Source organism: Mycolicibacterium houstonense (assembly GCF_900078665.2).
In the GTDB taxonomy this organism is placed as follows: domain Bacteria; phylum Actinomycetota; class Actinomycetes; order Mycobacteriales; family Mycobacteriaceae; genus Mycobacterium; species Mycobacterium houstonense.
The window spans coordinates 4720911-4776477 of sequence record NZ_LT546207.1; the positions used below are offsets into that span (position 1 = coordinate 4720911).

Consider the following 55567-nt stretch of genomic DNA (forward strand, 5'->3'; position numbering starts at 1 on the left):
GCGGCCCCGCCGGCCGACGCCCTCGGAGCCGACGAGGCCGGCGGACAGACTCCCGCCGCGCCACCGGTGACCTCGGCCACCAGGCTGTACTGGGTCTTCGCCGGCGTGGCCGCGCTGCTGCTCCTGGCCGAGCTGTATCTGGTGCTTCGCGAGTACCGGCGCACCCAGTCCATCCATGTCGGGTTGCGGCCATGAGTACCCTGCGCCGGCGCCTGCTGCTGTATTCCGCCCCGGTGGCGCTGTTGGCCGTCGCGGCCGTGGTCAAACTGCTGTCGGTCGTGGTGTTCGGGGCCTCGGCGCAATCCAGCTTCACCGACCGCGACACCGGGGCCTTGGCACGTGAGGTGGGGGTGCTTCAGGTGGCCGACGTCGTCGAGCCCGGCAAGGCCGACTTCGCCGCGGGCGCCCTGGCCGTGCTCGAGGACCGGCTCACCGACGCGGACCGGCACTTCTCATCGGCGCTGCCCCACCTCGGCGGTGATGAATCATGTTCGGCCATGGTCAATCTGGAGCTGATCCGGGAAACCCTTGGCGACCGCGCGGCCGCGGCGGCAGACGATCGGACCGCCCAGGCCCACTACCTGGGCGCCCGAGACGTGGTGGACCGGGCGCCGGAGGGGTGCTTCGCAGGCAACGCCGATCCCGATCCGGATCGGCGCACGGTCCGTGATCAGGCGTTGACCCGGTTGACCGGCAAGATCGACGCCGCCTCCGTCGCGCCACCGCCTCCGCCGCCCCCGCCCGCACAGGCAGCGCCTCCACCGCCNCGAATGGCTGTGGCAGACGGGTTGTCTGCGCGTGAGGCGAAGCGCCTGCAGACGCGTGAGCGGTTGATGGGCGCGGCGATCGCGGAGTTCAAACGCGCGGGGATGGCCGAGGCGGATGTCGGCGCGATCGTCACCGCCGCAGGCGTCGCGCACGGCACGTTCTTCTTCCATTTCCCCACCAAGGAACACGTGCTGCTGGAGCTCGAGCAGCGCGAAGAGGAACGCATCGCCAAGCAATACACCCAGTTCCTCAAGAAGCCGCACAGCCTGGAAGATGGCCTGCGTGAGGCCATGCGGCTGGTCATCGCCCTGGAGCGCCGCCTCGGCAAGGTGCTGTTCAAAGACTTTCTGGCCCTGCACTTCTCGCAGACCCGTCCGCCCGCGCCGGAAAGTCAGGAGCACCCGGTGATCTCCGGGGTGGTCGGGGAGATCGAACTGGCCCAGCAGCAGGGAGCGGTCGCCGCCGACGTCAACCCGTGGAACAGCGCGGTGTTCTTCCTGCTCGGCTTCTATGCGCTGTTGATCACCACCAACGATTGGCCAACCCGCGACGCCCTGCTCGAGGACTACGTGGTCAGGACCATGCGGAGCCTGGCGCCCTAGAACCGGTACCGGACGGTCCTGTCGAGCCGACGACTCATTGACTATAGTCAGTCAAAATCGGACGGCCGACTGGAGGACCCGTGAATTTGCCGACCCTGAGACCGCGGCGTGCGGCCGTGGCGGGTGAGCCGTCCCCGGCCGACCACGACGAGCGGTCCCGGCTCGCGCAGCGGCAGGCCGACAAGTGGCTGATCGTCGGCTCATTGCTGATCGGCAGCGCCGTGCTGGGCGTCGTCGGGCTGCCGATCTTCCTGCGCGGCGTCTGGTTGCTGCGCCGCGCCCAGCGCGAGGGCCTGTCGGTACGGCCCATGATGGTCACGCTGCTCGGCTACCTCGTGATCATCGACGCCGCGATCAACGCGATGGGCTGGTCACTGGACCTGATCGGCAACCACAGCCTGCTCGCCCGAGTGCTCCTGACCGGCTGGGGCAACATGTTTGATGCCGGCTACTTCTGGCATTTCAACGAGCTGTGGGTGGGCGGTGCCGGTGGCCCGGGCGAGAAGGCCTGGGAGGTCGCCCTCATCCTCACGGTGTTCACCATGCGGATCGCGGCAGGCATCGGCTTTCTGCAGATGAAGCGGTGGGGGCATCAGTGGATGATCGTCACCTGCTGGATGGGTGTGGTCATCTGGTGCGGATACGTGTTCAACATGACGATGTTCGCCGACGTGCGTTACGCCGGGACGATCTTCCCGGTGATCGGCTGGTGGCTCTACGACATCTTCTACATCACGCCGTTCTTGGCGATCCCGTACCTGCACACCGTCAACCGCGAGATCTTCACCGACTGATGCGCGGACATTGACTCAAGTCAGGAATCCTATGGAGGAGGATGCAGTGCTCTGGGAAATCTGCCGCTATGTCGGCGCATGGGGCGGCACCGCCCTGATCATCTGGTTCTGGTACTGGATGTTCTCCAACATCGGCACGTTCTGAGCCGATGGCCGACCACGACGCCATCGCCCTCGAGCGCAGCTGCGCGCTGACCGCCGTCGCGCTCAGTGACGGCCGCCGCGAAGGAGTACGGCTGGTCACCGGCGCACAGCGCGGTTTCGGACTGTCGGCGGCGCTGGATCACGTGCACGTGCCGTACCCAGCCGTCGTTGCCTCCTGGACCCGACGATCGCTGACCTGCGGCGTGGCCCTGCAGTGTGCGCCGGCCAAGGAGCGGCTCGTCCACTACCGGTTGAACGAACTGTCCGCCCGTGAGCTCCGGGCCCTCAGCGTGGTGGAGGGCGAGGTGGCCCTGGGCTGGGTGGCTGTCCGATGGCCTGGCCTGCTCCCCGAAATTCGAAGACTCCTACCGGATCTGGCGTGTGCAGACGCGGATCTGCCTGCCGCCGACATGCTCGAACGTGCGGTGGGACGGGCCCGGCACCGCGGCCCCGTCGACGTGGACCCATTGCTGGGCCGGCTGCCCGTGGCATACACCGTTCCGGCCGGGCTCGGCGACCGGCTGCGCCGCAGGTTCGGCCGGATGCCGTGGACCACCACCCAGAAGCGCCTGCCCCGGCCGTATTCCGTCCCGGTCGGCGGCGACGGCGGGGTCCGTAACCCGAATCTGCCACCGCCGAGCCGCCCCCAGGACAATGACCTCGACGTCACCCCGCAGCACCGGCCGGGCATTCCGTACCCGGAGTGGAATGCATGGACGGACAGTTTCCTGCGCGATCACGTCGCCGTGGTCGAGCACGCCAAGCCACCGGGCGGCCGTCGGACCACTCCGGTCTCGGCCGACCTGCGGGCCTGGTTCGCCGAACACACCCACCGCGCGATGATCGGCAAGTTGGACGACGGGTCGGACCTGGACGTGGATTCCTATGTACGCCACCACATCGATCTGGCCACCGGCGAGGCAGGCGAACCGCGGGTGTTCCGGGAGCTGCTGCCGAGCAGCCGGGATGTCACCACCGCGCTGTTGCTCGACGGCAGTTCGTCGCTGGGTGTGCACGGGGGCCGGATCTTCCGGTTGGAACTGGACTGCGCCGACGCGCTGTCGCGAGCCATGAGCCTGGCCCGCGAACGCCACGGCATCTTCGTGTTCACCGGCAACACCCGGCATCGGGTGGAAGTGCAGTGTCTCAAGGACTTCGAGGATCGCCGGTTCGTCCCGCCGAGCACCGCCGGCCTGGTAACCGGAGGCTACACCCGGCTCGGTGCGCCGCTGCGACACCTGACCAGCCGCCTGCTGGCGCAACCCTCGGAGCGGCGGCTGCTGATCGTCATCGGTGACGGGCTGATCTCCGACGAGGGCTATGAGGGCCGTTACGCCTGGGCGGACACCGCGCACGCGGTGGAGGAGGCCAACGACGCCGGAGTGGCCGTGTACTACGTCGGCGTCGGTCCCACCCGTGTCGACCCGCTGCCCGAGGTGTTCGGCCCGCGTCGGTCCCAACGGATCCGCCGCGTCGAGGAACTGCCACGGGTCCTGGCGCACGTGCACCGCGAGCTGGTCGCGGCGTGATCGGGAGGAGAAAATGAGCAGCGACACGTACTTCGCCAACGGCAACGAGATCCAGCTGTTCGAGCAGGCCTACGCCCGCCGGCTGCCGGTGATGTTGACGGGGCCGACCGGGTGTGGCAAGACCCGTCTGGTCGAACACATGGGCTCCCTGCTGCAGCGCCCGGTGGTGACGATCAGTTGCCACGACGACCTCACCAGCTCAGACCTGGTGGGCCGGTTCATGATCACCGGGGGCGACGTGGTGTGGACCGACGGTCCGCTGACCCGCGCGGTCAAGGCCGGTGCCATCTGTTATCTGGACGAGGTGGTCGAGGCCCGCCACGACTCGCTGGCCATCCTGCATTCGCTCACCGACCACCGCCGGGCCCTGTACCTGGACCGGGCCGGCGAGGTGGTGGTGGCACCGGACACCTTCATGCTGGTGTGCTCCTACAACCCGGCCTACCGGAGCTCGCTCAAGGAACTCAAACCGTCGTTCCGGCAACGGTTTGTCACGCTGGCGATGACCTATCTGCCACCGGAGCGTGAGGCCGAGGTGATCGTTGCGGAGACCGGAGTGGGCCGCGACGCCGCGACTCGCCTGGTCGCCTGCGCGACCGCGATCCGGGGGGCCGACGCCGCGTTCCATTTCGAACCGCCTTCGACGCGGGTGCTGGTCACCGCGGGCCAGCTGGTCGCCGCGGGCGCCACCGAACTCGAGGCCGCCGAGGCCTGTGTTCTCGCGCCGCTGAGCACCGACGGAGCGGTCACCGACGGGCTGCGTGAGGTCGCGGCCGCAGGCCTGCAAACCTAGGAGAGGATTTTCTGGTGAACGAGCAGGAGCGAAAGCGTAAGCGCGCGTTGATCGTTCTGCAGGTGGTCATCTACGGCTATCTGTTCGCGATGTTCTGTATCCAGCTGTACATGTCGTTCGCCAGGGGCTGGTGGGAGCTGTGAACCTGCCACTGGCGCAGTCGGATTCGGTGACGCTGGAAGACCATCACGAGCAGTCCCGGCTCGCGCAGCGACGGGCCGACAAGTGGATGATCGTCGGTGCGCTGCTGATGGGCATGTGGATTCCCGGACTGATCGGGTTTCCCATCTTCATGCGCGGAGTGTGGCTGCAGCGTCAGGCCCAGCGCGCCGGGCTGTCGGTGCGGCCGATGATCGTCACACTGATCGGCTATCTGGTGCTGATCGACGGTGCGCTCAACAGCCTGGGCTGGGCATTGGACCTGGTGGCCAACCACACGCTGATCAACCGGGTGCTCATGGTCGGCTGGGGAAACATGTTCGATGCCGGCTACTTCTGGCATTACAACGAACTGTGGATCGGCGGATCGGGTGGCCCGGGCGAGAAGTCGATGGTCTTCGGGATGATCGTCACGGTCTTCGCGATGCGTTGCGCCGCCGCGATCGGTTTCCTGCAGATGAAGCGGTGGGGGCACCAGTGGATGATCGTCACCTGCTGGATGGGCGTGGTCATCTGGTGTGTCTACGTGTTCAACATGACGATGTTCGCCGATGTTCGCTACGCCGGAGTGATCTTCCCGGTGATCGGCTGGTGGATCTACGACATCTTCTACATCACGCCGTTCTTGGCGATTCCGTATCTGCACACGGTCAACCGCGAAATCTTCACCGACTGAACAACTTCTGAGGAGCACATGGTGTCGACCCGCAAGGAAAGCACAGAAAGCACCGAAACCAAGAAGGACCTGCCCCCGGGAACCACGCCGTACTACGCCAACATGCACAAGTGGATCAAACGGGCCGTGCTGGTCTGCCTGGTCGCCCTGGTCATCGAAGGCGCGTTCACGCTGCCGTTCATGGCGGTCTACTACGGGTATCCGACGCTGAGCATGACCGAGATCTGCAGCGAGCTGCTCAAGGTCCGCTACTCCGACGACACCCTGGAGTGCAAGCACCCGTACCCGATGCTCGGCCCGCCCGAGGGTGCCGAGGGCAAGGACACCGCCCGCGACGAGTGGGGGATCCAGCCGACACCGAAGTACGACCGGCTGGGCTTCCGCGAGCTGGTGCGCCGCCACGAGGAACGCCTGGCCCGCCAGGCCCAGGAACAGGGGCGGTAGATGGCCAAGTCTGCCGAAGAGCACGCGCGTGACTGGGATCTGCGGCACGAGGACTTCAACGATCACGACCTGCTGTACGAGGTGTATGCGGTGATGCGCGAACGTGCACCGATCGTGCACACCGCGACACCGTTCTTTCCGACCGACGGTGCATGGGTCGCACTGGGTTACGACGAGTGCTATCAGATCGCGCAGGACTGGCAGCACTTCTCCAGCAATCCGACACCAGAGGGTGCGCAGCAGGCCGGCGGCGATCTGGTGATCACCCTCGACCCGCCGCGGCAGCAGTCGTTCCGCAAGGTGCTCAACCCGTACTTCTCCCCGGCGCGGATGAAGGCACTGACTCCGCAGATCCGGGCCGAAACCGACCTGCTACTGGACACTTTCATCGAGCAGGGATCAGGAGACCTGGCCCAGATCGCCTGGCAGCAGCCCGGCATCGTGTTCTTCAAGTACCTGCTCGGCATGCCGGTCGGCGATGTCCCGCTGTGCCTGGAGCTGGTCGACACCGCGCTCAACGGCCATTCCGAACAGGACCGGGCGCTGGCCTGGGGTGGCTTGTACCAGCATGTCCACGATGCGGTGTCGGCCCGCGCCACGGCGCCACCGCGCGACGACGTGATCGATGTGCTGCTGCACGCCGAGATCGCCGGGGACCCGTTGCCGTTCAACGACATCGTGGCCAACGCCATCCTGCTCGTTCAGGCCGGCCTCGAAACCACGGCCAGTGCGATGTCTTTCGCCTTCCACTACCTGGCGGGCCATCCTGCTGAACGTGACCGGCTGATCGCCGAACCCGAGATCCTGCCCAGGGCCGTCGAGGAGTTCATCCGATTCGCCGGCTCGGTCCACAGCCTGCCCCGCACCGTGGCCGAGAACGTGGAGCTGGGCGGGCACACGTTCTGTCCGGGCGACTCGGTCCTGGTCAACTACGCCGCGGCCAACCGCGACGCGGCGCATTTCCCGGATCCGGATCGGTGTGTGCTGGACCGTACGGCCAACCGTCATCTCGGCTTCGGGGCGGGTGTGCACCGGTGCCTCGGCTCCAACCTGGCCCGCCTCGAGTTCGCCGTGGGACTCGAGCAGGTGCTGGCCCGGATGCCCGACGTCGTGCTGGATCCGGCCGGCACCGCGGTGTTCCACGGCAACTCCGTGACGCGCGGCTATCGCTACATTCCGGTGCGGTTCAGCCCGGGCGAACCATCGGCTGTGTTGCGGGGATCTAACGATTCGGTGGTGTCTCGGGGTTGACGTTCCCGTAATTAGCAAAGCCGTGGTTCAGTGGTAGTCGATGTCTGGTGTCTGGTTCTCGCGTCGCTGTATCACCGCTGCGGTGACGGCGGGTGTCTCGTTGCTCGCGGTGGGAATTCCGGCGGCCTCGGCCGCGCCGGCCAGTGATGCGCGCGGATACGTCGATTCCACGGCGCGGTGCGCCAGTGCCGACGCCACCGTGCTGTTCGGCAGCACCGACGCCTCCCGCGTGGCGATCTGCTCGGTGTCCGGCGGCAAGTACGAATACCGCGGCGTGCGGCTGCGCGACGGCGCGAAATTGATCGTGCCGGCCACCGGCAACGGCAACGGTGCATTTCTCGCGGAGAACGCCGGCATCGAGTACATGGTGACCTCGAAATCGCTGGTGCTCAGTGTCGGCGAGAAGGTGATCCGGGAGGAGGCGATGATCGACTTCCACCGCCCGGGTGCTCAGGAGGCGCCCAGCGCCCCGGTTTCCGCGACGCCGACTACCCCGCTGCCCCCGCCGCTGGCGGCCGAGGTAGGTGGCAGCGGCAGCGACACTCGTAGTCGCTGACCTGCTGACCAGCGCCGTTGCCGCCGCAGTTGATGGCGAATGATGAAAATGATAATCATTAGCGGCATGCGCGCGTCTACGTCGGCTCTGCTGGATCAACTCAGGCCGGGTTCGATCCTGCTCACCGTTCCGCTCGTCGACGACGTCGTGCAGGTCGGCATCGGCGGCGAGTACCCGACCGCGAGGGTCGCGGTCGCGGTGACGTCATTGCTCGTGCGGATCCGGCGACTCGACGGCAGGCCGCTTCAGGTGCACATCGTCGAGAACTGGCGCGACCCGGTGTCCCCGGGGATCGCGATCCCCGTCTTCGCCGACCCGGCGGATGTCGTCGTGCTCGACCGGTGCGACGGGTGCTGGGTGCCCGATGCCCGCCTCCGCGTCACCGGGTCCGCGGAACTCGACCGGTTCATCGGGACCCTCGCCCGGTTTGCCGTGGCCAAACAGGAACGCGTCGATCAGGCGGTGGGTGCGGCGTAGGTCTGTAGATACCGGGTCAGCGCCCGTTCGCCCTCGGTGAGGATCTCGCGGTCTTTCTCCGGACCGGCGTGGAATGCCATCTCCAGCAGGCGATCACCCATCTCCACGGCCACCATCGTGACCAGTGGATCAGTGCCTTCGCGCAACAGGCCCCAATGCAGCAGGGCTCCGTGCAGGGCCCGGGCGAAATCTGCCCGGCGTGCACGTGGGTCGGCGAGCAGACCGCTGGCCAGGCTCGTGTAGTGCAGGTTGACCAGATGCGGATGGTTGCGCAGGTGCTCGTAGTGGAACTCGAAGATGCCGTGGGCCACCTCGGCCAGACTGGCCGGGGTCAGGGCGGCCAGTATCGCGGCGCCTTCGGCGTCGCGCCGGTCCAGATGGTCGGCCACGATCTCCTGCAGGATGGCGTCCCGGTTGGGGAAGAACTGATAAACCGTCGCGACCGGCACCTCGGCCCGCTGGGCGATGGCGCGGGTGGTGACGGCATCGACACCATTGGTCTCCAGCAGCTCGAGCGCGGCGGCCCGAATACGTTCGACGCGTCGTCTGCTGCGCTCCTGTACTGGTTGCCGACGCCGGAGTGGCTTGTGGGTTACCACGGATAAATCGTCGCACATTGCTGAAATGATCCAAGTTCATGTTTGCTCCCGGTGATCCTCGGTAGACAGGGCAAGATTTCGCGGCGCCGCCCCCTGCGGTTGGGTCAATAAACGAACATGCACGCCTTCGTCGCTATCCGGACAACGAAATCCTGATCCGCCGAACTATGGCGAGAGATTGGCGAGAACCGTTGTTGTCGAAGGCATTCCATGTTGATCCCGGTGTGGCGGCGTTGTCCGTATCGATCCCTGCCGACCATGATCGCGGTAACCTCGACGCGGGTTGAGCACACAGCCGGTCACGTGGTCGAGGGGTACCTCGTCCCTCGGAGCTCGGCGATGGGGTCCATCATGACGCTTGCTCACTATTCTGATCGGCTGCGGCCGGTCAGGTCGTCCGACACCTGCGTGATCGATTGCGCCGGAGCGCGGGTCTGCGCGTATGTCCGGGGCCCGGCTACCGTTCTGGCGGTCGAGGGCGAGATCGACATCTGCAACTCGGACCGGCTGATCGCCGCGATCCGTCGTCTCCAGCAACCCGGTATTGCCTTCATCCTGGACCTGCGTGCAGTCGGGTTCATGTCGGTCAGCGGATTCCGTGACCTCTTGGCGTTCGCTCACGAATGTGCCCGGGCACACCTGGCCTGGCACGTGGTGACGGGAGACGCGATTCGCCCGCTCCTGCGGGTCATCCCGGACCATCAGCTCCCTGTGGTCGGTGTGGCCGACCCGACCGTCGGTTCTGGCTGATTGCCCGGGGCAGGCGCACTCGTTCGCCGTATACAACGTAAGCGGCGCAGGTAGGCTGGTTATTGCGGGGCCAGCCAGACCCCGTGTGGCCTACTTTGAGCGAGCGTGATGACCGCGAACGAAGACCTGGATTTCGCCAGCGCGGACCTCGGCGCAACCGAGGAATTTCTGGTGCGCGCCTACACGAAGATGTCGATCGCGCGGGGGCCGGGCGAGCGTCCGACCACGCGCATCGTGCGGAAGTGGCTTGGGCCGATCAATTTCGACGAGCTCGAGCTCGACTATCACATGTCCTACGACGCAGATCCGTTGAACAAGATCTGCCTGTGCCGCGTGCATTCGGGTCGCATCGAGGAGAACTTCATCGGTGAACCGCAGGATGTCTTCGGTCCCGGCGATGTCACGTTGCTGTCGCCGCCGGAGCTTCCGTACTCGGGCCGGGTGTGCCGCGCCGGCTACGACCTGACCATGTTCGATGCCGAACTTCTCGGGCGCGTCGCGACGACCGGACCTGGTGAACGGACCGGACCCGTGCGGTTGACGGGTCACCGGCCGATATCGCCGCAGGCCGGATATCAGCTCAAGGTTGCGATCGAATACGTGCGCTCGTTGGTGCAGGGCGATAATGGGCCCGTTCCAGCACTGGTCGCCTCGACCGCCGCATCGATGCTGGCGGCGACGGTGATCTCCACCATGCCGACCAACGCGGGGCTGGAGCCCGGTCCGACCGACCGGAGCGACGCGAAACCGCCATTGCTGCGGCGCGCGATCGCCTACATCGAAGCCAATGCGGATCGCGACATCGCGCTCGTCGACATCGCCGAGGCCATCTACGTCACACCCCGTGCGCTGCAATACATGTTCCGCCGTCACCTGGACGTCTCACCGATGGGTTATCTGCGCCGAGTGCGCCTGGACCATGCCCGTCAGCAGCTGCTCAACGCCGATCCGGCGACAACCACCGTGCAAGCCGTTGCGGCTCGCTGGGGATTCGCCCATACCGGGCGTTTCGCCGCTGCTTATCGGCACGCCTTCGGTGAGTATCCGTCAGACACCCTGAATTGAGTTGTGCGGGGTAGCGTCGAGTGCGATTGTTGTTGGCTCGACCCCTTATTCGAAGGAAACCGTGTCCATACTGTCCAAGCAGATGACGGCCGATGCTCTGGCCCGGATGTTCTCCGCGATGGTGAACCCATTGGCCAAACCTGGAGTCCGCTTCCCTGAAATCCAGGGCCGCACAACCTTTGTGACGATCCCCACCCGCCATGGCGATGTCGCCGCGACGGTGTATCACCCGCCGTCGGGCGATGCGAGCTCCCCGGTGTACGTCAACGTCCATGGCGGCGGCTTCGTCGTGGGTCATCGTGAGCAGGACGACCCGTGGTGCCGATTCCTCGCCGAGCACGCGAATGTTGTTGTGGTCAATACGGATTACCTGCTGGCCCCGCATCGTCGTTTTCCCACGCCGGTGGAACAGATCTATGACGTGCTCGGCTGGGCTTCGGCGCCGGAGCGGGAGTGGGACGGCGGCCGCTTGTGTGTCGGCGGCCAGAGTGCGGGCGGCAGCTTGTCCGCCGGCGCCGCTCGGCTGGCTCTGGAGAACGGCGGGCCGCGGATCGCCCTGCAGGTTCTGCACTATCCGCCACTGGATCTCGTCACCGCCACCAGGGACAAGCGCTCTGCGCTGGGTAACAAGGCGGTGATGAAGCCGTGGATGGGAGACGTGTTCGACACCGCATACGTTCCCGACCGCGCCAAGCGAACCGACCGCCTGGTGTCACCGGTCTGGGGCGCCAATGCCGACGGGATCGGCGGCATTGCCCCCGCACTCATCGTCACCGCCGAGTACGACCGGTTGCGCGACGAGGCGTGGCAGTACGCCCAGAAACTCGACGCGGTGGGCGCCCTGGCCGAGTACTACGAAGTGCCCGACGTCGACCACGGCTACAACATCATGAGCAACAATGTCGACGTCACCCGGAAGGTGTACGAACACATCGCGGGGCACGTGCGCCGCGCCACCGAGGTCTGACCGCGTCGCCACGTGACGCGGATCTCGTTGGGGAGGTCTTGCGGGATGCCCGGTCATATTTAGGCTTGCCTTACCTAAATATGTAAGGGCGGTCATGAGGAAGATCCAGGTAGCAGTCATCGGCGCGGGCCCGGCGGGCATCTATGCCGCCGACATCCTGACCAAGGAATACGAGCACGCGCGGGTCGATGTGTTCGACCGCTTGCCCGCGCCCTACGGGCTCGTGCGCTACGGCGTCGCGCCGGATCATCCGAGGATCAAGGAGATCATCAAGGCGTTGCGCCGGGTGCTCTCCCGTGACGAGAACAGCGTGCGATTCATCGGCAATGTTCACTACGGCACCGATCTGCGGCTGTCCGACCTGCGGCGCCATTACGACGCGGTGATCTTCTCCACCGGGGCGCGCGCTGACCGGCCGCTGGACATCCCCGGCATCGACCTGCCGGAAAGCTACGGTGCCGCCGATTTCGTCTCCTGGTACGACGGGCATCCCGACGTGCCCCGCACCTGGCCGCTGACCGCCAAGAACGTCGCGGTGCTGGGCGCGGGCAATGTGGCACTCGACATCGCCCGGATGTTGGCCAAGCCGGCCGACGAACAGCTCGGCACCGAGATCCCCGGCAACGTCTATCAGGGGCTGGCCGCCAATCAGGCCACTGACGTCCATGTCTTCGCCCGCCGCGGGCCCGCGCAGATCAAGTTCAGCCCCATGGAGTTTCGCGAGCTGTCGCACTCACCGAGTGTGGACGTCATCGTGCATCCGGAAGGGTTCGAGATCGACGAGGCCAGCCAGCACGCCATCAACACCAGCAAGTCGATCCGGCTCGTGGTGGACACCATGATGAAGTACCTCCAACGTGAGCCGACCGGTGCGCCGCACCGCATCCACATCCATCTGTGCCAGGCGCCGGTGGCGGTGCTGGGCTACGACCGGGTCGAGGGTCTGCGTACCGAACGTACTGAGCTCTGCGGTGACGGAAATGTCCGTGGTACAGGAGAATTCACCGACTGGCCGGTCGAGGCGGTCTACCGCGCGGTCGGCTACCTGTCCACTCATCTGGCCGACCTACCGTTCGACCACCATGCCGGTGTGGTGCCGAACGACGCGGGCCGGGTGCTCGACATCGACGGTGGATTGATCGACGCGGCGTACGTGACCGGGTGGATCAAGCGTGGCCCGATCGGGCTGATCGGGCATACCAAGTCCGACGCATCCGAAACCGTGGCCAGCCTGCTCAGTGATCTGCCGGGGCTGCGCTCTCCCGAAACCAGTGATCCCGACGCGATTCTCGCGCATCTGTCGGCCACCGGTGTGGACTACACCACCTGGGCCGAGTGGGAGCGGCTCGATGCCCACGAGATGTCGCTCGGCGAGGTGCAGGGACGGGAACGCGTCAAGGTGGTGGCGCGTGAGGACATGATCCAGGCCGGCCGCGACGCGCTGGTGCGCGACTAACCGAGCGAGCTGTGCAACGCCAGCGTGGCCGCGACCGCGTTGGCTGCCTCGGTGCCCTTCTTCACGAAGTGCTTGGTGAAGTAGTCGACGTGCTCGTCGTGCTCGTGGAAATGGTGCGGGGTGAGTACGACGGAGAACACCGGTACGTCGGTGTCGAGCTGCACGCGCATCAGCCCGTCGATCACCGCGGTGGCCACGAAATCATGGCGGTAGATCCCGCCGTCGACCACCAGGCCCGCCGCGACGATGGCGCGGTACCGCCCGGTCAACGCCAGACGCTTTGCGGTGAGCGGGATTTCGAAGGCACCGGGTACTTCGAAGAACTCCAGCGCGTCACCGGCGAAGCCGTGGGTGGCGATCTGTTCGGTGAACCCCGCGCGCGCCTGGTCGACGATGTTGCGATGCCAGGTGGCTTGCACGAAGGCGATCTGCGTGGCTGCGTCAGACATGCAGCGACGCTATCGCACGTCGAGGTAGGCGTCGGCCCACGCGCCGATGATGCGTCCGGCGCGTTTGGCCTGTCCCGGCCCGGTGAGCAGGTGTTGGGAACCCTCCAGCGACACGAAGCTGCGCGGATGGCGGGCCGCCCAGAAGATGTCGCTGGCGTTCTGGATGCCGACGGTGTTGTCGGTCGGGGAGTGCAGGATCAGCAGCGGCATCTTGAGGGCGGTGATCTTGTCGCGCAGCTCGGCGGCGCGGACGTCCTCCACGAAGGCGCGCTTGAGGGTCAGCTTCTTGCCGCCGACCATCCACTGGCCGCTGCCTTCGGCGCAGACCTGCTCGACGACCGCGTCGTACTGACGCTCGACGTGCGTCGGATCGAACGGCGCACCGACGGTGACCACCGCCCGCACACCGGGGGACTGGCGCGCCGCGGCGATCACCGCCGCCCCGCCGAACGAATGCCCGATCAGGATGTCGGCCGAGGTGCCGCGCTCGGCCATGAACGTGCAAGCCGCGACCACGTCGTTGACCTTGACGGTGAACGAGCCGTCGCCCCAGTCGCCCTCGGAATCGCCCAGCCCCAGGGCGTCGAAGCGCAGCATCCCGATGCCGTCACTGGCCAGCTGCTTGCAGATGCGCGAGGCGGCCGGCGAGTCCTTGCCGAGCGTGAAACCGTGCGAGAACACGCCCCAGCCCCGCACCGGGCCGTCGGGCCGATCGATCACCCCCGCGAGCATCGGACCCGTCGAACTGGGGAACGTGACGCGCTCAGCCATGCCGGTGGTTTACCACGAATGCCCCTCCGGTTGCCGGTGGGCCGACCCAACCTGCGCCGTTGCCAGCCGACGTCCGTAGGGTGGGGTGTCCGGTGGAATGCGGGCGCGCCGCCCGTGACGGGCAATGCCGCCCGCCCGCCGAGTAGGTATGTCGTCAGATGTGGAGCAATAGGTGGCCCTGAACACCATCGCGCTTGAGCTCGTTCCGCCGAACCTGGAACGCGGCGTGCAGTACCCCGTGGACGAGGCGCGGAAGGTGCTCGCCTTGGCCGCGGAAACCGGCATCGAAGGCCGGATTCAGCACGTCATGATCCCCGGGATGATCGACGAGGACGACGACCGGCCGATCGAGATGAAGCCGCGGATGGATGTCCTGGACTACTGGAACATCCTGCGGCCCGAGCTGCCCGGCATGCGCGGCCTGTGCACGCAGGTAACCTCCTTCCTGGATCAGGAGTCGCTGGGCAAGCGGCTGACCGATCTGAGCGGAGCCGGATTCGACGGCATCGCATTCGTCGGCGTGCCCCGCACCATGAAGGACGGCGAGGGTGAGGGCGTCGCCCCCACCGATGCGTTGTCGATCTACGAGGAACTGGTGCCCAACCGCGGCGCCATCCTGATCCCGACCCGCGAGGGCGAGCAGGGCCGGTTCAACTTCAAGTGCGAGCAGGGTGCGACGTACGGCATGACGCAGCTGCTCTACTCCGACGCGATCGTCGGGTTCCTGACCGAGTTCGCCAAGACCACCGACCACCGGCCCGAGATCCTGCTGTCCTTCGGCTTCGTGCCGAAGATGGAGACCAACGTCGGCCTGATCAACTGGCTGATCCAGGATCCGGGCAATGAGGCCGTGGCGGCCGAGCAAGAGTTCGTCGGCCGTATCGCCGGCCTGGAGCCCGCCGAGAAGCGTGGGCTCATGCTCGACCTCTACAAGCGGGTGATCGACGGGGTCGCCGAGCTCGGCTTCCCGCTCAGCATCCACTTCGAGGCGGCCTACGGAGTTTCCAAGCCCGCCTTCGAAACCTTCGCCGAGATGCTGGAGTACTGGGCGCCGGACCGGGCCTGATCCTCTTCGCGCCGGCGGGGCGCACTTGTCGGTGGTCGAATGTATGTTCGAATCATGCAGACGGGTGCGGTTGAGGCGGTGGCGGTGTTGCGGGCCGCCTTCGACGCGTTCGTCGCCTGTGACTTCTCGTCGCTGTCTCGGGCCGAATTGTTGGCGGTGCTCGATGAGTACGAGGCGCTGACGTGTCAGTTGCCGGTGTCGTTGCACCGGCTGCTGGCGCAGTTACAGGCCGACACCACGCCCCGGGAGTTGGGGGCGAAATCATGGAATGAGGTGTTGCGGGTCCGGTGGCGGTTGTCGACCACCGAGGCTTCCCGCCGCCTGGGCGAGGCCGCCGAGTTGGGGCCGCGCCGCGCCCTGACCGGTCAACCCTTGCCCCCGGTGCTGCCGGTGGTCGCGGCCGCCGTGGGGGCTGGGTTGATCAATGCCGAGCACGTCAGGGTGCTGCGCGACGCGGTCGAACGGTTACCCGGCTTCGTCGACCAGGTCACCCGTGACCAGTTCGAGGCCGACCTGGTGCGGGTGGCTGTCGGTGTGGGCCCCAAGGAACTCAAGGAGACCGCCGCATTGCGGTTGTTCCTGCTCGATCAGGACGGGCCCGAACCCGATGACACCGAGCGCGCCCGCCGGCGCGGGCTCACCATGGCCAAACAGGGCCGTGACGCAATGACGCCGCTGACGGCCAATCTCACCCCCGAAGCGGCCGCGGTCATGGAGGTGCTGTTCGCCAAGTTCGCCGCCCCGGGCATGTGCAATCCCGGCGACGAGCAGCCCTGTACCTCCGGTACCCCCAGCCAAGCCCAGATCGACAACGATCACCGCAGCCTGGCCCAGCGCCAACACGACGCCCTGCTGGTCATCGGGCGCATCGCGTTGATGACAGATCTGGGTCAGCTCAACGGATTACCGGTGTCGGTGATCATCCGGACCACCCTGCAAGACCTCGAAAGCCGCGCCGGGATCGGGGTCGGCGGCGGCGGCACCAAAATCCCGATCAAAGATGTGATCCGGATGGCCGGGCACGCCAACCACCACCTGGCAATCTTCGACAAGGCCACCGGAGCGGCCCTTAACTACTTCCGGGCCCGCCGCACCGCCAGCCCGGCTCAACGCATCATGTTGATCGCGCGTGACGGGGGCTGCACCAAACCCGGCTGCACCGTGGGCGCCTACGGTTCGCAGGCCCATCACGCCATGGCAGATTGGGTCAACGGCGGCAACACCAATGTCGACGTGATGGCCCTGGCCTGCGGCCCGGACAACCGCCTCGTGCACACCGACGGCGGCTACACCACCACCATCAACGCCGACGGCGATGTCGAATGGCACCCACCCCCAGAACTCGACCACGGCCAACTCCGCATCAACTACCACCACCGCCCCGAACTCCTGCTGACCCCACCCGACCACCAGCCCGAACCATCGCAGGGCTCAACGGTGGCGCGCGATGATGGGCCGGACACCGACCCCGGCAACATGCGGGACGACACCTGCCGCCCACCACGCGAATCAGACCCCGACGCGCCGTGGGACTTCGAGCGCGACTCCGAACCCGAACCGTTCCCACCGTGGGACACCGACGGCATCCGCGAATGGGATCACCTTCGAGACACCGACTTCGACGAGACCGCGCTCCGACCCTCGATCGAATTCGACCCGGACACATACGATCCCTGGCAACCCGTCGACAACCACGACCTCGAAGCCAAGGCAGTACGCGGCCCCTAGTCCTGGTCTCGAGAAGCGTCGGCTCGATCAGCTGAGCGATTGAACGCGTGCCGCGAGGGTGGCTGTCCATTCCTTCAGGTACTCATCGTCGGATGAGTGTGCTGTCGAACGGCGGAACAGGTTGGCGGAGAACCGCTCTCCGAGGAGGCTGTGGATCCCCAGTGATGCCAGAACCTTGGTCTGCTCGGAAGAGGTGTGCGGGGCCCAGACGCTGATCCAGCCGTTGAGCTCGTCGCACAGCCCGTCGACGAGCGCTGCGTAGGCGGTATCGAGACGATCCGACAACCCCGCCGGCGTGCGGGCAGCGATCTGAAGCAGTTCGCTCTCCTGGTCGATCACTGTGAGCACATAGCGGCCCAACACGGTCAACTCGCTGTGGAGGTCGCCGAGTCCGGCAAAGAGAGCGCGGATGTCCTGCATGGCCGAGCGACGGTCGAGCTGACGGTCGATACCGGCTGACAGCAGCGCGTCCTTGGATTTGAAGTGGCGATACAGCGCGCCGGATCCGGCGGACAGGCCGGCAGCAGCTTCGATCTGGGACACGCTGGTGGCTTCGAATCCCCTGTCGCTGAACAGCTTCATCGCCTCGGTGACCAGCCGTTCCCGGGTTGATCCGGCCGCCATCGTTGACCTCCTGCAAGTGATCACTTACTGTGCGTATGAATGCACTTTACTACGAGTGGGAGTGGTTCGATGCCGGAGCGCAACAAGCATGTCCCGCGCGGCCGAATCCGGCGAACCATGCCCTTGGCCGGGTTCACCGCGCGTGCGGCCGGTGGCCGGCTGGTCGCGGGTTTGCGGGAGAAGGCCGGTGGCGACGGAGCCGTCGAGCGGTTCCACGAACGCACGGCCGAGCGTTATGCCGAGCTGCTCGGGCACTCCAAGGGCGCCTTGATGAAGGCCGGCCAGATCCTGTCGATGGTGGATGCCGAGGCGATCGGCAACACCGGATTCGCGCCCTACCAGAAGTCGTTGGCGCGATTGCAGACCGCCGCGCCGCCGATGGCCGCAACCCTTGTGCACACGGTCCTGAACGACGAACTCGGCTCAGGCATCGAATGTTTCGCCGAGTTCGACGACGACCCGATCGCGGCTGCCTCGATTGGCCAGGTGCACCGGGCCGTGCTGCGCGACGGACGCGCGGTGGCGGTCAAGATCCAGTATCCCGGCGTGGCGCAGGCGATCCGCGATGACCTGGCCAACACTGAACTACTCCTGACTTTCATGCGCTTGGGTGCTGCCGCGACCAGGATGACGATCGACATCCGAGCCATGGCGGCCGAGATCACCGCGCGGATCACCGAGGAAGTCGACTACGGGCACGAAGCCGCGATGATCACCGCCTTCGCCGACTTGCTGCGCGGTCATCCCTTCATTCGTACTCCCGAGGTGGTCCCGGAGGGGTCCGGTGACCGGGTGCTCACCATGACCTATCTCGACGGGATGGATTGGGCCGCAGCCCAACACGCTGAACAAGACCTGCGGAATACCTGGGCCGAGGCGATCTTCCGGTTCATCAACAGTGGGTCCCGGCATGGCAACCTCGTCCAGGTCGACCCGCATCCCGGCAACTTCCGTTTCAACCCGGACGGCACTGTCGGTTGTCTCGACTTCGGCTGCGTTCAGACCTTCCCCGAGAGACCCCGCTGGCTGTTCCTCGCACTGATGCATGCCGGGATGGACGGCCGCTATGACGATTGCCGCAATTTTATGCTCCAGATGGGACTGATATCAGACGAAGCAGCGCTCAGCCCTGAAGAACTGCGGCGCATTGTCTCGGACATGGCCTATGCGACCAACCTGCCTCAGCCAGTGACCTATACGTCGGACATCGCAAGGCGCACCTTGCACGCGATGTTCGGTGGTGATCAGAATTTTCGGCCGACCGGCGACATGGCGGTGACCCGCGAGTTCGTGTTTCTGCCCCGACTCCAGATTGCCTTCGATCACATCGCGGCCGGATTGCGGGCGACGGTCCCGGTGCGGTCCATCCTCGAGGACCTATCTGGAATCGCCGAACCCACCACGGAACTTGGGAAGCTCCATCACGCCTGGGTACGCGAACGCGGACTGCCTCTCGGACTGGATCACCATGACCATCCCTGACGTTGCGGCCCCACGGCTTCCCTGGGACGCTGCCGATCCCTATCGGTTCTATGCCGCACGGCGCGACGAGGGCGACGTCGTATGGGACAACACGGCGCAGGCCTGGTTGGTCCTCGGATACCGCGCCGCCCGCGACGTGCTCACCGGCAAGCACTGGACCAGCGATCCTCGGGCGAACCTGGCTGCCGCCGGTGCGACGGATTTCTTCAACTCGACTCTCGTCGAAGCCAGCATGTTGTTCACCGACGGCCCCGCCCATGATCGGCTGCGCGCGTCGGTGCGGGACGTATTCGGCCGAACATTCATCAGCCGGCTCACCGACGGCATCGAATCCATCTGTCATGACACCGCTTCCACACTCCCCGCCGGGCGAACCTTCGACGCGATGGCGCGGATCGCCCTCCCGCTGCCGATCGCGGTCATCGGCGCCTGGCTGGGCCTGGATGCCGGTCAGTGCGACGCGCTGCGCGAGCATTCGCCGGCCGTCATCCGAATCCTCGGGGGATTCGTCGATCGTGAAGAACTCGACCACGGAATCGCAGCGGCCGCCGCTCTCCTTGCCGAAATGCTTCCCGCGGCCGCCGACCGCCGCGTTCATCCCGGGGACGACCTATTGAGCTACATTGCCGGTGATGACAACCTCACTCTCGACGAGGTCGTCCTCACCGCGATCCTCGTCGCGGTCGCCGGGCACGAGACCACCGCAAACCTGCTCGGCGCCAGTCTCGTCCGATTGCTCACCCTCGATGCCAACGGCACGCGCCCGGCCGACGGGACCGACCCTTCCGATCCGGGTGTGATCACCGAACTGTTGCGCCTCGACAGCCCGGTCCAGGCCACCGCCCGCACCGCGACCGCCGACCAATCCATCGCAGGCGTCCACATCCGTTGTGGTGAAACTGTGCTGGTCTGTCTCGCGGCCGCCAACCGCGACCCCGCCGTCTACGACGATCCGGACCAATTCCGTCCCCGACGACCCGGACCCGCCCCGCTGACTTTCGGTCACGGCGCACATTACTGCCTGGGTGCCCCGTTGGCCCGGCTGGAAATCACCGCTGCCTTGCGCCACATCCTGCCGCGCCGACCCACACTGATGGGAACACCCGAATGGCGCGACACCTCCGCTATCCGGGGCCCGTTGAGTGTTCCGATCTGTTTCGAGGACTGAGACCGGACGTTCACCCTCACCCATCGCCCCTGAAACCGCCGGCATGAACCGGACCGCATTCGAGGGGCTCGGCCGGGCCCGTGGCCACAAAGCCCATGACCCCGCGCCAAGTGCATATCACGGGCCAGCCCGTCAAACGGGCCGCCGATCGGCTCAGCCGATCGTGAAGGTGAACTCCGCGACGTTCTCCACGCCGCCAGAGACCACGTCACCGGGCTCCATCGGCCCGACCCCGGCCGGGGTGCCGCTGTAGATCAGATCGCCGGGCGCGAGGTCGACGGCGTTCGAGATCGCACTGATGACCTCAGGCACCGACCAGATCAGGTCCTTGAGATCGCCCTGCTGTCGCAGTTCGCCGTTGACTCGCAACCAGATCTCGCCGCGGTCGGGGTGACCGACCTCGTCGACCGGATGGATCGCGGTGCACGGCGCCGACGCGTCGAACCCCTTGGCCCAGTCCCAGGGGCGGCTGAGCTTCTTGGCCTCGTCCTGCAGATCGCGGCGGGTCAGGTCGACGCCGACGCCGTAACCCCAGACCAGGTCCAGTGCGTCGGCCGGGGCCACGTCGCGGCCCCCGGCACCCAGCGCCACGACGAGCTCGATCTCGTGGTGAAACGACGAGGTGAGTGACGGGTAAGGGACGGTGCCGACCGCATCGATCACGGCGTCGGCCGGCTTCATGAAGAAGAACGGCGGCTCGCGGTCCGGATCCTTGCCCATCTCGCGGGCGTGGGCGGCGTAGTTGCGTCCGACGCAGAACACCCGTCGCACCGGAAAGCGGCCGGGGCCGGTGCTCACCGGAAGCGACGCCTGGGGCGGGGGCGGGATGACGTAGTCGGCCATGGCCACCATCATCACCAAGAAAAATGGGTGGCGCCGTCGCCTATCGTGATACCAGTGTCCGAACGTCAGGAGCTGGCCGAGCTGCGCGCGCGTCTCGACGGCCTGACCATTCGGGATGCCTCGAGGCTGGGCCGCCGGCTCAAGAATCTCCGCGGTGGTGACCCGGCCAAGATCCCGCAGATCGCCGAACAGATAGCCGCCGCAGAAGGCCTGGTCCGCACCCGCCAGGCCGCCGTACCGGCCATCACCTACCCGGACCTGCCGGTCAGCGAGCACCGTGACGAGCTGGCCAAGGCCATCAGCGAGAACCAAGTGGTGGTCGTCGCGGGCGCGACGGGCTCGGGCAAAACCACGCAGCTGCCCAAGATCTGCCTGGACTTGGGCCGCGGCATCCGCGGAACCATCGGCCACACTCAACCACGCCGGCTGGCGGCGCGCACGGTCGCGCAACGCATCGCCGACGAACTCGGCACCCCGCTGGGCGATGCCGTCGGCTACACCGTGCGTTTCACCGATCAGGCCAGCGACTCCACCCTGATCAAGCTGATGACCGACGGCATTCTGCTCGCCGAGATTCAACGCGACCGCCGGCTGCTGCGCTACGACACGTTGATCCTCGACGAGGCCCACGAGCGCAGCCTCAACATCGACTTCCTGCTCGGTTATCTGCGCGAGCTGTTGCCGCGTCGCCCCGATCTCAAGGTTATCGTCACCTCGGCCACGATCGAGCCGGAACGATTCGCCGCCCACTTCAATGACGCGCCGATCGTCGAGGTGTCGGGGCGGACGTACCCGGTCGAGATCCGGTACCGGCCATTGGAAGTCCCGGCACCGCCCTCAGAAGGCGACGATCCCGACGATCCCGACCACGAGATCGTGCGCACCGAGTTGCGCGACCCGACCGAGGCCATCGTCGACGCCGTCCGTGAGCTGGAGTCCGAACCGCCCGGTGATGTGCTGGTGTTCTTGTCCGGCGAACGTGAAATCCGGGACACCGCAGAAGCTCTGAAAGAGCTCCGCAATACCGAGGTGTTGCCGCTGTACGCCCGGCTCCCCACTGCCGAACAGCAGAAGGTGTTCCAGCCCAGCCACGCGACTCGCCGAATCGTGTTGGCCACCAACGTGGCCGAGACCTCACTCACGGTGCCGGGCATCCGCTACGTCGTTGATCCCGGCACGGCACGGATCTCCCGCTACAGCAGGCGCACCAAGGTGCAGCGGCTGCCGATCGAACCGATCTCACAGGCCTCGGCAGCCCAACGGGCCGGTCGGTCCGGCCGTACCGCACCCGGTGTCTGCATCAGGCTGTACTCCGAGGAGGATTTCGAATCCCGGCCTCGCTACACCGATCCGGAGATCCTGCGGACCAACCTGGCCGCCGTGATCCTGCAGATGGCTGCCCTGCAGCTCGGTGACATCGCGGACTTCCCATTTCTCGATCCACCCGACGCCCGCAGCATCCGCGACGGCGTGCAGTTGCTGCAGGAACTCGGCGCCTTCGACACCTCCGGCGCGCTGACCGACGTCGGACGACGACTGGCCCGGTTGCCGCTCGACCCGCGCGTCGGACGGATGATCCTGCAGGCCGACACCGAGGGCTGCGTCCGTGAGGTACTGGTGCTCGCCGCCGTGCTATCGATTCCCGACCCGCGCGAACGCCCGACCGACAAGGAAGAGGCGGCACGGCAGAAGCACGCGAGATTCGCCGACGAGCACTCGGATTTCGTGTCCTACCTCAACCTCTGGAACTACTTGAGTGAACAGCGAAACCAGCGTTCCGGCAGCGCGTTCCGGCGGATGTGCCGTGAGGAGTTCCTGCACTATCTCCGGATCCGGGAGTGGCAGGATCTCACCGGGCAGCTGCGCAGCATCGCCCGTGATATCGGGATCCGCGAGAGTGACGAGCCCGCCGAGCCGGCCAGCATTCACGCCGCACTGACCGCGGGCCTGCTGTCACACGTCGGCCTGCGCGAGGGTGACGGACGTGACTACGCGGGCGCCCGCAACTCGAAGTTCGTCCTGGCGCCCGGATCGGTGCTGACGAAAAAGCCGCCGCGATGGATCGTGGTGGCCGACCTGGTCGAGACCAGCCGGCTGTTCGGCCGCATCGCCGCGCGGGTCGAGCCCGAGGCCGTCGAGCGGGTCGCCGGGCATCTGGTGCAACGCACCTACAGCGAGCCGCACTGGGAAGCCAAGCGCGGCGCGGTGATGGCCTTCGAACGGGTCACCCTGTACGGGTTGCCGCTGGTGCCGCGCCGCAAGGTCGGTTACGCCCAGATCGAGCCGGAGCTGTGCCGCGAGTTGTTCATCCGGCATGCGCTGGTCGAAGGCGATTGGCAGACGCGACACCACTTCTTCCGCGACAACGCCCGGCTGCGTGCCGAACTCGAGGAGATCGAGGAGCGGGCCCGCCGGCGTGACCTGCTGGTCGGCGACGACGAGATCTACGCCCTGTACGACGCGCGCATCCCGGCCGACGTCGTCTCGGCCCGGCATTTCGACGCGTGGTGGAAGAAGCAGCGGCACAAGACACCGAACCTGCTGACCTTCACGCGCGACGATCTGCTGCGTTCCGAAGACGGGGCGGACAATCCGGACACCTGGCAGGCCGGGGACCTGAACCTGCCGCTGACCTACCGGTTCGAACCGGGTGCCGCCGACGACGGTGTCACGGTTCATGTACCGGTGGGAGTGCTGGCCCGCCTGGGCGGTGACGGGTTCGCCTGGCAGGTACCGGCTTTGCGCGAGGAACTCGTCACCGCACTCATCAAGTCGCTGCCCAAGGACCTGCGGCGCAACTTCGTCCCCGCGCCGGATACCGCCAGGGCCATCCTGGCTGATCTGGATCCCACGGCGGGGTCTCTGCTGGATGAGGTGCAGCGTGAACTGCGGAGGCGCACCGGGATTCTGGTGCCCGTCGACGCCTTCGATCTGACCAAGATCCCCAATCACCTGCGCTTGACGTTCGCCGTCGAAACCGCCGACGGCAAGGAAGTGGCGCGCGGCAAGGACATCGACGCGCTGCGCGAACAGTTGGCGGTGCCCGTCGCGCAGGCCGTCGCCGACGCACTCGGCGGCGAACTGGAGCGCACCGGGCTGCGGGCCTGGCCCGACGATCTCGATGAGCTGCCGCGCACCATCGAGAACGTCAGCGGCGGGCATACCGTGCGCGGCTACCCGGCGTTCGTCGACACCGGAAATGCCGTAGACATCAAGGTTTTCGCGAACCCGGCCGAGCAGGCCGCATCGATGCGACCAGGTCTTCGCCGTCTGCTGCGGCTGACGGCACCCTCCCCGGTCAAGGCCATCGAGCGAAGCCTGGATACCCGGGCTCGCCTGGCGCTCAATGCCAACCCGGACGGCACGCTGACGGCGCTGCTCGAGGACTGTGTGGATGCGGCGGCCGACGTGTTGCTTCCCAAACCCGTGTGGACCAGGGCCGAGTTCACCGCCGTGGTGGACCGCGCAGGCAAGGAACTGGGGCCGACGACGCAGGCCGCGGTGAGCCGGGTCGGGAAGGTGCTGGCCGCCGCGCACGAAGTACACGTCGCACTGCCCGACAAGCCCTCACCCGCCCAGGCTGATGCGATCGCCGACATCCGCTCTCAGCTGGATCGGTTGCTGCCCAGGGGTTTCGTCACCGCGATCGGGGTCGCTCGGCTGACCGATCTCACCCGGTACGTCACCGCCATCACCCGCCGGTTGGAACGGCTGCCCCACGGCCTCGGCGCCGACCGGGACCGGATGTCGCGCGTGCACGCGGTCGAGGATGCCTACGACGAGCTGGTGCAGGCGCTGTCCCCGGCCCGTGCCCAGGCCGACGATATCCGTGGAATCGCCTGGCAGATCGAGGAACTGCGCGTCAGCCTGTGGGCCCAGCAACTCGGCACCCCTCGCCCCGTCAGCGAACAGCGCATCTACAAGGCGATCGACGCCATCCGGTAACCGGACTCTCGGTGGATCAGGCGAGCTGCCTGCGCAGGAAAGCGGTCAGGTGGCCGGCGACCACGTCGGGTTGCTCGAGCCACGGCCAGTGACCGGTGCCCGGTATGGGCTGCACCTCACAGCGTCGGAAGATCCGTCGGTAGTCGTCGGTCTGCGCGAACGGCACGTAATGGTCGTCGGCCCCCCACACCACGAGTACGTCGCCGCGATAGTCGGCGAGTCGATCAACGTACGGGGCAAGGGCATTCGGCCCGGTGGAGCGATAGAGCTTCAACACCGCGTCGGGGGTGCCACGGGCGAACATGTGCTCGGCGATCGAATCGAGCGCATCGGACGGCAGCCCGGGATCACGCATCGCCAGCACGCGCCGCAGCACGGCCGGGTTGCCGATGCGCGACAACGCCTCGGCCAGCACGGGTGTGCGCCACAGCTTGGCGGCGAAGTGGTTGATCACCACCGGGGCGTTGATCAACGTGATGCTGGCGACCGCGTCGAGATGGTCGGCGGCCCATGCGAGCGACCATGGCCCGCCGAAGTCGTGGGCCACCAGATGCGCGCGTCGGACACCGAGTTGCTCCAGGATCGCGTCCAGGTGTGCCGCGTAGGCCGCTACGGTGTAGGGCCACTGCGACGGCTTGTCGGCCGCCCCGAAGCCGGGCATCTCCGGGGCGACGACGCGCGCGAAACCCGCGACCGGTGTCAGCAGCCGGTCCCACTTGGCCCCGGCGTTGTTTCCGTGCACGAAGACAATCGCCTCCGGGCTCCCGGGTCCGGCGACGAGCACCGGTGACCGCACCCCGTCGACAGCCAGCGTGCGGTGCTCGACGGGGTGGTCCATCAGCGGAGTTTACGGTCGGGTAAGGCCGCTCTGCGTCCTTTCGGCCGATCAGCGGGTGCCGGTCGCCACCCGGGGCACACGTTCGGCCGGCGCGTCGTCGAGCACCAGTTCGGCAATCCGGGACCGATGTGCTTCGGCACTGCCCAGCAGTGCCGCATCGGTCGTCGCCCGCTTGAAGTACAAGTGCGCCTGGTGCTCCCAGGTGAACCCGATGCCGCCGTGCACCTGGATGGTGTCCGCCGCGATCTTGGCGAACGCCGCCGACGCCGTGGCCTGCGCGATGCTCGCAGCCAGGGCCGGGTCGTCGGAGCCGTCGGTCAGCGCCCACACCGCGTGGTAGGCCGCGGAGCGCGCATGCTCGAGGTCGACCAGACAATCCGCCAGCCGATGCTTGACGGCTTGGAACGAGCCGATCTGCCTGCCGAACTGCAGACGTGATTTCGCATAGTCNCGAACCGCGCCTCGGACTCCATGAGGATCCGCACCGTCTGCTCGTCGAAGTTCTCGGCGCAGAACTTGCGGACCGCTGTGCGCAGTTGAGCCTGCTCGTCGGTGAACGCGAATTCGCCTTGCTTCTCAGCCACACGTTTGGGCTGATCCGTAAACTCCTCAGCCATGCCCTTGGGCTGATCCGTAAACTCCTCAGCCACGCGGGATCTCCTTCCACGGCATACCGGCATCGGCCCGCAGATCGCCGGGCAACCCCAGGATCCGTTCACCCAAAATGTTGCGCATCACCTCGGACGTTCCGCCTTCGATGGTGTTGGCCTTGCTGCGCAGGAACCTTTGTTGGATCGGGCCGCGCCAGTCGTCTTCGTCGTCCTGGTTGCCCATCGCGTAGCCGTGGTACAGGATCCCTTCTGGCCCAAGTAGATCCATGCACCACTGGTAGATGTGCTGATTGAGTTCCGCGCCGACGAGCTTGCCGATCGATCCTTCGGGCCCCGGCCCGCCGACCGTCGCCGCCGCGCGAGACCGCTCGGCGGTCAGCCGCTGCGCCTCCGACCTCAGCCACAGCTGGGCGAGCCGGTCGCGCAGCACTGGCGTCCGCAGATCGGGGCGGGAGGCCCACAGCGCCACGGCATCCGCGATGGTCCCGGCGCCGCGGCGATTGCCGCTGCCGCCCAGGGCGCTGCGCTCGTTCATCAGGGTGGTCATCGCGACGTTCCAGCCGTTGCCCACCGCGCCGAGCCGGTGCGCGTCGGGGATACGGGCGTCGGTGATGTACACCTCGTTGAACTCGGCCTGACCGGTCATCTGTCGCAGCGGACGGGTCTCGACACCGGGCGCATGCATGTCCAGCACGAAGTACGTCAGGCCCTTGTGTTTGGGTACGTCGGGATTGGAGCGGGCCAGCAGCAGGCCCCACCGAGCCCGGTGCGCCAGGCTGGTCCACACCTTCTGTCCGTTGAGCACCCACTCGTCACCGTCGAGCACCGCGGAGGTGGCCAGGCCGGCCAGATCCGATCCGGCGCCCGGCTCCGAGAACAGTTGGCACCAGATGTGTTCGGTGCTTGCCAGCGGCCGCAGCCACGACCTCTTGAGCTCCTCGGACTGCGCGTGTTCGCGCACCGTGGGCGCGGCCATGCCGTACCCCATCGGGTTCAGGCTCAACGGCACCGGTCCGCCGGCGCCCTGCAAGATGCGATCGGCCACCGCCTGCAGACCGCGCGAGACCCCGAGACCGCCGAGACCCTCCGGGAAGTGCACCCACGACAGGCCCGCGTCGTAGCAGGCGGCCAGATACTCGGGGATCGGGACTTTCTTGGGATCGTGGTCGGCCACGACCCGGCGGGCGAGGTCGGCGACCCGGTCCGCATCAGCGACGCTGCTCATTCAGCCACGATAGGGAAAGGGATCCGGGCCCTCGCAGGCGGGCGCTCCAAGCACCGGGGGAGCAGTGGTCGTCTGTTGTCAGATGGTGTCGTGCAGTTGTGACAGCTCGTCGGTCCAAAACGCGATGCCCGGGTTCAGGCCGGCCGCGACCTCGTAAACGTGCCGCTTGTCGCCCTCGTAGAAGCCGGGAACTCGTCCATCAACGATTGGTAGCGCCCCAGAGGACAACCACTCGGTGAAGGTGTCGAACATCGCGGCCAGGTTCGAGAACATCGGGAGGGGGATCTCCCCCAAGAAGTCGTGGATCACCCGGTGGTTGCCGTTCTCGTCGGCCTGAGTCTCGACGAGGAAACCGTTGCCGTCCTCTTGAAGAAATGGACACACGTCCTGCCAGGGCGGTTCCGCGTACTCGTTCGATCGCCGGTAATCCCACGCTTCGAGCGCATCCTCGAAGCTCAACAGGCAGTAAATGCCGTAGAACGACGGCTGGTCGAGCTCGTACTGGTATCCCGGGACCAGATCGAACGCCCCGTAGAACTCGCGAACATCCGAAGGTGGCTGGGGCAGACCGGCCTGGCCGAGCAGATCATCCATCCGTTCTGTCGAAAGGCCCGGACGAAGATACCGGGTGAACTCGTCACCCACTGCCGATAACCGCTCGAACAACCGGTCTGCCGACTCAACTACTCCCACCGATTCAGATTACGGGCCCCACCGTGTCAGCGAGGTCCTGAGACATCGCAGTTCGTCATCGTAGTAGTGGGGCGGGCGGTAGCGTCACCGACCGTGGACCGAAAGCGCGTGGTGATCGCGGGGCTCGGTGATTCCGGAGTGCTCACCGCGATCCGGTTGGCGCGCCGCTTCGATGTCGTCGGCATCTCGCAGAACCCCGGCTTGGTCAGTGGTCAGGAGCTGGGCACCCGGCTGGCCCGGCCCGAAGACTGGGCCCGTAATTACTGGATCGAATTCGATCGGTTTCGCGAACTCGACCGCGTGCGCACCGTTCACGGCACGCTGACCGGGGTGGACCCGTCCGCCCGAACCGTCAGCGTGTGTGACGCGGACGGTAAGCCGCGGGTGGAGCGCTACGACGCCCTCGTGGTGTCCACCGGTGTGACCAATGGCTTTTGGCGGCAAGGGGTTCTGCAGTCGACCACCGATGTCGGTGCCGGGCTGCGGGAGGCCCATGAGCGGTTGGGTGCGGCGCGGTCGGTCGCCGTCATCGGCGGTGGCGCGGCGGCCGCCAGCAGTGCGGTGAACATCGCGGTCCGGTGGCCCGATACCCGGGTGGGGCTCTACTACCCGAGGGAAAAGCTTCTGCAGCAGCATCATTCGCGGGTTCGGCGGCGCGTGGAACGACGGTTGTCGACCGCGGGGGTGACGCTGTATCCCCGGCATCGGGCGGTGATACCGGATGGGTTCGACTGTGCCGCGATCACAGCCGAGCCGGTTTACTGGAGCACCGGCCAGCCGCCGATTCACGCCGACGCGGTGTTGTGGACCGTCGGTCTCGTGCGACCCAACACCTCATGGCTGCCGAACGAACTGCTCGATGACGGCGGCTTCGTGCGGGTGACGCCAGAGCTGTCGGTGGTTGGTGCCGACGGCGTGTTCGCGGTCGGCGACGTGGCGGCCACCGATCCGCTGCGCTCCTCTGCGCGTAACCGGGCCGACGGGCTGCTGGCCCACAACGTCGCCGCCTACTTCACCGGAGGCCGGGTGCGTCGTTACCGGCCACCGGCCAGCCGATGGGGATCGGTGCTCGGTGTGCAACCCGATGGGTTGGAGGTCTTCGCGCCCAACGGGTTGGCCTTCCGGTTTCCGGCCTGGTCGATCGAGCGGGTGTTGCAGCCGTGGATCGTGCGGCGCGGCATCTACCGGGGTGTGCGGGACGGCGATCAGTACATCGTCACCAAGGGTTGATCGACCGGGACCACGTAGGTGGACAACATCAAGGTCCGGACGGTCCCGACGTTGTGAGCGTTGTGGACCACCCCGGCCGGGATCAGGAACGGATCACCTGAGTGCAGGTGCAGGGTCGGGCGATCGTCGAAGACCATGTCTACGTCGCCCTGGACGATGTACCCGACCTCCGGCCCCGGGTGGCTGTGGCGGCCGGACTCCTTGCCCACCGGGATCTCGAACCTGGTCTGCACGATCTCGAAGCCGGGAGTCGGCGCGGCCGAACGCTGAAGCTCGGTGCGGGAGACGCCCGCGGTGGGGTCATCGGCCAGGGCGGCCGGGGCACCGGCCAGCGAAGCGGTCGCGGCCGTGATCATCGCGAAGGTGGCCAGGGCGAAGTGTGTGCGCGTCATGCCTCCATGACAGCCGCTTCAGCTCATCGAGTCCAACGATGCTTTTTGATAGAAGTCATCTCTAGAGGCGATGACAGTACGAGGGGTGGCTCGGGTGCGTAACGCGGTGGCTGCCCGGCGTGGTCAACGCGGCAGTGCTACCGGCACCGTCTGCAGGCCGGGGTACACGGGAGCAGCCGGCGCCCGGGGTGTCCCGGCCACGCCGGGTACCCCTGCCATGCCGGGTACTCCTGCCGTCCGGGGAGCCGCGACTCCCGGCACGCCGGCCACCCCCGGTGCAGGCGCCATGCCGGGTGCCCCAGCCACACCGGGCATCGCCGGTGCCGCAACGACTCCCGGAACCTGGCCGGGGAGTCCGGGGACCTGACCCGGCACAGCAGGCGCCGGGGCAACCTGACCCGGCAGTGCGGGCGCGGCGGGTGCGGGAGCTGCCGCCGCAGCGGCATTCTGGCTGAGCACTCGCAGCAGGTCGGGCTTCATCTGCTGCAGTTGTGCTCCCCAGTAGCCCCAGCCGTGGGTGCCGTTCGGCGGGAATTCGAAGCGTGCATTGCGCCCGCCCGCGGCGACGTACTTCTGCTGGAACTCCTTGTTGGAGTTGATCGTGATGTTCTCCAGGAACTGCGCGCTGTACAGCGTGCCGAAGTTGCCGCCAGGCGCGTCGAGTTCGGAGGGAACACCGTTGCCGCAGTACACCCAGATCGCGGTGTTGTTGGCCACCAGCCGGTTGATGTTGACCGTCGGGTCGTTGCGCCGCCAGGCCGGATCGTTGGAGGTGCCCCACATATCGGTCGGGTTGTAGCCGCCGGCATCCTTCATCGCGAAGCCGATCATGGTGGGCCACAGTCCTTGTGACGGGTTCAGGAAGCCGGACAGGGCACCGGCGAAGATGAACTGGGCGGGGTGCCAGATCGCCAGGTTCAACGCCGCACCGCCGGACATCGACAGGCCGACAACGGCATTGCCGGTCGGTGAGACATCCCGTTTGGAGGCGAGGTACGCCGGAAGCTCCTGGGTGAGGAAGGTCTCCCACTTGTAGGTGGTGGTGCCTGCGTTGCCGACTGCCGGGCGGTACCAGTCGGCGTAGAAGCTCGACTGCCCACCCACCGGCATGACCACGGAGATGCCTGAGTTGTGGAACCACTCGAAGGCCGCCGTGTTGATGTCCCAGCCGTTGTCGTCATCCTGTGCGCGCAAGCCGTCGAGTAGATACAACGCGTGCGGACCGCCACCCTGAAACTGGACCGTGATGTCACGGCCCATCGCGGCCGACGGCACCTGCAGGCGTTCCACCGGCAGGCCCTCGCGCGAATACGCTGCGGCGGTCGGCGTCGGCCCGGCCACGCCGAACGCCGGGAGCACCAAACCTGCCATCATCAGAGCCGCCACGCGGCGTGTCATCCGACCGAACAATCTCAGTCTCACACCGGCACGCTAACAACGGCTGAGCTGGGCAGATCGGGGCCGCGCCCGGCGTAACCCCTCTGTTATCAAGGTGATTCGGTTCCGATGCCGGACGAACCCGCTCGGCGCCATGCCCGCGGTGACATGCCGTGCGCCCGGCGGAACTGGCGGCTGAAGTACCCCGGATCGGTCATGCCCACCCGATTGGCGATCTCGGCCACCGTCAGGTCCGGTTCGCCGAGCAGCTCGCGGGCCCGGCTCATCCGTCGCTCGCTGATCCACTCGCCGACGGTGCGTCCGGTCCGGCGGCGCACCACGGTGGTGAGATGGCCCGGGGTCATCCCGACCTCGGCGGCGACGTCGCTCAACGACAGCGGTTGCGACAGGCGCCGGTCGATCACCGCGAACACCTCGGCCAGCAAGGGTTCGCCACTGCGCCGGAGATCGCTGACCACGCCCTCGGTCAGCCGGGCCAGGTCGATGAGCAACAGGGTGAGGTGGGCCAGCGTGGCCTGCCGGTAGCCTTCGCGCCGCTCGGACAATTCCATCTCGATCGAACGGATCGTGTTGTCCCACAACGGCTGTCGATCGGCCGGCAGGCGTAGTTGCAGCAGGCCGCCCGACTGCCCGTGGATGAACGGGAACAGCAGTGGATGGGCCTGCCAGGTCGGCCAGGGTGAGCCGGCGTCATGACCCAGCGCCGCCGGATCGAAAAATATCCCCGTCCCGTCGGATCGGTCCTCCAGCGGTCGGGGGTCGATCACCTCGCCTGCCGCCACGACGTACACCACGCTGTCGGCCGGCACGTACCAGAGCACCGGGAAGTCGTGGATGTGCGGACGGTGTTCGGGCAGTTCCGCGCGCCGGCCCCGGGTCACCGATACCGGGGGCACACTGCGGTCGGTCCAGTACCGGTAGACCGGGACACCGTCGCGGTGGCGGACCAATCGGGAGACGTCGGGCACAGGCCAAAGATAATCCTGATCTGACCGATCTTCACCCAACTATCAGGCTGTAAACCGTTGGACCATGGGATTCATGACCGAACATCGTCCACATTTCTTGGCCAATCGCCATGACTACCTGCCCGCTGCGGGGCATGACGCGCTACTTCCCGGATACGACCTGCTGACCCGGGTGCTCGGTATGAATCCTGTCTACGACGCGCTGGTGTCGCAGGCCGGGCTGTCCGGTGGACAGCGGGTCATCGAAATCGGTTGTGGGACCGGAAACCTGACCGTCCGCGCCAAGCGGGCCTGCCCGGGCTCCGAGATGGTTGCGACAGATCCCGATCCGCGGGCGTTGCAGCGCGCCGAACGAAAGACCAAGGGGATGGCGGGGGTCCAGTTCGAGCGGGCCTATGCCCAGGAGCTGCCGTTCGGGGACGGCGAATTCGACGTCGCGCTGTCCTCGATGATGTTGCATCACCTCGACGAGGCGACCCAGGTCGCGGCCATCGGCGAGCTGTTCCGGGTGCTGAAACCGGGCGCCCGGGCGCACATCGTCGACGTTCGCGCCGACGGACTGCCACGCCTGCTGCGGGAAGCCGGGTTCAACTGCGAGATAGCGGGTTCCGGACAGCTGCGGCTGGCCGGGCGGGTCACTCGTTTCCGGGTGACCCGTCCGGACTGAACGCGCTCGGGTCGGCCAGTGAGATGAGCAGGCTCGACGGTGTGTCCCCGCCTTGGCGCAGCCGATAGGTGCCGCCGGCCAGGGCCTGCCGGGCGGGCCGGGTGGGCACCAGGTGCGGGAAGTCGTAGGTGGTCAGCGTCAGCCGCAGCCGGTGGCCCGGTTCGATCAGCGCCGCGGTGGGGAAGACATCGAGGTCGTAGCGGGTCGGCTCACCCGGAACCACCGGCTCGGCCGCGGCACGGGTACTGATGTGCTGTGCCCGCAACACTTCTCCGTCGGGCAGATACCACGTTGTCTTCGGATCCAGCGCGCGGTGCGAGCCGAGCAGCGCGCCCTGGGTCAGGGGCCGGCTGGCCCCGTTCGGTGCCACGTCGTCGAGATAGGCCACCCACAGCGTCTCGGTGGTGTCGGCCGTCGCGTGCACGGTCAATGTCACCGGGCCGGCAATCAGTCGCGCCTCGGCGAACTCGGCCGTGGTGTAGGTCAGGGCCTCGCGCTGCAGCCGGCGGTTGTCCAGGTCGTAGCGGATCTGCCGTCCGGCTTGGGCGGCCACGAAGCTGCCCATCCCCAGGGTCCATTGCTCCAGGCTGCGACCGGACACCGGGCCACGCACCGCGTAACGCAAGGTGGCCTCGGTCTGCCCGTCGGCCGGCTCGGCGGTGAGGTGCCCACCCTCGCTCAGGTACAGCCGCGTCGGCGTGGATTCGGGGAACGGGTAGTCCTCCGCCTTGAACCAGGTCCGGCTGCCGATGGCCTGGAATCGGATCGGCGAACCGGTCACGCCGGCGTCGGCGTCGTCCTTGAGCCAGCGGTCGAACCAGCGCAGTTGCAACGCGTGCAGGTGCAGGCCGTCCAGGTCGGACACGTGATACCAGGGGCCCATGATCAACTGCACCCGGTCCGACAGCGGTTGGCCGGGCTCCATCGGGGCGTTGGGCGGGCGGCCCGCATAGGCGTTCTGTAGTGCCGCGTAGTTCAGGGGGGCGCCGCGCTGAAACGCATCGTGCCAGCCGCCGACGAGGAAGACGGCGACGTTGTTCTGCGCGATCGCCGGCAGCACGTCGGAGGCCCGCATGGTGTCCCAGAAGGGGCCGTCGAAGGCGGTGTCCCCGCCGCCCGCGGCGTCGGCGATCATGCTGCGGAAGTATTGGCGCTGATCGCGTCCGCGCTGGCGGACTGCGGCCAGGCCTCCGGCCCGGGGCCGCTCGTGAGCGCCGCGCTTGGCGAACTCCAGGACCGGGTTGACCACGTTGAGCAGCGAGTAGACCGCTCCGTAGGCGCGCACGGTACGCATGTGCGGGACGCCGCCCATGGTGACGACGTCGCGGTAGAAGTCGTTGGCGGCCATCACCGGGAAGATCGCCTTCAACGGTGAATCGGGACCGACGGCTGCGGCGGTGAGAATCTGGTTGATGGCCAGATAGGAGATGCCGAACATACCGACCCGGCCGTTCGAATTCGGCAGTCGCGCAGCCCAATTCACCAGGTCGACGCCGTCCTGCACCTGCACGGCGCCCAGCATCTCGAAGGATCCGCCCGAGGCGCCGGTGCCCCGCACGTCGACCATCACCTCGATGTAGCCGCGCCGGATCAGGTACGGGGTGGCCCCGCCGCCGATCTGGGCGGCCGGCGGCGGAGCCTTCTTGCCGTAAGGCGTGATCGAGATCAGCACCGGGAACGGTCCGGGTGCAGGCGCCCCGGTCTCCGGCACCGTCGGATAGTGGATGTCGGCCCGCAGCACGGTGCCGTCGGTCATGCGAACCGCCACGTTGTGGTGGACTCCGACGCCGAATTGGGCCGGCGCCGGAGTCCAGACCGGTTCGAGCGGCGACGGATTGCGTTTACGGACGCGGGTCGCCGATCGTCCGGCCACCATGTTGCCGCGGTTGCCTCGGACTGTCTGCCACCGGTTCGCCATTCGTCCTCCTTGACGTGTTGACCTGGCTCCACGGTATGACGCAAGCCTCAAGGGGTCGGTACGACCCCGCGTCCGGACCGGCCTGACTGCCGCAACGTTTGGCGGACTGCCGTCCGGACCACGCCGCGTAACCACAGATGACGCCCGTCGTTGTCGAAGGCCGGATGCCAGACCATCCGGTATTCCATCGTCGCGATCTCCTCCGGCGCATCCAGCACCCGAACGCCGTCGGTCAAGGTGAGGGTGTTGACGAACTGGCTGGGCAACGTCGCGATCAGGTCCGTGCCGGGGAGCAGGCGTGCCGCCACCGCGTGGTACGGAACGGTCACCGCCGCGTGCCGCGCCCGACCGAGTTTCCGTAGCGGACGATCGATATCCGGCTGAACTCCGTCGTGGACGTCGACGATCACGTGGCGGGCTCGGACATAGTCGGTCAGCGTGACGCTGTCGTGCGCGGCCAGAGGATGGTCGTCGGCGACCAGACATACGAACCGCTCGACCAACAGTTCCTCGGTGTGCAGCTCTGCGGTGGTGTATCCGCCGAACAGGCCCAGATCGACTCCCGAATCGCGAATCTGCTCGGCGACACTGTCGTTGGTCCAGCTGTGGAACCGGACCGGTGCCGTCGATTGACGGAGCACTTCCTGACAGATGGCTGGGCCGAAGGCCTGTACTGCGTAGTCGGTGGCAGCCAGGTGCACCGGCGCGGTTGCCGTCTGCGGATCGAAATGTTCAGGTGCAAAGAGGGTTTCGAGTTGCGGGAGCACCGCATTCAACTGGGCCCGGATGGACTCGGCCCGCGGGGTGAGGCGATAGCCGGTTGCGTCACGGATCAGCAGCGGATCATCCAACAGCCGTCGCAGCCGCTGCAGGGCACGACTCATGGCCGGCTGGCTCAATCCGACACGCTCGGCGGCGCGGGACACCTGCTGCTCTTCCAGGAGCGCCGCGAGAGGCGGAATGAGATTCAGGTCGATCCGCTCGATATGCGTCGCATGCATATGTCTCATATTAACTATGCATGTGACTTATAGGTCTGGCGCTGCCACGCTGGGAGGCAGATAGAGAAAGGGGCACACCGTGAAGATTTCCGGCAACACCATCTTCATTCCGGGCTCGACCAGTGGTATCGGTCTCGCCCTGGCGCTGGCACTTCAGGCCAAGGGCAACACGGTGATCGTCGGTGGCCGGCGCAGCGAACTGCTGGAACAGATCCGCGCCGACCATCCTGAACTGGGCACCGTGCGGATCGACACCGCTGATCCGGACAGCATTGCCGCGGCCACCGCCACTGTGCTGGGCGAGCACCCTGATCTGAATGTCGTGATCGCCATGGCCGGCATCATGGCGATCGAGGACTGGCACACGCCACAGGGCTTTCTGCGCTCGGCCGAGGCCACCATCACCACCAATGTGCTCGGTCCCATTCGTCTCATCGCGGCGTTCGTCGAGCACCTGCAGGCGCAGCCGAACGCCACGATAATGACGGTGTCCTCGGGGCTGGGCTTCGCCCCGCTGCGAGCTACGCCGAGCTACAACGCGTCCAAGGCGGCCATCCACATGCTCACCGAATCGGTGCGGATGCAGTTGGCCGACACCAGCGTCGAGCTGGTCGAGCTGATCCCACCCTCGGTGGCCACTGACCTGGTGCCGGGCCAGCGCGAGAGCAGCTTCGCCATGCCACTCGACGAGTTCGTCGCCGAGGTCATCGATCTGCTCGAGTGCCAGCCCGACACCAGGGAGATCCAGGTGGACCGGGTCAAATTCCTCCGCTACGGCGAAGCGCGCGGGGACTATGACCAGGTGGTCGCCACCCTCAACGCCGCTGACCCCCACGGTCATTGAGGTCACCCATGGTCTATCCGGCCATGAATTCGGAGTAGGCCGAGGCCAGCTCCGGGGACAGGGCCGTCACATTGCATGCGCGCTGCGTCTCGCCGATGGGAGCCAGGATGCCGCGCAGGTCGTAGTACTCCTGTGGGTTGGCGGTGAAGTATCCGCGCAGCGTCGCCGCGGCCTGCGGACGCGGCTGGCCGAACGCGGTGGTCACTGCCTGATTGGCACCCGGATGGCTGTCCAGGTAGGCACGGGCGGCGCCGGTGGTGCTGCTGACGGTGCCTGCGACTCCGCTGGCGGAGCAGTCCGGGGCCGCGGCGGCCGTCGGCGCGCCGATCATTGCCGCGGCCACGCCGCCGAGCACACCTGCGGCACACGCGCCGGCGATTCCGCGGCGCGCGGTGATACCAGTGAATTTCATGATCATTTTCCTTCGGGATTCTGGGATTTGTGATGGTTCGCGATTCGTGATCGCGAAACCCCCGCCCGAATTCGAAAGTAACCGCGGCTGCGACGAGCAAAAGATCAGTCGTTTGAAACAGCTGTGGCCGGTGTGACGGCGTTACTCATGGCAGCAGTGAATTGCCCCTCAATTCGGCCGAATTGCGAACCATGATCTTGAAATGTCTCAGAGACCGCCGGGCATTCTTAATTGATCGTGATCCGCCACGTCGGCTGCAGTGACCGAATTGTTATGCGGTTGCCCACTCAGCTAACTCAAAGGTTTACCGCTTGAGGGTTAGCCCGCTCAGGGAGTTGCGCAGGCCGCCGTCGAGGTAGATCTGCACTCCGGCCACGGCCAGCATCACCGCGGCGGTTGCCAGGTGCACGATGGCGTCGGTGATGTTGTTGGGGAAGGCGAAGATGTAGGCGACCTGGTGGGAGAAGAACGCCCAGATCCCGGGCAGCGCGCCGGCCACCGCGGCCAGCAGCAGATAGAGCACCGCCCACGATTTCCGCAGGCAGAGCAGCAGTCCGGGGCCGAACAGAGCCAGCCCGGCCACGGCGTGCCAGCCGTTGTAATCCATGCCGAAGATCTGCACCGTGGGCGCGTCCGGACCGGTGGCGAAACTCGGTTCGGCAATGAAGCCGATGATTGCTTGCACCACGTGGAACAGGGAGATGACGAACAGTCCCCATTGTGCGAAGCTCCACCGCCGCATACCGGGACGCTACGTCTACTACAGCGTGTAGTCAATGGTGGTCGTATGGTCGGGACGTGGAAATCCGCGCCGCAACAGCCGATGACATCGTCGGCATCGCACCGTTCTTCCGGGCCATCGTGGCCGACGGCGAAAGCTACACGTACCCCGACGATCTGACCGACGAACAGATCGCGGAGGCGTGGCTGGCCCCCGAACCCGGGCACACCATCGTCGCGGTGGAGGACGGCGTCATCGTCGGCACCGCCCGGATGGGGCCGAACAAGCCGGGGCGCGGGGACCACGTCGGCACCGCGAGCTTCATGGTGGACCCGGGCTCCTCGGCGCGCGGCGTCGGCCGGGCCATGGCCCGGTGGATGATCGATTGGCACCGGGAAAACGGTTACCGGGCAATACAGTTCAACGCCGTGGTCGAGACGAATGTGCGCGCTGTGGCGCTCTGGCAGGACCTGGGCTTCCGGATCATCGGCACCGTCCCGAAGGCCTACCGATCCCGGACCCACGGTCTGGTCGGCCTGCACATCATGTACCTGGAGCTCTGACGGTCACCAGGTGTCGACGAATCGGCCGGGGGCCGAACGCCGTTCGTGTGCCGTGGCGGTGGCCAGCGTGGCAGCGATCAGCGTGCGGGTGTCCGCCGGGTCGATGACGTCGTCGATCTCGAAGATCGCCGCGGAGTTCAGCGCCCGGGCGTTCTCCTCGGCGGCCGCAGTGGCCGCCCGTACCGCCTGTTCGCGCTCATCGGGGTCGGCGATGGCCGCCAGCTCCTTGCGCAGACCCAGCCGGACCGCGCCCTCCAGGCCCATCGGACCCAGATGCGCACCCGGCCACGCCACCGTGAGCACCGGCTCGTGCAGGCTGCCTCCGCACCTGGCCTGCGCCCCAAGGCCGTAACCGCGCCGCAGGATGACCGCCACCAACGGCACCGTGAGCGCCGCACCGGCCACCAGCAGCCGTGAACCGCGCCGCACCAGGGCCTCGGCCTCGGCGGCCGGTCCGACCATGTAGCCCGGGCAGTCCACCAGCGACACCACCGGCAGGCCGAATGCGTCGCACAGCTGAAGAAACCGGGCGGCCTTGTCGGATGCCGCGGCCGTGATGGCGCCCGCCATCACCATGGTGTTGTTGGCGATGACGCCGACGGGTCTGCCGTCGATCCGGGCCAGCGCGGTCACCATCTCCGGGGCGAACTTCTGCCGCAGGAAGGTCACCGAGCCGGCGTCGGCCAGCGTCTCGACGACCGGCGCCACCGGATAGGCACGCCGGGCGCGTTCGGGAACGATTGTGCGCAGGGCGCTTTGGTCGGATGCCGGCCCGGGCTGGGTGGCCCCGGTGAAATAACCCAGCAGCTTCCTGGTGGTGGCGACCGCCTCCGCCTCATCGGCCACCACGACGTCGACCACACCGTTGGCTGCCTGCACCGAGATCGGGCCGACGTCATCGGGTGCCACCTCGCCGAGGCCGCCGCCGGCGATCATCGCGGGGCCACCCATGCCGATCGAGCTGTCCTCGGTGGCGACGATCAGATCGGCCGCACCGGCGATCACCGCGTTTCCCGCGAAACACCGGCCCTTGACCACCGCGATCCGCGGCACCACGCCGGACAGCCCCGCCCACAACGCGAACGCCCGGACCTCCAGCGAGGACACCGTCGGATAGTCGGTGTCACCAGGACGTCCGCCGCCGCCTTCGGCGAAGAACACCGTCGGCAGCTGCATCCGCTCGATGAGCTCGAACAACCGGTCTTTCTTGCGGTGGCCCACCGCACCCTGGGTGCCGGCCAGCACGGTGTAGTCGTACGACAACACCGCACATGCGGCGCCGCCGACCCGAGCCGTTCCGGCCAGCAGCCCGTCGCCCGGTGTGCGTTCGATGAGGTCGTCGAGACTGCGACGCCGCCGCTGCGCCGCGATCGCGAAGCGCCCGTACTCGACGAACGATCCGTCATCGACGAGGTCGGCGATGTTCTCCCGCGCGGTGCGGCCCCCGGCGGCGTGGCGGCGGGCAACGGCATCGGGTCGGCCGGCGTCCTCCGTCAGCGCCCTGCGGCGCAGCAGCTCGGCAAGGTCGTCAGGGATGTGATCGTCGGGCATCGGCAGGCTCCTGGAATAGCGGGCGCGCGGTCGGAGGTTGCGCACGATGTGACCGCCACCTCATCTAACTCGTTTGACCCGCATGACCTGCTGGCCGAGGCCCGGTTGGGCGTGTTGGCCACCATCAAGTCCTCCGGTATCCCGCAGCTGTCGCCCGTGACGCCGTTCTACGACCGCGCTGCCGGCGTCATCCACGTGTCGATGACCGAGGGCCGCGCCAAGACGGTCAACCTGCGTCGTGACCCTCGTGCCGCGCTGGAGGTCACCAGTGCCGACGGCTGGGCGTGGGCGACGGCCGAAGGGCCGGTGACCCTGACCGGACCGGGCACCGATCCGCACGGACCGGAGGTGGAGGCGCTGGTCGACTACTACCGGCGCGCCGCAGGCGAGCACCCCGACTGGGACGAGTACCGGTCGGTGATGGTCTCTGATCGCCGGGTGCTGATGACGTTGACCGTCGAGCGGGTGTACGGAGAGAAGTTGCGCTGAGTCAGCCGACCGGAATCTCCGCCGCGATCCGGTCCAGTACCGCCGGATAGCGGTTGGCCTCCCGGTGTGCGCCGGGCTTGCCACTGCTGACGATCGCGGCGGACAGGCTGCGCTGCGGATCGGCCCACACCGCGATGTCGACGAGGCCGGTGTGGCCAAACGCCGAAGGAGTGTTGCGGCCGAACGGCCCGAAGCGTTTCCCGCCCAGCATGTAGCCGGTGCCCCAGCGCATGGGTTTGAGCCCGGTCGCCACATCCGGGCGCATCCGCCGGCAGGGCGTGGTCGCGGCCTGCAGGGTCTCGGGCTTCATGATCCGCACACCGTCGAGTTCGCCTCCGCGGCGCAGGATTTCGGCGAACCGTGACAGTTCATCGGCATTGGAGACGGTGGTCGACGACGGGATGACACTGGTGAGGAACAGCGGGGTGTTGCTCAGCGGGATGATGCGGTCCAGCGTCCCGCCGACCGCGGCCCGGAACGCCGCCGCGATCGGTGCGGGCAGCGGCTTGCCGGTGACGTGGCTGGGTGCGACCAGCGGAACCTCGTCGGGTTTCACGCCGTAGTTGGTCCACCGGAATCCCAGCGGCTCGAGGATCTCGGTGGCCAGGATCTCGCGGATGTTGCGCCCGGTGGCCGCCGAGACGATCTCGCGGACCAGCGGCCCCCAGGTGAGCCCGTGATAGATGTGCACCAGGCCGGGTCGGTAGACGGGTTTGAGCAGCGCCAGCTGTTCGCGGGTGTACTCGCTGTCGTCGACGCGGGTGACGTCGGGACGTGGCCCGGTGTGGATCGGTACGCCGGCACTGTGGGTGATCACGTGCCGGATGGTGGTGCGGTCCTTGCCGTGGCTGGTGTAGCTCGGCAGGTAGTCGCAGACCCGGTCATCGAGGGAGAAGTGCCCCTGCTCGACGAGCATGTGGACGACGGTGGTGCTGATCGCCTTGGCCGCCGAATAGACGCAGAACGGGGTCTGGGTGGTGACGGGAATCTTCTCGGCATCCGGGGCTTCGTCGGGGCCGTTGCCCCAGCCGTGGCCGATCGCCCGGTTCAGCACGGTTTTCCCGTTGCGCCGCAAGCACACCTGGATGGCCGGGTGCATGCCGGACCCGTACCAGTACCGCACCGATTCCCAGATCCGCTCGACGGCTCGCGGATCGATCTCGGAATGGTCCTCGTCGCCGATGTCGGTAACCGCGTCCAGGTCGGACGGGAGGGCGATCTTGCCGGTCAGTACGGGTTGGCTCATTCGCTCTTCCTGGTCAGCGTGGCGGAAAGGTGGTGTTGCAGTGGTTGCCCGACGGCGCCCATCTGTACGTCGTAGGTGAGTTGGTCACCGTCGACATGGATGGACCGCGCCAGGGCCGCAACGTTTTTGGCCGATGCCGTGAGTCCGATGGTGGTCGCGGCCAGTTCCATGTCGATGCGCCCGTCGACGACGCGCACCGTGCCTTCCTGGATCTCGGTGATACCGGTCGGGTGCGCCAGCACCCACTCGACCCGGCCCGGCTCCGGGACCCGGAGGTATCCGGTCTCGGCGTGCAGCGGGCGGCCGTCATCACGCGCCTTGGTGCGTTGGCTGTAGCTGAGGAACGGCTTGCCGACGTGGCCGAAGCTGATCTCCTCGAGATACTCGAACGACTCGATCGTCGGGTACTCACCGGCACCGGGTCCCGACCAGGTGCCGAGCAGGGGAGCCAGCACGGTCAGGTTCGGGTGGAGGTCAGGCACACCGACAGGGTACGGCGGTGGTGTGGTGGGGCCGCACCGCGCGCCGTCCATCCAGGTCAGCTCGCGGTGTATGCCTCGCTGGTGCGATCAGCGGCGGCGCGGGCCTGCGCCGGGTCCTCGCCGGCAGCCAGATCGGCCTGGTACCAGAGTTCGCTCGCGGACCTCATGAACTCGTGGCCCTCGGGGCTGGCGGCCCAGGCCGCCCCTTCTTCCGGTGTGATGCGCTCGCCGCCGCTCAGGTATCCGGCCAGGCCCAGAAGCGCGGAATCCCAGCCGACCCCGACCGCTCCCGGGCCGAACTGCAGCCAGAACTCGTCCTGGTCATCGGCGTGCATGATGTGGTCGAGCGTGAAGGTGGCGGTGTTCTCGGATTCGGCCGTGATGGTGACCTCGACCCAGCTCGTGGCCCCCATGGCCTCCCAGGTCGTGGTGAAGGTGCGGGGTGGGTCGCAGCTGAGCACCTCGCCCGAGGCGTTGCCTTCCAGCTGGAAACGTCCGCCCAGCCGCAGGTCGCCGGAGATGGGCAGGAACCAGCGGGGGATGCGTTCGATGCTGGTGCAGGCATCCCACAGGTCGGCGGCGTCGGTGTCGTAGGTCTGGCTGACGGTGACGACGCGGGCCTCGCGGGCTTGGAAGGTCTTGCTGCCGACGCTGCGGCGCACGGCGTTGAGCTGGTGCTGGACGTCGATCATGAGGTGGCCTCCTTGTTGGTTCTTCTTCGTTGCCGCTTGCCGCGTGCGATCTCGGTGGCGAGCGCATCGAGATGCGGTGTCCAGTTGCGCCGGAAACCTTCCAGCCACCGGTCGACCTCGCGCAGCGGTGCGGTGTCGACGCTGTACAGCCGACGGGTGCCTTCGGCCCTGACGCTGGCGAAACCGTTGTCGCGCAACACCTTGAGATGCTGCGAGACCGCTGGCTGGCTGATCTCGAACTCGGCGCGGATCACCTCGGTGATGGCGCCGGACGACAGCTCATCGGTCTGGATGAGCTCCAGGATCCGCCTGCGCACCGGATCTCCGAGGATGTCGAAGGCGTGCACGACACCAATTTAGAAGCTCGTACTTATATAAGTCAAGCCTGAATAATGGTCGACGCGGGCGGCCCGGCGAAGGCCGCACGGTAAGGTTCCGCAGGTGAGCACGTCGGTCAAGCATGCCGCGCACCTGCGCGGCGGCCTGGTCGGTGCGTGCTCGGCACTCACGGCGACGGTGGCTCACACCGCGGCCGGCGGCATGGCGCCGACGAGTAGTCCGCTGATCGTCCTCCTGCTGTTGTGCGCGGCGCTCGGGGCGGCCGTGGGCGGACTGTCCCCGCAGACCAGGGCCGCCAAGACCGGCCTGCTGATCGCGGGACTCGGAGCGGGGCAACTCCTCGGACACGTGGCGCTGGCGGTGTCCGGCGGACATCAGCACCATGCGGTGTCGCTGCTCAGCGCGCCGATGGCCGGCCTGCACCTCGCGGCTGCGGTCGGCCTCGGGCTGGTGATCGGCATGGCCGAGTACCTGTACGTGGTGTGCGCGTCGGTGCTGAGCTGGCTGCGGATCTTCGCTGCCGCGCGGCTCCAGCCATCGGTCCTCATGCTCTGGTGGCCTTCGAATGTGGTTGTGGCGCGGCCTGTTCTGCTGCGCGCCGGTCTGGGAATGCGGGCACCGCCCGCGGTTTCCGGCCTGGGTGTCTGACACCCGCACCTTCACCTGACCCGTCGTGAGCGACGGGCCTTTTCCGTTTTGCGGAACTCCTGGGCGCGCCCGCGCGCAGCCTCCTGGTTCTTTCACGTTTCATTCGAAGGCACTTCCATGACCATCACCCCCGACGATCAAGTGCGCGAGGAATCGCCTCCGCCCGTCAAACCCCATTCCATCCGCCCGCTGCTGGTGCGGCTGCACTTCTACGCAGGCGTTTTCGTGGGCCCGTTCATCCTCATCGCGGCCGTCACCGGTCTGCTGTATGCCCTGATCCCGCAGATCGACAAGTTCGTCCACCGGCATGAACTGACCGTCGAACAGGTCGGTTCCCAGCGGCTGCCGTTGGCCGACCAGATCGCGGCGGCCCGGCATGCCCACCCCGAGGGCACGGTGGAGAGCATCCGCCCACCGGTGGAGCCCGACGAGACCACCCAGATCCGGCTGCTGGTCGGTCCGGAATTCAAGGACATCCCGCCGGATTACTCGCGGACCGTATTCGTGGATCCCTACACCGGCGAGGTGCGGGGTGCCCTGACCACCTACGGGCAGTGGATGCCGGTCCGGGCCTGGTTCGATGAGCTGCACCGCAACCTGCACCTCGGCGCGTTCGGCCGCAACTACAGCGAGCTCGCCGCCAGCTGGATGTGGGTGATCGCGCTGGCCGGGCTCGCGCTCTGGGTGATGCGGCGCCGGGAGAACCGCACGATGCGCAACCTGGTCGTGCCCGACCGGACGGCCTCGGGGCGACGTCGCACGCTGTCCTGGCACGGCGCGGTGGGCGTCTGGACCATCGCGGTGTTGCTGGCGTTATCGGTATCGGGGATCACCTGGTCGCGTTACGCGGGGGAGACGGTCAACGGCATCCAGGCCCAGCTGAACACCACCGCCCCCAGCGTCGATACCGCGCTGTCTGGTGGCGGCGCCGCCCAGGCGTCGCATCACGGCCACCACGGAGGCACGACCGAACTACGTGGCGCGGACACCGTGCTGCGCACCGCCGAGCAGGCCGGGCTGCGTGGCCCGATGTGGATGTACCCGCCCACGGAAGCGGAACAGGCCTGGCAGGTGGCCGAGCGCAAACGTGATTGGCCCACCCGTGCCGACGCGATCGCCGTCGACCCCGATTCGGGGGCCGTCACCGACCGGGTGAACTTCGCGTCGTGGCCCCTGTTGGCCAAGCTCACCGACTGGACGATCGACGCTCACATGGGTCTGCTGTTCGGCGTCGCCAACCAGATCGTGTTGGCCCTGACAATGATCGGCCTGATCACGGTCATCGTGCGCGGATACCGGATGTGGTGGCAGCGCAGGCCGACACGGGGCTCGGACTGGGCGGTGGGACGCCCACCGCTGCGCGGGACGCTGCGGCAGCTGCCGCCGTTGGTTGTCGCGGCGGTCGTGGTGGTCGCGGCCGTGATCGGCTGGGCCCTGCCGCTGTTCGGCCTCAGCCTGCTGGTGTTCCTGGTCGTGGATGCCCTGGTGGCGATGTGGAAGAGGAAAGCAGATGCGTAAGGGCGCAGTACTTCTCGCGGCGCTGGCGTTGGGTATGGCCGGCTGCGCCGAGACCCATGAGAACGAGCGAATGGCCGATACGGTCCAGGTGAGTGAGCAGTGGGCGAGCGCGGCCGACGGCGGGATGACCGCGGTCTTCGGCACGGTGACCAACACCGGGCACCACGATGCGCGGATCGTCTCGGCGACCTCGCCCGCCGCGGGCATGGTGGAACTGCACGAGGTCGTCAGCGACGGCGCGGGTTCGAAAACCATGCGGCCCAAGGACGATGGTTTCACCGTCCCGGCCGGTGGTACGCACGAACTGGCTCCCGGTGGCGATCATCTGATGCTGATGGACCTGAGGGAACCGCTGCAGCCCGGCGCCGACGTGCCCGTCACGGTGAGGTTCGAGGACGGATCGTCGCTTCCCGTCACCGCGCAGGTGCGTGATTTCGCCGGCGGCAACGAGAACTATCAGTCGCCGTCCCCGCACGGACATGGCTGACCCGTCTCGCCTGTCGGTCAACCGGCGGCGTCTCCTCACCGGGGGCGCCGCCGCGCTGGCCGCAGGAGCCGTGCTCGCCGAATCCGCTGCGGCCCATTCCGCCACCGTGCCACAGGGTTTCGGGGTCGACGTGGAACCGTTCCACGGACCACACCAGGCCGGCATCGCCACCGCACCGCAGGCGCACGGCCTGTTCGTGGCCTTCGATGTGATGACGGATGCGCTGCGTTCCGAGCGGGAAACCGTCGCCGCGATCATGCGGTTGTGGACGGCCGACGCGGCCAGGCTGACCCGCGGTGCCCCCGCGCTGGCCGACACCGAACCCGAACTCGCCACTCGCCCAGCCAGATTGACCATCACGGTCGGTCTGGGGATCGGCCTGCTCGACCGGATCGGGCCGCCCGGCTCCCGGCCGCCCTCGGCGCGGGAGTTGCCGGCCTTCGATGTGGACCGATTGGAGGACCGGTGGTGCGGCGGTGACCTGCTGTTGCAGATCTGTGCGGACGATCCGGTGACGGTGGCCCATGCCAGCCGGGTGCTGACCAAGAACGTGCGGTCGATGGCCGTGCCGCGCTGGCGGCAGGCCGGGTTCCGGAACGCCCGCGGCGCCGACGCCACCGGCACCACCATGCGCAACCTGATGGGACAGGTCGACGGCACCGCGAACCTCACCGCGGCCGACTTCGACGATCTGGTCTGGATGTCCGGGCAGGTTCATCCAGGGCTGGTAGGCGGCACGTTGATGGTGATCCGGCGCATCGCGATGAACCTGGATACCTGGGATGAGCTCGACCGCCAGAGCAAGGAGTTCACCGTCGGGCGCAGGCTCGACACCGGGGCCCCGCTGACCGGAACTCGCGAGACCGACGAGCCGGATTTCGAGCTGGCCCGCAACGGAATTCCGGTGATCCCGGAGAACTCGCACGTTGCGCTGGCCCACCATCGCGGCACCGGGGAACGGTTCCTGCGCCGGCCCTTCAACTACGACGATCCGGCCGAGCCGGGACAGACATCGAACACCGGGTTGATCTTCGCCACCTTCCAGCGCGACATCGACGAGCAGTTCCTGCCCGTGCAGCGTCGTCTCGCCCAGTTCGATGCGCTGAACGCGTGGACCACCGCAATCGGGTCGGCGGTGTTCGTCGTGCCCGGCGGGGTGCGAACGCCGGATGACTACCTGGCACAGCGGTTGCTGGAATGATTTCGCGCGCCGTACAGATTGCTGATCTACGCTCGCGGGTATGACCGATCACGACAAGGCCGCGGCCCGGCGCGAAATCGCCGACGCTCTGCTCAACGCCCTCAACCGGCGCCACGAAGTCCTCGATGTGATCGTGGATGCCGACGATCGCCCGGCCGCAGTCGACGCGGTCGCCGGGTTGCTCGGGACCTCGCACGCCGCCGCCGAAGCCGTGGTGGGGCTGTCGTTCGCGCAGATCACCAAGGACTCCCGGCGGGCGATCGCCGCCGAACTCGACGACCTGAACACCCAGCTCAGTTTCACGGTGTCCGAGCGACCGGCCGCCTCGGGCGAATCGCTGGAATTACGGGCGTTCGATCCCGATGCCGACCGCGACGTGTTCGCCGCCCGCACCGCCGATGTGGGTGCCTCCGGGGACGGGACGGGTGCTCCCGCGGCCGAGGTGGACGACGAGATCCGCGCGGCACAAGCCCGGGTGGACGCCGAAGAGGCGGCCTGGTTCGTGGCGCTGGAGGGTGACCAGAAGGTCGGCATGGTGTTCGGTGAGTTGACCCACGGCGAGGTCAACGTCCGGATCTGGATCCTTCCCGAATTTCGCAAGCGCGGGTACGGGACGGCCGCGCTGCGCAAGTGCCGTTCGGAGATGGCGACGTACTTCCCGGCGGTGCCGATGGTGGTTCGCGCGCCAGGGGCGGTGCCCGGAGCCTGACCGGGTCGGGTCAGCTTTCGGGCTGCGAGCGAATGCTCGCGACGACGGTGCGGGCCGTGGTTTCGGCGCGTCGCCGGGTGTAGTTCTGTCCCTCGGACAGGATCGGGTACACCACGCCGCCGAGTAGCGCGTCGGCGGCGGCGAGAGCGATGTCGGCGTCGATGTGCTCGGCCAGCAGCCGGGTGCGCACCGAGTCGATCAAGGGCCGGCTGAAACCGGCGCGCAGCCGTGCCGCGGTGTCCTCGTGCTCCAGTGAGGCCGCGGTCAGGGTGCGCAGCATGGCGTTGCCACGTTTGGTGGTCAGGGCTGAGGCGAGCGTGCCCGCCCAGGACACCAGGTCGGCGGTGAGGTCGTCGGTGTGCGGCATGGTGGCCAGGATCTTGTCGGCATCCTCCAGCAGCACGTCGGCCACCAGAGCCGGTCGGCTCGGCCACCAGCGGTAGATGGTCTGTTTGCCGACGCCGGCGCGGGCGGCGACGGCTTCGATACTCAGCCCGTCGAAACCGCGTTCCAGCAGCAGTGCGCGGGTGGCATCCATGATGGCCACCCGCGACTTCTCGCTGCGCCGCCGCGGGGGCGCAGCCTCCTCGGTGGATGGGGTCATCGGCATGTCCTCGTCGGTCTGCTGCAGGGATCTTTACACGGAAAGCTACCCGCCGTAGTCTCCCACAAGACGAGACGTAGCGTCTCGTGAAATTGGATTATCGACGAACGCAAGGGCGCATGGCAACAAAGAAACTGGTCATCGGGGCCAGCGGCTTCCTCGGATCGCATGTCGCCCGGCGGCTTGTCGAGCGCGGCGAGGACGTTCGGGTGCTCATCCGCAGCACCAGCTCCACCCGCGGCATCGACGACCTCGACGTCGAGCGCGTCCACGGTGACATCTTCGACGCCGACTCGGTGCGCGCCGCGATGGACGACTGCGACGTGGTCTACTACTGCGTCGTCGACGCCCGTGCCTGGCTGCACGACTCGGCCCCGCTGTGGCACACCAATATCGAAGGGCTGCAACAGGTATTGGACGTGGCGGTCGAGGCAGGTCTGCGAAAATTCGTGTTCACCAGTTCGATCGCCACCATCGGGGTGGCCGAATCCGGCTGCGCCACCGAGGAGTTGCCGCACAACTGGCTCGATGTCGGCGGCGACTATGTGCACACCAGGGTGCTCGCCGAACAGATGGTGCTGCGGTACGCCCGTGAGCACGGATTGCCTGCCGTGGCGATGTGTGTCTCCAATACTTACGGCCCCGGTGACTGGCTGCCGACTCCTCACGGCGGTCTGGTCGCGGCAGCGGTACGGGGCAAGCTGCCGTTCTATGTGAAGGGCGCGGCGGCCGAGACCGTCGGGATCGCCGACGCCGCGGAGGCGCTGGTCCTCGCGGGTGAACGCGGCCGGGTCGGTGAGCGCTACATCGTGTCGGAACGTTTCATGACGTCCCAGGAGATCTACCAGACCGCTTGCGCCGCGGTCGGTGTCGACCCACCGCGGCGCGGGGTACCGATCCGGGTGCTCGCGGCCGCCGGCGCGGTGGTCGATCCGGTGGCCCGGCTGTTCAAGAAGGAGAACCAGCTCAGCCCGCTGACCGTGCGCCTGATGCACGTGATGTCGCCGATGGATCACGGCAAGGCGGTCCGCGAACTCGGCTGGCAGCCCAGACCGACGACAGAGTCCATCGCCGAAGGCGCGCGATTCTTTGCGGCCAGGAGGCGCCGCGCATGACGACGTGCCACGTATCCATCGCTCTGACTCCCGAGCAACGGCAGCTGAGTGAGGCGGTCGCACGCTTCGCGGCCCGGCACGCACCGATCGAGGCGACTCGCGCCGGCCTGGACGCGCTGGCCGAAGGCCAGGTGCCGTCGTGGTGGAGCGCAATGGTGGACAACGGCTTTCATGCCGTTCACCTGCCGGAGGCGGCAGGGGGCCAGGGCGGCGGGCCCGAAGACATGGCCTGTGTGCTGGAGGCCGCGGGCTCGGCGCTGCTGCCCGGGCCGTTGCTCAGCACGGCGATCGCCGGCGCCGCGGTGGCATCCGCTGCGGACAGCCCGGCCGCCGCGATGCTGCTCAAAGAGATCGCGGCCGGCACCGGCGCCGCCGTGGTATCTGATCGGCACGCCGACTTCCAGGCCCGGCGTGACGGTGACGGCTGGCGGCTGACCGGTTCGTCAGGTCTGGCCCTCGGGCTTTGTTCGGCGCAGCGGGTCGTGGTGCCCTTCGCCGACGACACCGGTGCCACATTATGGGCGGCGCTGGATCCGGCTGCGGGACACGTCGAATCGCGGCAAGGTACCGACCTGACCACCGATCTGGGTGTGCTGCGGCTACACGATCACCCAGTGCCCGACGCCACCGTGCTGACCGGGCTGGATGCCGACCGGGTCACCTGCCTGACCGTCGCATTCACCGCCGCGGCGGCCGCAGGCATCACGCAGTGGTGCGTGAATACCGTCACCGAGCATCTGCGCACGCGCGAGCAGTTCGGCAAGCCGATCGGCACCTTCCAAGCGTTGCAGCACAAGGCCGCCATGCTGTTGGTCAACAGTGCGCTGGCCACCGCGGCGGCGTGGGATGCGGTACGGGCGCTCAGCGGATCGGCAGACCGTGACCAGCATCGGCTCACCACGTGTTCGGCCGCGGTGATGGCGGTCATGCCGGTTCCCGGGCTCGTCCTCGAGACACTCACCATGCTCGGCGCGATCGGCTTCACCTGGGAACACGATCTACACCTGTACTGGCGCCGGGCCACGAGCCTGGCGGCCTCGATCGGCCCGGTGTCGCGGTGGACCCGGCTGCTCGGCGACCTCTCGGCGACCCGTGAGGTGACCGTGAACCTCGGTGACTCCGATGCCGAATTCCGTGCCCAGGTGGGCGACGTGCTCGACCGCGCGCTGACGCTGTCGGACAACGGTTTCGGAAGCCAGGGCGACTATCCGGAGTTCGCGGTAGGCCCGCGGCGCGAGCTGCTGGCCGATGCCGGGTTGATCGCCCCGCACTGGCCCGCACCCTGGGGACGCGATGCCACCGTGCGCCAGCAGCTCATCGTGGACGAGGAGTTCGGCAAGCGCGCCGGCCTGGTGCGCCCGTCCGTCGGCATCGCCGAATGGATTCTGCCCAGCCTCATCGCAGCCGGATCCGAGGAGCTGCGACAACGTTTCGTCCCCGCCACCCTGCGTGGCGACCTGTCCTGGTGCCAGCTGTTCAGTGAGCCGGGCGCCGGCTCCGACCTGGCCTCCCTGAGCACCCGGGCCGTCCGGGTCGATGGCGGATGGCGCGTCAACGGACACAAGATCTGGACCTCGCTGGCGCACCGCGCGGATTACGGTGCGTTGCTGGCCCGCACCGATCCGGATGCCCCCAAGCATCGCGGCATCGGCTACTTCATCCTCGACATGCGCTCGCCGGGCGTCGAATTCCGGCAGATCACCCAGTCCAGCGGGCGGGCCGAGTTCAACGAGGTGTTCCTCACCGACGTCTTCGTCCCCGACGAGATGCTGCTGGGCGACCCGGCGTCGGGCTGGCAGCTGGCGATCAGCACGATGGCGCACGAACGGGTCGCGATCAGCGGGTACGTGAACATCGACCGGATGGGCGCGTTGCGTGACCTCGTCCCGGTCAGCCCCGATCCGGATCCGCTGCTGCACGCGATCGGCGAGATCGACGCCTACACCAATGCGCTCAAGGCGTTGGGGGTGCAGGAGACCCTGCGCCTGCTGGACGGGCAGCCGCCGGGGCCGACGTCGAGCATCGCCAAGGTGGCCACCAACGTGATGCTGCGCCGGGCGGCCGAACTCACACTCGGACTCACCGGCCCGCTCGCACTGGAACAGGACAGCCAACCGGCCGTGGTGGCGCCCTATCTCGACCTACCCGCCGAGTTGATCGGCGGCGGCACCACCGAAATCCAGCTCAACATCATCGCCCAGCTGATCCTGGGCTTGCCCCGAAAGTGAGGTACGCCAATGGGAGCCCGTAGGGGATTGCAGGGTGAGGCCGCCATCGTCGGCTATGTCGAACTGCCGCCGGAACGCTTGAACAAGGCGTCTCCGGCCCCGTTCACCTTGGAACAGTGGGCGTTGCTGGCGGCAGCCGCCCTGGAGGATGCCGGCCTCTCGGCCGAGCAGGTCGACGGCATCGTCACGTCGCACCTTGGTGAGTCGGAGATCTTTGTCCCCTCCACCGTCGCCGAATACCTGGGCGTACGAGCGAACTTCGCCGAGCTGGTCGATCTCGGCGGGGCCAGCGCCGCGGCCATGGTGTGGCGGGCCGCGGCCGCCGTCGAACTCGGGCTGTGCGACGTGGTGCTGTGCGCGCTACCCGCGCGCTACATCACGCCCACTTCCGAGCTGAAGCCGAAGCCGTTGACCGATGCGGTGTTCTTCGGCTCGTCCAGCAACCAATTCGGCTCGCCGCAGGCGGAATTCGAGATTCCGTACGGCAACCTCGGGCAGAACGGCCCGTACGGGCAGGTCGCGCAGCGATACGCCTACGAGTACGGCTACGACGAGCGGGCGATGGCCAAGATCGTGGTGGACCAGCGGGCCAACGCCAACCACACCGACGGCGCCATCTGGAAAGACACCCCGCTGAGCATCGAGGACGTGCTGGCCAGCCCGGTGATCGCCGATCCGCTGCACATGCTCGAGATCGTGATGCCGTGCGTCGGTGGGGCCGCCGTCGTCGTGGCGGGCCCCGAGGTCGCCGCGCGGGCGCGCAACCGGCCGGTGTGGATCAAGGGTTTTGGCGAACACGTGCCGTTCAAGACCCCCACCTACGCCGAGGAGCTGCTGGACACGCCGATCCGTAAGGCGGCCGACACCGCGTTCGGGATGGCCGGGTTGACGCGCGGTCAGATGGACATGGTCTCGATCTACGACTGCTACACCATCACGGTGCTGCTCAGTCTCGAGGACGCCGGGTTCTGTGAGAAGGGCAAGGGCATGTCCTTCGTATCCGACCGCGACCTGACCTTCCGCGGCGATTTCCCGCTGAACACCGCGGGCGGCCAACTCGGTTTCGGGCAGGCAGGTTTGGCCGGCGGCATGCACCACGTGTGTGACGCCACCCGCCAGATCATGGGCCGTGCCGGTGCGGCTCAGGTCACCGACTGCAATCGTGCCTTCGTCTCCGGCAACGGCGGCATCCTCTCCGAGCAAACCACCCTGATCCTGGAAGGCGACTGAAACCGATGACCGGATTCGCCCGGCCCATGCCGGTGAAAACCCCTACCAGCGCACCGTTCTGGGATGCCCTCGCCGAGCACCGCGTCGTCATCCAGTACTCACCGTTGACGCAGGCCTACGTGTTCTACCCGCGCGTGCTGGCGCCTCGCACGCTGGCCGACGACCTTGAGTGGCGGGAGATCTCGGGCATGGGCACGCTGTATTCGTTCACCGTCGCCCGGCGTCCGGTGGGCCCGCATTTCGCCGACGCGGTTCCGCAAATGCCGGCGATCGTGGAATGGGATGAGGGGCCACGGTTCTCCACCGAGATGGTCGACATCGCACCCGAGGACCTCAGCGTCGGGATGCGGGTGAAACCGGTGTTCTGTGACTATCCGGATGCGTCTGATGGGGCCGGTGTGACGATGCTGCGCTACACGCGGGCTTGATCACATCACTTGGCAGGAGGCTCACAGCGGAGGAGTATGGAGTCATGCTAACAATACGAAAACTCATGGGGTCAGTGTTCGTAGCGGGAGCCGCGGTGGCGATTGCAGCGGGGCCGACCGCCGCACTCATGGCAGATGCGCCAACTCCGACAATCAGTGCTCAGCCCAGTGGAAGCGGCGATGCCGGTGGCGGCGGTGGCTGTGACAGCGGACCCGGCTGGAACGGCTGTGGTGGCTGGAATCCCGTCCAGGGTGGCTGGGGCCACGGCTGCTGGAACGGTATCTGTGGTGGCTGGGACGGCCAGCGCGGTTGGGGCAACTGACCACAAACTGGACGCCCGGTCGACTCGGCGATCTGACCGGTAAGCGCATCATCGTCACCGGGGCGACCAACGGCGTCGGCCTCGGCACGGCCAGAGCGCTCGCGCGCGCCGGTGCGCATGTGATTCTCGCGGTGCGCAACACCGCCCTGGGGCGACAACGTGCCGGCGAGATCGGCGGCTCGACCGAGGTGATCGAGCTGGATCTCGCCGACCTGGCCTCGGTGCGGGCCTTCGCCGCGCGCCTCGACGGTGATGTCGACGTGCTGATCAACAACGCCGGAGCGCTCAGCCAGTACCGCACCGACACCGTCGACGGTTTCGAAATGACCATCGGCACAAACCTGCTCGGGCCGTTCGCGCTGACGAATCTGCTGTTCGACCGGGTACGGACGCAGATCGTCAACGTCGGTTCCGACGCGCACAAGTCCGCGACGCTGCGGCTGGACGACATGCACCTGCGCCAGCACAAGTGGACCGTGATGGGTGCCTACGGCCGGTCGAAGCTCGCGGTCATGTTGTGGGGCCTGGAACTCGACCGCAGGCTGCGCGCCGCGAAATCACCGGTGGTCACCCAACTCACGCATCCGGGATGGGTGGCGTCCAACCTGCCGAACGTCTCCGACAAACCGTTGATGTCGGCCGTGCAGCGCGGCGTCAAAGCGGTCGCCGATGTGTTCGCCAACGACATCGACGCCGGGGCGGCGCCCACGTTGTATTGCCTGAGCGAGCCGATCCCACCCGGGAGCTACGTCGGAGTCGACGGCCGGTTCGGGTTACGCGGTGGCCCGGTGCTGATCGGGCGCTCCGCGGTGGCCTGTGATTACGAACTCGCCGCGGGGGTGGTGGAATTCGCGGAACGGGAGACCGGCACCGCCATCCCGGTCTAGTTTGCGTCCTCCGGCTGGGTGGCCGTCAGCGCCTGGGCCGCCGGGCCGAACATGACCTGCTTGATCGCGCCCAGGGTGCCGGAGTCCTTACCGCCCAACGGACGCAGCAACGCGGTGGCCGTCGTGGTCACCGAACCCTCGGGCGCGGTGGCGTCGACCAACCCGTGGGCATGCGCGTCGACACCGCCGAACCGGCGCCCGGTGGTCATCGACGCGACGGCCGCCTGCGGGGTGAGCTTGGCCTGGATCAGCGCGGCCATCCCGGGGGTGAACGGAATCCGGATGTCCACCTCGGGGAAGCAGAAGAAGCCGCGATCGTCGCGCATCACCCGGAAATCGTGGGCGATGGCGAGCATGGCGCCCGCACCGAAGGCGTGGCCGACCACGGCGGCCGCCGTCGGGACCGGCAGAGTCAGCATCCGGGCCAACAGGCCCTGTACCCGGCTGACGTACCAGGGACCCTGATCACTGTGGGCGCCAAGCCAATCCAGATCCAGTCCGTTGGAGTAGAACTTGCTGTCGGCGGTGGTCACCAGGCCGTGGACACCCTTGGCCAGGATCGTGTCGAGGTGCGCGTGCACCTCGTCGAGGAACTCGGGGGAGAACCGGTTCTCGTCGTCGCCGAGGTCGAGGATGGCGATGTCGCCGTCGTAATCCAGGGTTGCGGTCATGAGATTCCTTTCGTTTGAGGGGTTTTCGGGGTTGCTTTCGGGGCCGGTCCCACTGCGAGCACGGCCGCCACGGCCGCGTTGAGATGCTCGCGGGCAGTCGGGTCGGCGAGCCGGTTACGGTGCAGCAGGATG

General features: G+C 67.3%; 58 protein-coding genes and 2 pseudogenes (1 of these 60 running past the window's edge). 36 read left to right on the forward strand and 24 right to left on the reverse strand.

Going from position 1 to position 55567, the window contains the following annotated elements; genetic code table 11:
* The 11 genes and pseudogenes from BN4332_RS23660 to BN4332_RS23705 all read left to right on the forward strand — a co-directional run.
* Positions 1 to 195 (forward strand): annotated as a pseudogene (locus BN4332_RS23660) (hypothetical protein); the annotation flags it as partial.
* A 575-nt stretch (positions 196 to 770) separates the two neighbouring features.
* A complete protein-coding gene (locus BN4332_RS23665; protein ID WP_066901976.1) occupies positions 771 to 1370 on the forward strand; it encodes a TetR/AcrR family transcriptional regulator in 600 nt (199 codons plus the stop codon).
* An 80-nt stretch (positions 1371 to 1450) separates the two neighbouring features.
* Positions 1451 to 2164, forward strand: coding sequence for a hypothetical protein (locus BN4332_RS23670; protein WP_066901931.1), 714 nt, complete (start codon positions 1451 to 1453; stop codon positions 2162 to 2164).
* A gap of 149 nt (positions 2165 to 2313) precedes the next feature.
* Positions 2314 to 3837, forward strand: a complete 1524-nt coding sequence (locus BN4332_RS23675; protein ID WP_066901932.1) for a nitric oxide reductase activation protein NorD — start codon at positions 2314 to 2316, stop codon at positions 3835 to 3837.
* Between the two features lie 13 nt (positions 3838 to 3850).
* Entirely contained in the window at positions 3851 to 4630 is a 780-nt protein-coding gene (locus BN4332_RS23680; RefSeq protein ID WP_066901933.1) for a CbbQ/NirQ/NorQ/GpvN family protein, read from the forward strand.
* Between the two features lie 14 nt (positions 4631 to 4644).
* On the forward strand, positions 4645 to 4773 hold the full coding sequence (locus tag BN4332_RS34940) for a hypothetical protein (RefSeq protein ID WP_264012348.1): 129 nt from the start codon (positions 4645 to 4647) through the stop codon (positions 4771 to 4773).
* Positions 4770 to 5465 (forward strand): hypothetical protein, encoded by a 696-nt coding sequence (locus BN4332_RS23685; RefSeq protein WP_066901934.1) that lies wholly within the window; start codon positions 4770 to 4772, stop codon positions 5463 to 5465. Before BN4332_RS34940 ends, BN4332_RS23685 begins: the two co-directional genes overlap by 4 nt.
* 102 nt (positions 5466 to 5567) lie before the next feature.
* Positions 5568 to 5909, forward strand: a complete 342-nt coding sequence (locus tag BN4332_RS23690) for a hypothetical protein (protein ID WP_235654300.1) — start codon at positions 5568 to 5570, stop codon at positions 5907 to 5909.
* Positions 5910 to 7160: a cytochrome P450 gene (locus tag BN4332_RS23695; RefSeq protein ID WP_066901936.1), complete on the forward strand. Its 1251-nt coding sequence runs from the start codon at positions 5910 to 5912 to the stop codon at positions 7158 to 7160. It begins immediately after the preceding gene.
* A gap of 40 nt (positions 7161 to 7200) precedes the next feature.
* Positions 7201 to 7716, forward strand: a complete 516-nt coding sequence (locus BN4332_RS23700) for a hypothetical protein (RefSeq protein ID WP_066901937.1) — start codon at positions 7201 to 7203, stop codon at positions 7714 to 7716.
* Positions 7717 to 7782: 66 nt separating this feature from the next.
* The gene (locus BN4332_RS23705; protein ID WP_066901938.1) at positions 7783 to 8193 is read left to right on the forward strand and encodes a hypothetical protein; all 411 of its coding nucleotides are present in this window, start codon (positions 7783 to 7785) and stop codon (positions 8191 to 8193) included.
* Here BN4332_RS23705 and BN4332_RS23710 read toward each other — a convergent pair.
* Positions 8172 to 8792 carry a TetR/AcrR family transcriptional regulator gene (locus BN4332_RS23710; RefSeq protein ID WP_066901977.1) on the reverse strand — a complete coding sequence of 207 codons (621 nt, stop codon included), beginning with the start codon at positions 8790 to 8792 and terminating at the stop codon, positions 8172 to 8174. The two genes, BN4332_RS23705 and BN4332_RS23710, sit on opposite strands and share 22 nt — an antisense overlap.
* Positions 8793 to 9143: 351 nt before the next feature.
* On the opposite strand from BN4332_RS23710, the gene BN4332_RS23715 reads away from it, so the two are divergent.
* The 4 genes from BN4332_RS23715 (at position 9144) to BN4332_RS23730 (ending at position 13030) form a co-directional block, all read left to right on the forward strand.
* Positions 9144 to 9542, forward strand: a complete 399-nt coding sequence (locus tag BN4332_RS23715) for an STAS domain-containing protein (protein WP_074133168.1) — start codon at positions 9144 to 9146, stop codon at positions 9540 to 9542.
* A 108-nt stretch (positions 9543 to 9650) separates the two neighbouring features.
* On the forward strand, positions 9651 to 10607 hold the full coding sequence (locus tag BN4332_RS23720) for a helix-turn-helix transcriptional regulator (protein ID WP_066901940.1): 957 nt from the start codon (positions 9651 to 9653) through the stop codon (positions 10605 to 10607).
* 118 nt (positions 10608 to 10725) lie between these two features.
* Positions 10726 to 11574: an alpha/beta hydrolase gene (locus tag BN4332_RS23725; protein ID WP_084459392.1), complete on the forward strand. Its 849-nt coding sequence runs from the start codon at positions 10726 to 10728 to the stop codon at positions 11572 to 11574.
* 94 nt (positions 11575 to 11668) lie between these two features.
* Positions 11669 to 13030, forward strand: a complete 1362-nt coding sequence (locus BN4332_RS23730; protein WP_066901942.1) for an FAD-dependent oxidoreductase — start codon at positions 11669 to 11671, stop codon at positions 13028 to 13030.
* Here the strand turns inward: BN4332_RS23730 and BN4332_RS23735 are convergent.
* Positions 13027 to 13479 carry a 6,7-dimethyl-8-ribityllumazine synthase gene (locus BN4332_RS23735; RefSeq protein WP_066901943.1) on the reverse strand — a complete coding sequence of 151 codons (453 nt, stop codon included), beginning with the start codon at positions 13477 to 13479 and terminating at the stop codon, positions 13027 to 13029. The genes BN4332_RS23730 and BN4332_RS23735 overlap by 4 nt on opposite strands.
* Positions 13480 to 13488: 9 nt before the next feature.
* Positions 13489 to 14250 carry an alpha/beta hydrolase family protein gene (locus BN4332_RS23740; protein ID WP_066901944.1) on the reverse strand — a complete coding sequence of 254 codons (762 nt, stop codon included), beginning with the start codon at positions 14248 to 14250 and terminating at the stop codon, positions 13489 to 13491.
* A 172-nt stretch (positions 14251 to 14422) separates the two neighbouring features.
* On the opposite strand from BN4332_RS23740, the gene BN4332_RS23745 reads away from it, so the two are divergent.
* Together BN4332_RS23745 and BN4332_RS23750 are read left to right on the forward strand one after the other, a co-directional pair.
* Complete coding sequence (locus tag BN4332_RS23745; protein WP_066901945.1) at positions 14423 to 15316, forward strand: mycobacterial-type methylenetetrahydrofolate reductase; 894 nt, start codon at positions 14423 to 14425, stop codon at positions 15314 to 15316.
* Between the two features lie 39 nt (positions 15317 to 15355).
* Positions 15356 to 17044, forward strand: coding sequence for an HNH endonuclease signature motif containing protein (locus BN4332_RS23750; protein ID WP_084459389.1), 1689 nt, complete (start codon positions 15356 to 15358; stop codon positions 17042 to 17044).
* Positions 17045 to 17071: 27 nt separating this feature from the next.
* On the opposite strand, the gene BN4332_RS23755 is transcribed toward BN4332_RS23750, so the two are convergent.
* Positions 17072 to 17668: a TetR/AcrR family transcriptional regulator gene (locus BN4332_RS23755; protein WP_066901946.1), complete on the reverse strand. Its 597-nt coding sequence runs from the start codon at positions 17666 to 17668 to the stop codon at positions 17072 to 17074.
* A gap of 69 nt (positions 17669 to 17737) precedes the next feature.
* Here BN4332_RS23755 and BN4332_RS23760 point away from each other — a divergent pair, with 69 nt between their 5' ends.
* Both BN4332_RS23760 and BN4332_RS23765 read left to right on the forward strand, forming a co-directional pair.
* A complete protein-coding gene (locus tag BN4332_RS23760; protein ID WP_235654187.1) occupies positions 17738 to 19150 on the forward strand; it encodes an ABC1 kinase family protein in 1413 nt (470 codons plus the stop codon).
* Complete coding sequence (locus BN4332_RS23765) at positions 19137 to 20318, forward strand: cytochrome P450 (RefSeq protein ID WP_066901947.1); 1182 nt, start codon at positions 19137 to 19139, stop codon at positions 20316 to 20318. Before BN4332_RS23760 ends, BN4332_RS23765 begins: the two co-directional genes overlap by 14 nt.
* A gap of 153 nt (positions 20319 to 20471) precedes the next feature.
* Here the strand turns inward: BN4332_RS23765 and BN4332_RS23770 are convergent, their stop codons facing one another.
* Complete coding sequence (locus BN4332_RS23770) at positions 20472 to 21161, reverse strand: fumarylacetoacetate hydrolase family protein (RefSeq protein WP_066901979.1); 690 nt, start codon at positions 21159 to 21161, stop codon at positions 20472 to 20474.
* A 54-nt stretch (positions 21162 to 21215) separates the two neighbouring features.
* Between BN4332_RS23770 and hrpA the strand changes: the two genes are divergently transcribed.
* Positions 21216 to 25106 (forward strand): ATP-dependent RNA helicase HrpA, encoded by a 3891-nt coding sequence (hrpA, locus tag BN4332_RS23775; protein WP_066901948.1) that lies wholly within the window; start codon positions 21216 to 21218, stop codon positions 25104 to 25106.
* A 16-nt stretch (positions 25107 to 25122) separates the two neighbouring features.
* Here hrpA and BN4332_RS23780 read toward each other — a convergent pair whose 3' ends face one another.
* The 4 genes and pseudogenes from BN4332_RS23780 to BN4332_RS23795 form a co-directional block, all read right to left on the reverse strand.
* Positions 25123 to 25944, reverse strand: coding sequence for an alpha/beta fold hydrolase (locus BN4332_RS23780; protein WP_066901949.1), 822 nt, complete (start codon positions 25942 to 25944; stop codon positions 25123 to 25125).
* A gap of 48 nt (positions 25945 to 25992) precedes the next feature.
* Positions 25993 to 26394, reverse strand: a pseudogene (locus tag BN4332_RS23785) (acyl-CoA dehydrogenase family protein); the annotation flags it as partial.
* Positions 26395 to 26586: 192 nt separating this feature from the next.
* Positions 26587 to 27780, reverse strand: a complete 1194-nt coding sequence (locus BN4332_RS23790) for an acyl-CoA dehydrogenase family protein (protein WP_066901950.1) — start codon at positions 27778 to 27780, stop codon at positions 26587 to 26589.
* A 78-nt stretch (positions 27781 to 27858) separates the two neighbouring features.
* A complete protein-coding gene (locus tag BN4332_RS23795) occupies positions 27859 to 28473 on the reverse strand; it encodes an SMI1/KNR4 family protein (protein WP_160110922.1) in 615 nt (204 codons plus the stop codon).
* A gap of 93 nt (positions 28474 to 28566) precedes the next feature.
* Between BN4332_RS23795 and BN4332_RS23800 the strand changes: the two genes are divergently transcribed.
* A complete protein-coding gene (locus BN4332_RS23800; protein ID WP_066901952.1) occupies positions 28567 to 29703 on the forward strand; it encodes an FAD-dependent oxidoreductase in 1137 nt (378 codons plus the stop codon).
* Here the strand turns inward: BN4332_RS23800 and BN4332_RS23805 are convergent.
* The 3 genes from BN4332_RS23805 to BN4332_RS23815 all read right to left on the reverse strand — a co-directional run bounded on the left by BN4332_RS23805 (position 29679) and on the right by BN4332_RS23815 (position 32461).
* The gene (locus BN4332_RS23805) at positions 29679 to 30095 is read right to left on the reverse strand and encodes a cupin domain-containing protein (protein ID WP_084459390.1); all 417 of its coding nucleotides are present in this window, start codon (positions 30093 to 30095) and stop codon (positions 29679 to 29681) included. The two genes, BN4332_RS23800 and BN4332_RS23805, sit on opposite strands and share 25 nt — an antisense overlap.
* 123 nt (positions 30096 to 30218) lie before the next feature.
* Complete coding sequence (locus BN4332_RS23810) at positions 30219 to 31493, reverse strand: esterase family protein (RefSeq protein ID WP_066901953.1); 1275 nt, start codon at positions 31491 to 31493, stop codon at positions 30219 to 30221.
* 89 nt (positions 31494 to 31582) lie between these two features.
* Entirely contained in the window at positions 31583 to 32461 is an 879-nt protein-coding gene (locus tag BN4332_RS23815) for a helix-turn-helix domain-containing protein (protein ID WP_066901954.1), read from the reverse strand.
* Positions 32462 to 32534: 73 nt separating this feature from the next.
* On the opposite strand from BN4332_RS23815, the gene BN4332_RS23820 reads away from it, so the two are divergent.
* A complete protein-coding gene (locus tag BN4332_RS23820) occupies positions 32535 to 33128 on the forward strand; it encodes a class I SAM-dependent methyltransferase (protein WP_435405174.1) in 594 nt (197 codons plus the stop codon).
* On the opposite strand, the gene BN4332_RS23825 is transcribed toward BN4332_RS23820, so the two are convergent.
* Positions 33097 to 35046 carry a CocE/NonD family hydrolase gene (locus BN4332_RS23825; protein ID WP_084459391.1) on the reverse strand — a complete coding sequence of 650 codons (1950 nt, stop codon included), beginning with the start codon at positions 35044 to 35046 and terminating at the stop codon, positions 33097 to 33099. The genes BN4332_RS23820 and BN4332_RS23825 overlap by 32 nt on opposite strands.
* A 47-nt stretch (positions 35047 to 35093) precedes the next feature.
* On the reverse strand, positions 35094 to 36047 hold the full coding sequence (locus tag BN4332_RS23830) for a LysR family transcriptional regulator (RefSeq protein WP_074133166.1): 954 nt from the start codon (positions 36045 to 36047) through the stop codon (positions 35094 to 35096).
* A 79-nt stretch (positions 36048 to 36126) separates the two neighbouring features.
* On the opposite strand from BN4332_RS23830, the gene BN4332_RS23835 reads away from it, so the two are divergent.
* Positions 36127 to 36891: an SDR family oxidoreductase gene (locus BN4332_RS23835; RefSeq protein ID WP_066901956.1), complete on the forward strand. Its 765-nt coding sequence runs from the start codon at positions 36127 to 36129 to the stop codon at positions 36889 to 36891.
* Positions 36892 to 36904: 13 nt separating this feature from the next.
* Here the strand turns inward: BN4332_RS23835 and BN4332_RS23840 are convergent, their stop codons facing one another.
* The gene (locus BN4332_RS23840) at positions 36905 to 37303 is read right to left on the reverse strand and encodes a heme-binding protein (protein ID WP_066901982.1); all 399 of its coding nucleotides are present in this window, start codon (positions 37301 to 37303) and stop codon (positions 36905 to 36907) included.
* A 304-nt stretch (positions 37304 to 37607) separates the two neighbouring features.
* On the reverse strand, positions 37608 to 38045 hold the full coding sequence (locus BN4332_RS23845; RefSeq protein WP_066901957.1) for a DUF4383 domain-containing protein: 438 nt from the start codon (positions 38043 to 38045) through the stop codon (positions 37608 to 37610).
* Positions 38046 to 38101: 56 nt separating this feature from the next.
* Here BN4332_RS23845 and BN4332_RS23850 point away from each other — a divergent pair, with 56 nt between their 5' ends.
* Positions 38102 to 38587 (forward strand): GNAT family N-acetyltransferase, encoded by a 486-nt coding sequence (locus BN4332_RS23850; protein ID WP_066901958.1) that lies wholly within the window; start codon positions 38102 to 38104, stop codon positions 38585 to 38587.
* Between the two features lie 3 nt (positions 38588 to 38590).
* Here BN4332_RS23850 and BN4332_RS23855 read toward each other — a convergent pair whose 3' ends face one another.
* Positions 38591 to 40138: an acyl-CoA carboxylase subunit beta gene (locus BN4332_RS23855; protein WP_066901959.1), complete on the reverse strand. Its 1548-nt coding sequence runs from the start codon at positions 40136 to 40138 to the stop codon at positions 38591 to 38593.
* A 48-nt stretch (positions 40139 to 40186) separates the two neighbouring features.
* Here BN4332_RS23855 and BN4332_RS23860 point away from each other — a divergent pair, with 48 nt between their 5' ends.
* Positions 40187 to 40627: a PPOX class F420-dependent oxidoreductase gene (locus BN4332_RS23860; RefSeq protein ID WP_066901960.1), complete on the forward strand. Its 441-nt coding sequence runs from the start codon at positions 40187 to 40189 to the stop codon at positions 40625 to 40627.
* Position 40628: 1 nt separating this feature from the next.
* Here the strand turns inward: BN4332_RS23860 and lipE are convergent, their stop codons facing one another.
* From lipE to BN4332_RS23880, 4 genes are read right to left on the reverse strand one after another with little or no spacing between them, the layout of a single operon-like run.
* Complete coding sequence (gene lipE, locus BN4332_RS23865; RefSeq protein ID WP_200820342.1) at positions 40629 to 41873, reverse strand: lipase LipE; 1245 nt, start codon at positions 41871 to 41873, stop codon at positions 40629 to 40631.
* Entirely contained in the window at positions 41870 to 42355 is a 486-nt protein-coding gene (locus tag BN4332_RS23870; RefSeq protein WP_066901961.1) for a peroxynitrite isomerase, read from the reverse strand. The genes lipE and BN4332_RS23870 overlap by 4 nt, the downstream gene beginning before the upstream one ends.
* Positions 42356 to 42411: 56 nt before the next feature.
* Entirely contained in the window at positions 42412 to 43047 is a 636-nt protein-coding gene (locus BN4332_RS23875) for an SRPBCC family protein (RefSeq protein ID WP_066901962.1), read from the reverse strand.
* Positions 43044 to 43394: an ArsR/SmtB family transcription factor gene (locus tag BN4332_RS23880; protein ID WP_066901963.1), complete on the reverse strand. Its 351-nt coding sequence runs from the start codon at positions 43392 to 43394 to the stop codon at positions 43044 to 43046. The genes BN4332_RS23875 and BN4332_RS23880 overlap by 4 nt, the downstream gene beginning before the upstream one ends.
* Positions 43395 to 43488: 94 nt before the next feature.
* Here BN4332_RS23880 and BN4332_RS23885 point away from each other — a divergent pair, with 94 nt between their 5' ends.
* The 5 genes from BN4332_RS23885 (at position 43489) to BN4332_RS23905 (ending at position 47949) form a co-directional block, all read left to right on the forward strand.
* The gene (locus BN4332_RS23885) at positions 43489 to 44034 is read left to right on the forward strand and encodes a hypothetical protein (protein WP_066901964.1); all 546 of its coding nucleotides are present in this window, start codon (positions 43489 to 43491) and stop codon (positions 44032 to 44034) included.
* 117 nt (positions 44035 to 44151) lie between these two features.
* Positions 44152 to 45552 carry a PepSY-associated TM helix domain-containing protein gene (locus tag BN4332_RS23890; RefSeq protein ID WP_066901965.1) on the forward strand — a complete coding sequence of 467 codons (1401 nt, stop codon included), beginning with the start codon at positions 44152 to 44154 and terminating at the stop codon, positions 45550 to 45552.
* Positions 45545 to 46039 (forward strand): copper chaperone PCu(A)C, encoded by a 495-nt coding sequence (locus BN4332_RS23895; protein WP_066901966.1) that lies wholly within the window; start codon positions 45545 to 45547, stop codon positions 46037 to 46039. The genes BN4332_RS23890 and BN4332_RS23895 overlap by 8 nt, the downstream gene beginning before the upstream one ends.
* The gene (locus BN4332_RS23900; RefSeq protein ID WP_066901967.1) at positions 46032 to 47240 is read left to right on the forward strand and encodes a Dyp-type peroxidase; all 1209 of its coding nucleotides are present in this window, start codon (positions 46032 to 46034) and stop codon (positions 47238 to 47240) included. Before BN4332_RS23895 ends, BN4332_RS23900 begins: the two co-directional genes overlap by 8 nt.
* 40 nt (positions 47241 to 47280) lie before the next feature.
* On the forward strand, positions 47281 to 47949 hold the full coding sequence (locus BN4332_RS23905; protein ID WP_066901968.1) for a GNAT family N-acetyltransferase: 669 nt from the start codon (positions 47281 to 47283) through the stop codon (positions 47947 to 47949).
* A 10-nt stretch (positions 47950 to 47959) separates the two neighbouring features.
* Here BN4332_RS23905 and BN4332_RS23910 read toward each other — a convergent pair whose 3' ends face one another.
* Positions 47960 to 48559: a TetR/AcrR family transcriptional regulator gene (locus tag BN4332_RS23910; protein ID WP_066901969.1), complete on the reverse strand. Its 600-nt coding sequence runs from the start codon at positions 48557 to 48559 to the stop codon at positions 47960 to 47962.
* Between the two features lie 113 nt (positions 48560 to 48672).
* Between BN4332_RS23910 and BN4332_RS23915 the strand changes: the two genes are divergently transcribed.
* Genes BN4332_RS23915 through BN4332_RS23940 form a run of 6 tightly spaced genes read left to right on the forward strand, consistent with a single transcriptional unit; the run spans position 48673 to position 54764 of the window.
* Positions 48673 to 49668, forward strand: coding sequence for an NAD-dependent epimerase/dehydratase family protein (locus BN4332_RS23915; RefSeq protein WP_066901970.1), 996 nt, complete (start codon positions 48673 to 48675; stop codon positions 49666 to 49668).
* On the forward strand, positions 49665 to 51896 hold the full coding sequence (locus BN4332_RS23920; RefSeq protein WP_066901971.1) for an acyl-CoA dehydrogenase family protein: 2232 nt from the start codon (positions 49665 to 49667) through the stop codon (positions 51894 to 51896). The genes BN4332_RS23915 and BN4332_RS23920 overlap by 4 nt, the downstream gene beginning before the upstream one ends.
* 9 nt (positions 51897 to 51905) lie before the next feature.
* Positions 51906 to 53126, forward strand: a complete 1221-nt coding sequence (locus BN4332_RS23925; protein WP_066901972.1) for a thiolase family protein — start codon at positions 51906 to 51908, stop codon at positions 53124 to 53126.
* A 5-nt stretch (positions 53127 to 53131) separates the two neighbouring features.
* Entirely contained in the window at positions 53132 to 53554 is a 423-nt protein-coding gene (locus BN4332_RS23930) for a Zn-ribbon domain-containing OB-fold protein (RefSeq protein ID WP_066901973.1), read from the forward strand.
* Positions 53555 to 53598: 44 nt separating this feature from the next.
* Positions 53599 to 53877 (forward strand): hypothetical protein, encoded by a 279-nt coding sequence (locus BN4332_RS23935; protein ID WP_074133167.1) that lies wholly within the window; start codon positions 53599 to 53601, stop codon positions 53875 to 53877.
* Positions 53874 to 54764 carry an SDR family NAD(P)-dependent oxidoreductase gene (locus BN4332_RS23940; RefSeq protein ID WP_066901984.1) on the forward strand — a complete coding sequence of 297 codons (891 nt, stop codon included), beginning with the start codon at positions 53874 to 53876 and terminating at the stop codon, positions 54762 to 54764. The genes BN4332_RS23935 and BN4332_RS23940 overlap by 4 nt, the downstream gene beginning before the upstream one ends.
* Here the strand turns inward: BN4332_RS23940 and BN4332_RS23945 are convergent.
* Positions 54761 to 55435, reverse strand: a complete 675-nt coding sequence (locus tag BN4332_RS23945) for an enoyl-CoA hydratase-related protein (protein ID WP_066901974.1) — start codon at positions 55433 to 55435, stop codon at positions 54761 to 54763. The two genes, BN4332_RS23940 and BN4332_RS23945, sit on opposite strands and share 4 nt — an antisense overlap.
* Positions 55432 to 55567 carry the end of a TetR/AcrR family transcriptional regulator gene (locus tag BN4332_RS23950; RefSeq protein WP_066901975.1) on the reverse strand. It continues 497 nt past the right edge of the window, so only the last 136 of its 633 coding nucleotides appear in the window; its start codon lies off the right edge, out of view — the gene reads right to left on this strand; its stop codon occupies positions 55432 to 55434. Before BN4332_RS23950 ends, BN4332_RS23945 begins: the two co-directional genes overlap by 4 nt.

Excerpts from the sequence above, each read along its gene's own strand:
- BN4332_RS23840 (WP_066901982.1), bottom strand. The coding sequence starts at position 37,303 with ATGAAATTCACTGGTATCACCGCGCGCCGCGGAATCGCCGGCGCGTGT.
- BN4332_RS23890 (WP_066901965.1), top strand. The coding sequence starts at position 44,152 with ATGACCATCACCCCCGACGATCAAGTGCGCGAGGAATCGCCTCCGCCC.
- BN4332_RS23690 (WP_235654300.1), top strand. The coding sequence starts at position 5,568 with ATGCACAAGTGGATCAAACGGGCCGTGCTGGTCTGCCTGGTCGCCCTG.
- BN4332_RS23740 (WP_066901944.1), bottom strand. The coding sequence starts at position 14,250 with ATGGCTGAGCGCGTCACGTTCCCCAGTTCGACGGGTCCGATGCTCGCG.
- BN4332_RS23900 (WP_066901967.1), top strand. The coding sequence starts at position 46,032 with ATGGCTGACCCGTCTCGCCTGTCGGTCAACCGGCGGCGTCTCCTCACC.
- BN4332_RS23845 (WP_066901957.1), bottom strand. The coding sequence starts at position 38,045 with ATGCGGCGGTGGAGCTTCGCACAATGGGGACTGTTCGTCATCTCCCTG.
- BN4332_RS23930 (WP_066901973.1), top strand. The coding sequence starts at position 53,132 with ATGACCGGATTCGCCCGGCCCATGCCGGTGAAAACCCCTACCAGCGCA.
- BN4332_RS23910 (WP_066901969.1), bottom strand. The coding sequence starts at position 48,559 with ATGCCGATGACCCCATCCACCGAGGAGGCTGCGCCCCCGCGGCGGCGC.
- BN4332_RS23810 (WP_066901953.1), bottom strand. The coding sequence starts at position 31,493 with ATGACACGCCGCGTGGCGGCTCTGATGATGGCAGGTTTGGTGCTCCCG.
- BN4332_RS23760 (WP_235654187.1), top strand. The coding sequence starts at position 17,738 with ATGCCGGAGCGCAACAAGCATGTCCCGCGCGGCCGAATCCGGCGAACC.
- BN4332_RS23765 (WP_066901947.1), top strand. The coding sequence starts at position 19,137 with ATGACCATCCCTGACGTTGCGGCCCCACGGCTTCCCTGGGACGCTGCC.
- BN4332_RS23750 (WP_084459389.1), top strand. The coding sequence starts at position 15,356 with ATGTATGTTCGAATCATGCAGACGGGTGCGGTTGAGGCGGTGGCGGTG.
- BN4332_RS23755 (WP_066901946.1), bottom strand. The coding sequence starts at position 17,668 with ATGGCGGCCGGATCAACCCGGGAACGGCTGGTCACCGAGGCGATGAAG.
- BN4332_RS23715 (WP_074133168.1), top strand. The coding sequence starts at position 9,144 with ATGACGCTTGCTCACTATTCTGATCGGCTGCGGCCGGTCAGGTCGTCC.
- BN4332_RS23820 (WP_435405174.1), top strand. The coding sequence starts at position 32,535 with ATGACCGAACATCGTCCACATTTCTTGGCCAATCGCCATGACTACCTG.
- BN4332_RS23675 (WP_066901932.1), top strand. The coding sequence starts at position 2,314 with ATGGCCGACCACGACGCCATCGCCCTCGAGCGCAGCTGCGCGCTGACC.
- BN4332_RS23730 (WP_066901942.1), top strand. The coding sequence starts at position 11,669 with ATGAGGAAGATCCAGGTAGCAGTCATCGGCGCGGGCCCGGCGGGCATC.
- BN4332_RS23735 (WP_066901943.1), bottom strand. The coding sequence starts at position 13,479 with ATGTCTGACGCAGCCACGCAGATCGCCTTCGTGCAAGCCACCTGGCAT.
- BN4332_RS23825 (WP_084459391.1), bottom strand. The coding sequence starts at position 35,046 with ATGGCGAACCGGTGGCAGACAGTCCGAGGCAACCGCGGCAACATGGTG.
- BN4332_RS23895 (WP_066901966.1), top strand. The coding sequence starts at position 45,545 with ATGCGTAAGGGCGCAGTACTTCTCGCGGCGCTGGCGTTGGGTATGGCC.
- BN4332_RS23780 (WP_066901949.1), bottom strand. The coding sequence starts at position 25,944 with ATGGACCACCCCGTCGAGCACCGCACGCTGGCTGTCGACGGGGTGCGG.
- lipE (WP_200820342.1), bottom strand. The coding sequence starts at position 41,873 with ATGAGCCAACCCGTACTGACCGGCAAGATCGCCCTCCCGTCCGACCTG.
- BN4332_RS23935 (WP_074133167.1), top strand. The coding sequence starts at position 53,599 with ATGCTAACAATACGAAAACTCATGGGGTCAGTGTTCGTAGCGGGAGCC.
- BN4332_RS23855 (WP_066901959.1), bottom strand. The coding sequence starts at position 40,138 with ATGCCCGACGATCACATCCCTGACGACCTTGCCGAGCTGCTGCGCCGC.
- BN4332_RS23830 (WP_074133166.1), bottom strand. The coding sequence starts at position 36,047 with ATGCATGCGACGCATATCGAGCGGATCGACCTGAATCTCATTCCGCCT.
- BN4332_RS23665 (WP_066901976.1), top strand. The coding sequence starts at position 771 with ATGGCTGTGGCAGACGGGTTGTCTGCGCGTGAGGCGAAGCGCCTGCAG.
- BN4332_RS23920 (WP_066901971.1), top strand. The coding sequence starts at position 49,665 with ATGACGACGTGCCACGTATCCATCGCTCTGACTCCCGAGCAACGGCAG.
- BN4332_RS23725 (WP_084459392.1), top strand. The coding sequence starts at position 10,726 with ATGGTGAACCCATTGGCCAAACCTGGAGTCCGCTTCCCTGAAATCCAG.
- BN4332_RS23790 (WP_066901950.1), bottom strand. The coding sequence starts at position 27,780 with ATGAGCAGCGTCGCTGATGCGGACCGGGTCGCCGACCTCGCCCGCCGG.
- BN4332_RS23875 (WP_066901962.1), bottom strand. The coding sequence starts at position 43,047 with ATGATCGACGTCCAGCACCAGCTCAACGCCGTGCGCCGCAGCGTCGGC.
- BN4332_RS23695 (WP_066901936.1), top strand. The coding sequence starts at position 5,910 with ATGGCCAAGTCTGCCGAAGAGCACGCGCGTGACTGGGATCTGCGGCAC.
- BN4332_RS23925 (WP_066901972.1), top strand. The coding sequence starts at position 51,906 with ATGGGAGCCCGTAGGGGATTGCAGGGTGAGGCCGCCATCGTCGGCTAT.
- BN4332_RS23905 (WP_066901968.1), top strand. The coding sequence starts at position 47,281 with ATGACCGATCACGACAAGGCCGCGGCCCGGCGCGAAATCGCCGACGCT.
- BN4332_RS23720 (WP_066901940.1), top strand. The coding sequence starts at position 9,651 with ATGACCGCGAACGAAGACCTGGATTTCGCCAGCGCGGACCTCGGCGCA.
- BN4332_RS23770 (WP_066901979.1), bottom strand. The coding sequence starts at position 21,161 with ATGGCCGACTACGTCATCCCGCCCCCGCCCCAGGCGTCGCTTCCGGTG.
- BN4332_RS23680 (WP_066901933.1), top strand. The coding sequence starts at position 3,851 with ATGAGCAGCGACACGTACTTCGCCAACGGCAACGAGATCCAGCTGTTC.
- BN4332_RS23945 (WP_066901974.1), bottom strand. The coding sequence starts at position 55,435 with ATGACCGCAACCCTGGATTACGACGGCGACATCGCCATCCTCGACCTC.
- BN4332_RS23805 (WP_084459390.1), bottom strand. The coding sequence starts at position 30,095 with ATGACGCGCACACACTTCGCCCTGGCCACCTTCGCGATGATCACGGCC.
- BN4332_RS23700 (WP_066901937.1), top strand. The coding sequence starts at position 7,201 with ATGTCTGGTGTCTGGTTCTCGCGTCGCTGTATCACCGCTGCGGTGACG.
- BN4332_RS23705 (WP_066901938.1), top strand. The coding sequence starts at position 7,783 with ATGCGCGCGTCTACGTCGGCTCTGCTGGATCAACTCAGGCCGGGTTCG.
- BN4332_RS23915 (WP_066901970.1), top strand. The coding sequence starts at position 48,673 with ATGGCAACAAAGAAACTGGTCATCGGGGCCAGCGGCTTCCTCGGATCG.